This is a genomic window from Streptomyces sp. TRD_SC_5, assembly GCF_056836825.1.
In genome coordinates, this window is sequence record NZ_JBWZZS010000001.1 from 5683060 (window position 1) to 5739129 (window position 56070).

At 70.2% G+C, this 56070-nt stretch carries 51 protein-coding genes and 4 pseudogenes (2 of these 55 cut by a window edge); 33 read left to right on the forward strand and 22 right to left on the reverse strand.

Features of this window, described 5'->3' with window-relative positions:
• Together AC1P0E_RS26105 and mmuM are read left to right on the forward strand one after the other, a co-directional pair.
• A protein-coding gene (locus AC1P0E_RS26105; RefSeq protein WP_482744544.1) for an LLM class F420-dependent oxidoreductase crosses the window boundary here: on the forward strand, positions 1-420 show its 3' end. Its footprint begins 504 nt before the window's first position; only the last 420 of its 924 coding nucleotides appear in the window; its start codon lies off the left edge, out of view; the stop codon is at positions 418-420.
• Between the two features lie 30 nt (positions 421-450).
• The gene (gene mmuM / locus AC1P0E_RS26110) at positions 451-1383 is read left to right on the forward strand and encodes a homocysteine S-methyltransferase (RefSeq protein ID WP_482744545.1); all 933 of its coding nucleotides are present in this window, start codon (positions 451-453) and stop codon (positions 1381-1383) included.
• A gap of 447 nt (positions 1384-1830) precedes the next feature.
• On the opposite strand, the gene AC1P0E_RS26115 is transcribed toward mmuM, so the two are convergent.
• Both AC1P0E_RS26115 and AC1P0E_RS26120 read right to left on the reverse strand, forming a co-directional pair.
• Complete coding sequence (locus AC1P0E_RS26115; protein WP_482744546.1) at positions 1831-1956, reverse strand: hypothetical protein; 126 nt, start codon at positions 1954-1956, stop codon at positions 1831-1833.
• 452 nt (positions 1957-2408) lie between these two features.
• Positions 2409-2611: pseudogene (locus tag AC1P0E_RS26120) on the reverse strand (NF041680 family putative transposase); the annotation flags it as partial.
• Positions 2612-2819: 208 nt separating this feature from the next.
• Between AC1P0E_RS26120 and AC1P0E_RS26125 the strand changes: the two are divergent.
• Both AC1P0E_RS26125 and AC1P0E_RS26130 read left to right on the forward strand, forming a co-directional pair.
• On the forward strand, positions 2820-3041 hold the full coding sequence (locus AC1P0E_RS26125; protein WP_482744547.1) for a hypothetical protein: 222 nt from the start codon (positions 2820-2822) through the stop codon (positions 3039-3041).
• Between the two features lie 181 nt (positions 3042-3222).
• Positions 3223-3612: a hypothetical protein gene (locus AC1P0E_RS26130; RefSeq protein ID WP_079403197.1), complete on the forward strand. Its 390-nt coding sequence runs from the start codon at positions 3223-3225 to the stop codon at positions 3610-3612.
• Positions 3613-3726: 114 nt separating this feature from the next.
• On the opposite strand, the gene AC1P0E_RS26135 is transcribed toward AC1P0E_RS26130, so the two are convergent.
• Entirely contained in the window at positions 3727-3993 is a 267-nt protein-coding gene (locus tag AC1P0E_RS26135) for a hypothetical protein (protein ID WP_069931725.1), read from the reverse strand.
• A 175-nt stretch (positions 3994-4168) separates the two neighbouring features.
• On the opposite strand from AC1P0E_RS26135, the gene AC1P0E_RS26140 reads away from it, so the two are divergent.
• Both AC1P0E_RS26140 and AC1P0E_RS26145 read left to right on the forward strand, forming a co-directional pair.
• The gene (locus AC1P0E_RS26140; protein WP_482744548.1) at positions 4169-4321 is read left to right on the forward strand and encodes a hypothetical protein; all 153 of its coding nucleotides are present in this window, start codon (positions 4169-4171) and stop codon (positions 4319-4321) included.
• Positions 4322-4457: 136 nt separating this feature from the next.
• Positions 4458-5012 carry a helix-turn-helix domain-containing protein gene (locus AC1P0E_RS26145; protein WP_482744549.1) on the forward strand — a complete coding sequence of 185 codons (555 nt, stop codon included), beginning with the start codon at positions 4458-4460 and terminating at the stop codon, positions 5010-5012.
• Positions 5013-5459: 447 nt separating this feature from the next.
• Here the strand turns inward: AC1P0E_RS26145 and istB are convergent.
• Positions 5460-6234 (reverse strand): annotated as a pseudogene (gene istB / locus AC1P0E_RS26150) (IS21-like element helper ATPase IstB).
• Between the two features lie 242 nt (positions 6235-6476).
• Positions 6477-6725, reverse strand: a complete 249-nt coding sequence (locus AC1P0E_RS26155) for a hypothetical protein (RefSeq protein WP_482744550.1) — start codon at positions 6723-6725, stop codon at positions 6477-6479.
• A 223-nt stretch (positions 6726-6948) separates the two neighbouring features.
• Between AC1P0E_RS26155 and AC1P0E_RS26160 the strand changes: the two genes are divergently transcribed.
• Complete coding sequence (locus tag AC1P0E_RS26160) at positions 6949-7452, forward strand: hypothetical protein (RefSeq protein ID WP_482744551.1); 504 nt, start codon at positions 6949-6951, stop codon at positions 7450-7452.
• Positions 7453-7586: 134 nt separating this feature from the next.
• Here the strand turns inward: AC1P0E_RS26160 and AC1P0E_RS26165 are convergent, their stop codons facing one another.
• Both AC1P0E_RS26165 and istA read right to left on the reverse strand, forming a co-directional pair.
• Complete coding sequence (locus AC1P0E_RS26165) at positions 7587-8705, reverse strand: IS630 family transposase (RefSeq protein WP_482744552.1); 1119 nt, start codon at positions 8703-8705, stop codon at positions 7587-7589.
• 245 nt (positions 8706-8950) lie between these two features.
• Positions 8951-10425: pseudogene (istA, locus tag AC1P0E_RS26170) on the reverse strand (IS21 family transposase).
• Positions 10426-10629: 204 nt separating this feature from the next.
• On the opposite strand from istA, the pseudogene AC1P0E_RS26175 reads away from it, so the two are divergent.
• A pseudogene (locus AC1P0E_RS26175) lies at positions 10630-11088 on the forward strand (transposase); the annotation flags it as partial.
• Positions 11089-11277: 189 nt separating this feature from the next.
• Positions 11278-11838, forward strand: coding sequence for a GNAT family N-acetyltransferase (locus AC1P0E_RS26180; RefSeq protein ID WP_482744553.1), 561 nt, complete (start codon positions 11278-11280; stop codon positions 11836-11838).
• Here AC1P0E_RS26180 and AC1P0E_RS26185 read toward each other — a convergent pair.
• The 4 genes from AC1P0E_RS26185 to AC1P0E_RS26200 are packed head-to-tail and all read right to left on the reverse strand — an operon-like array spanning position 11771 to position 14935.
• Positions 11771-12223, reverse strand: a complete 453-nt coding sequence (locus AC1P0E_RS26185; RefSeq protein ID WP_482744554.1) for a hypothetical protein — start codon at positions 12221-12223, stop codon at positions 11771-11773. The two genes, AC1P0E_RS26180 and AC1P0E_RS26185, sit on opposite strands and share 68 nt — an antisense overlap.
• 38 nt (positions 12224-12261) lie before the next feature.
• Positions 12262-12942 carry an MFS transporter gene (locus tag AC1P0E_RS26190; protein ID WP_482744555.1) on the reverse strand — a complete coding sequence of 227 codons (681 nt, stop codon included), beginning with the start codon at positions 12940-12942 and terminating at the stop codon, positions 12262-12264.
• Positions 12943-12995: 53 nt separating this feature from the next.
• Positions 12996-13487, reverse strand: coding sequence for a helix-turn-helix domain-containing protein (locus AC1P0E_RS26195; protein ID WP_482744556.1), 492 nt, complete (start codon positions 13485-13487; stop codon positions 12996-12998).
• A complete protein-coding gene (locus AC1P0E_RS26200; RefSeq protein ID WP_482744557.1) occupies positions 13484-14935 on the reverse strand; it encodes a MarR family transcriptional regulator in 1452 nt (483 codons plus the stop codon). Before AC1P0E_RS26200 ends, AC1P0E_RS26195 begins: the two co-directional genes overlap by 4 nt.
• A gap of 382 nt (positions 14936-15317) precedes the next feature.
• Between AC1P0E_RS26200 and AC1P0E_RS26205 the strand changes: the two genes are divergently transcribed.
• From AC1P0E_RS26205 to argF, 4 genes are all read left to right on the forward strand, one after another.
• The gene (locus AC1P0E_RS26205; RefSeq protein WP_482744558.1) at positions 15318-16796 is read left to right on the forward strand and encodes a 3' terminal RNA ribose 2'-O-methyltransferase Hen1; all 1479 of its coding nucleotides are present in this window, start codon (positions 15318-15320) and stop codon (positions 16794-16796) included.
• Positions 16793-19327 carry a polynucleotide kinase-phosphatase gene (locus AC1P0E_RS26210; protein ID WP_482744559.1) on the forward strand — a complete coding sequence of 845 codons (2535 nt, stop codon included), beginning with the start codon at positions 16793-16795 and terminating at the stop codon, positions 19325-19327. Before AC1P0E_RS26205 ends, AC1P0E_RS26210 begins: the two co-directional genes overlap by 4 nt.
• A gap of 87 nt (positions 19328-19414) precedes the next feature.
• On the forward strand, positions 19415-20647 hold the full coding sequence (locus tag AC1P0E_RS26215) for an arginine deiminase (protein WP_482744560.1): 1233 nt from the start codon (positions 19415-19417) through the stop codon (positions 20645-20647).
• 69 nt (positions 20648-20716) lie between these two features.
• Complete coding sequence (gene argF, locus AC1P0E_RS26220) at positions 20717-21748, forward strand: ornithine carbamoyltransferase (RefSeq protein WP_482744561.1); 1032 nt, start codon at positions 20717-20719, stop codon at positions 21746-21748.
• A gap of 48 nt (positions 21749-21796) precedes the next feature.
• Here argF and AC1P0E_RS26225 read toward each other — a convergent pair whose 3' ends face one another.
• Entirely contained in the window at positions 21797-22282 is a 486-nt protein-coding gene (locus AC1P0E_RS26225) for an ATP-binding protein (RefSeq protein WP_482744562.1), read from the reverse strand.
• A 184-nt stretch (positions 22283-22466) separates the two neighbouring features.
• On the opposite strand from AC1P0E_RS26225, the gene AC1P0E_RS26230 reads away from it, so the two are divergent.
• Both AC1P0E_RS26230 and AC1P0E_RS26235 read left to right on the forward strand, forming a co-directional pair.
• Positions 22467-23294 carry an enoyl-CoA hydratase family protein gene (locus AC1P0E_RS26230; protein ID WP_482744563.1) on the forward strand — a complete coding sequence of 276 codons (828 nt, stop codon included), beginning with the start codon at positions 22467-22469 and terminating at the stop codon, positions 23292-23294.
• A 2-nt stretch (positions 23295-23296) separates the two neighbouring features.
• On the forward strand, positions 23297-25768 hold the full coding sequence (locus tag AC1P0E_RS26235; protein WP_482744564.1) for a bifunctional salicylyl-CoA 5-hydroxylase/oxidoreductase: 2472 nt from the start codon (positions 23297-23299) through the stop codon (positions 25766-25768).
• 133 nt (positions 25769-25901) lie between these two features.
• On the opposite strand, the gene AC1P0E_RS26240 is transcribed toward AC1P0E_RS26235, so the two are convergent.
• Together AC1P0E_RS26240 and AC1P0E_RS26245 are read right to left on the reverse strand one after the other, a co-directional pair.
• Positions 25902-26753 carry a PaaX family transcriptional regulator gene (locus AC1P0E_RS26240; protein ID WP_482744565.1) on the reverse strand — a complete coding sequence of 284 codons (852 nt, stop codon included), beginning with the start codon at positions 26751-26753 and terminating at the stop codon, positions 25902-25904.
• A gap of 18 nt (positions 26754-26771) precedes the next feature.
• Positions 26772-28388, reverse strand: coding sequence for an AMP-binding protein (locus AC1P0E_RS26245; RefSeq protein WP_482745903.1), 1617 nt, complete (start codon positions 28386-28388; stop codon positions 26772-26774).
• Positions 28389-28474: 86 nt separating this feature from the next.
• On the opposite strand from AC1P0E_RS26245, the gene AC1P0E_RS26250 reads away from it, so the two are divergent.
• The 3 genes from AC1P0E_RS26250 (at position 28475) to AC1P0E_RS26260 (ending at position 30956) form a co-directional block, all read left to right on the forward strand.
• Positions 28475-29584, forward strand: a complete 1110-nt coding sequence (locus tag AC1P0E_RS26250; RefSeq protein WP_482744566.1) for an acyl-CoA dehydrogenase family protein — start codon at positions 28475-28477, stop codon at positions 29582-29584.
• The gene (locus tag AC1P0E_RS26255) at positions 29581-30027 is read left to right on the forward strand and encodes a RidA family protein (protein ID WP_482744567.1); all 447 of its coding nucleotides are present in this window, start codon (positions 29581-29583) and stop codon (positions 30025-30027) included. Before AC1P0E_RS26250 ends, AC1P0E_RS26255 begins: the two co-directional genes overlap by 4 nt.
• Before the next feature lie 86 nt (positions 30028-30113).
• The gene (locus AC1P0E_RS26260) at positions 30114-30956 is read left to right on the forward strand and encodes an alpha/beta fold hydrolase (RefSeq protein ID WP_482744568.1); all 843 of its coding nucleotides are present in this window, start codon (positions 30114-30116) and stop codon (positions 30954-30956) included.
• Positions 30957-31015: 59 nt separating this feature from the next.
• Here the strand turns inward: AC1P0E_RS26260 and AC1P0E_RS26265 are convergent, their stop codons facing one another.
• Positions 31016-32293, reverse strand: coding sequence for an LmeA family phospholipid-binding protein (locus AC1P0E_RS26265; protein ID WP_482744569.1), 1278 nt, complete (start codon positions 32291-32293; stop codon positions 31016-31018).
• A gap of 96 nt (positions 32294-32389) precedes the next feature.
• Between AC1P0E_RS26265 and AC1P0E_RS26270 the strand changes: the two genes are divergently transcribed.
• The 12 genes from AC1P0E_RS26270 to AC1P0E_RS26325 all read left to right on the forward strand — a co-directional run bounded on the left by AC1P0E_RS26270 (position 32390) and on the right by AC1P0E_RS26325 (position 44995).
• Positions 32390-33004: a GNAT family N-acetyltransferase gene (locus tag AC1P0E_RS26270; RefSeq protein ID WP_482744570.1), complete on the forward strand. Its 615-nt coding sequence runs from the start codon at positions 32390-32392 to the stop codon at positions 33002-33004.
• Between the two features lie 152 nt (positions 33005-33156).
• Positions 33157-34635 carry an MFS transporter gene (locus tag AC1P0E_RS26275; RefSeq protein WP_482745904.1) on the forward strand — a complete coding sequence of 493 codons (1479 nt, stop codon included), beginning with the start codon at positions 33157-33159 and terminating at the stop codon, positions 34633-34635.
• A gap of 329 nt (positions 34636-34964) precedes the next feature.
• Positions 34965-35960 carry an AfsA-related hotdog domain-containing protein gene (locus tag AC1P0E_RS26280; RefSeq protein ID WP_482744571.1) on the forward strand — a complete coding sequence of 332 codons (996 nt, stop codon included), beginning with the start codon at positions 34965-34967 and terminating at the stop codon, positions 35958-35960.
• Positions 35957-37003, forward strand: a complete 1047-nt coding sequence (locus AC1P0E_RS26285; protein WP_482744572.1) for a beta-ketoacyl-ACP synthase III — start codon at positions 35957-35959, stop codon at positions 37001-37003. The genes AC1P0E_RS26280 and AC1P0E_RS26285 overlap by 4 nt, the downstream gene beginning before the upstream one ends.
• Positions 37004-37075: 72 nt before the next feature.
• Complete coding sequence (locus tag AC1P0E_RS26290) at positions 37076-37315, forward strand: acyl carrier protein (protein WP_482744573.1); 240 nt, start codon at positions 37076-37078, stop codon at positions 37313-37315.
• A 20-nt stretch (positions 37316-37335) separates the two neighbouring features.
• A complete protein-coding gene (locus tag AC1P0E_RS26295; RefSeq protein ID WP_482744574.1) occupies positions 37336-38544 on the forward strand; it encodes a beta-ketoacyl-[acyl-carrier-protein] synthase family protein in 1209 nt (402 codons plus the stop codon).
• Between the two features lie 73 nt (positions 38545-38617).
• Positions 38618-39583 carry an aldo/keto reductase gene (locus tag AC1P0E_RS26300; protein ID WP_482744575.1) on the forward strand — a complete coding sequence of 322 codons (966 nt, stop codon included), beginning with the start codon at positions 38618-38620 and terminating at the stop codon, positions 39581-39583.
• A gap of 4 nt (positions 39584-39587) precedes the next feature.
• On the forward strand, positions 39588-40412 hold the full coding sequence (locus AC1P0E_RS26305; RefSeq protein ID WP_482744576.1) for an HAD family hydrolase: 825 nt from the start codon (positions 39588-39590) through the stop codon (positions 40410-40412).
• Positions 40399-41436, forward strand: a complete 1038-nt coding sequence (locus AC1P0E_RS26310; protein ID WP_482744577.1) for a beta-ketoacyl-[acyl-carrier-protein] synthase family protein — start codon at positions 40399-40401, stop codon at positions 41434-41436. The genes AC1P0E_RS26305 and AC1P0E_RS26310 overlap by 14 nt, the downstream gene beginning before the upstream one ends.
• An 87-nt stretch (positions 41437-41523) precedes the next feature.
• Entirely contained in the window at positions 41524-43095 is a 1572-nt protein-coding gene (locus AC1P0E_RS26315; protein WP_482744578.1) for an MFS transporter, read from the forward strand.
• Entirely contained in the window at positions 43092-44606 is a 1515-nt protein-coding gene (locus AC1P0E_RS26320; protein ID WP_482744579.1) for an FAD-dependent monooxygenase, read from the forward strand. The genes AC1P0E_RS26315 and AC1P0E_RS26320 overlap by 4 nt, the downstream gene beginning before the upstream one ends.
• The gene (locus AC1P0E_RS26325; RefSeq protein WP_482744580.1) at positions 44603-44995 is read left to right on the forward strand and encodes a PPOX class F420-dependent oxidoreductase; all 393 of its coding nucleotides are present in this window, start codon (positions 44603-44605) and stop codon (positions 44993-44995) included. Before AC1P0E_RS26320 ends, AC1P0E_RS26325 begins: the two co-directional genes overlap by 4 nt.
• 48 nt (positions 44996-45043) lie before the next feature.
• On the opposite strand, the gene AC1P0E_RS26330 is transcribed toward AC1P0E_RS26325, so the two are convergent.
• Positions 45044-45577: a cysteine hydrolase family protein gene (locus AC1P0E_RS26330; protein ID WP_482744581.1), complete on the reverse strand. Its 534-nt coding sequence runs from the start codon at positions 45575-45577 to the stop codon at positions 45044-45046.
• A gap of 63 nt (positions 45578-45640) precedes the next feature.
• On the opposite strand from AC1P0E_RS26330, the gene AC1P0E_RS26335 reads away from it, so the two are divergent.
• A complete protein-coding gene (locus AC1P0E_RS26335) occupies positions 45641-46501 on the forward strand; it encodes an alpha/beta fold hydrolase (protein WP_482744582.1) in 861 nt (286 codons plus the stop codon).
• 296 nt (positions 46502-46797) lie between these two features.
• Here the strand turns inward: AC1P0E_RS26335 and AC1P0E_RS26340 are convergent, their stop codons facing one another.
• Positions 46798-47463 (reverse strand): 4'-phosphopantetheinyl transferase family protein, encoded by a 666-nt coding sequence (locus tag AC1P0E_RS26340; protein ID WP_482744583.1) that lies wholly within the window; start codon positions 47461-47463, stop codon positions 46798-46800.
• 246 nt (positions 47464-47709) lie between these two features.
• Here AC1P0E_RS26340 and AC1P0E_RS26345 point away from each other — a divergent pair, with 246 nt between their 5' ends.
• Both AC1P0E_RS26345 and AC1P0E_RS26350 read left to right on the forward strand, forming a co-directional pair.
• On the forward strand, positions 47710-51063 hold the full coding sequence (locus tag AC1P0E_RS26345) for an AfsR/SARP family transcriptional regulator (RefSeq protein WP_482744584.1): 3354 nt from the start codon (positions 47710-47712) through the stop codon (positions 51061-51063).
• Positions 51060-52403: an MFS transporter gene (locus AC1P0E_RS26350; RefSeq protein WP_482744585.1), complete on the forward strand. Its 1344-nt coding sequence runs from the start codon at positions 51060-51062 to the stop codon at positions 52401-52403. The genes AC1P0E_RS26345 and AC1P0E_RS26350 overlap by 4 nt, the downstream gene beginning before the upstream one ends.
• Positions 52404-52531: 128 nt before the next feature.
• On the opposite strand, the gene AC1P0E_RS26355 is transcribed toward AC1P0E_RS26350, so the two are convergent.
• The 5 genes from AC1P0E_RS26355 to AC1P0E_RS26375 all read right to left on the reverse strand — a co-directional run.
• Complete coding sequence (locus tag AC1P0E_RS26355; protein ID WP_482744586.1) at positions 52532-53185, reverse strand: IS5 family transposase; 654 nt, start codon at positions 53183-53185, stop codon at positions 52532-52534.
• Positions 53095-53538: a transposase gene (locus AC1P0E_RS26360; RefSeq protein ID WP_482744587.1), complete on the reverse strand. Its 444-nt coding sequence runs from the start codon at positions 53536-53538 to the stop codon at positions 53095-53097. Before AC1P0E_RS26360 ends, AC1P0E_RS26355 begins: the two co-directional genes overlap by 91 nt.
• A gap of 49 nt (positions 53539-53587) precedes the next feature.
• Positions 53588-53779, reverse strand: coding sequence for a hypothetical protein (locus tag AC1P0E_RS26365; protein ID WP_482744588.1), 192 nt, complete (start codon positions 53777-53779; stop codon positions 53588-53590).
• A 627-nt stretch (positions 53780-54406) separates the two neighbouring features.
• Entirely contained in the window at positions 54407-55825 is a 1419-nt protein-coding gene (locus AC1P0E_RS26370) for a serine/threonine-protein kinase (protein WP_482744589.1), read from the reverse strand.
• Positions 55822-56070: the 3' end of an FHA domain-containing protein gene (locus AC1P0E_RS26375; protein WP_482744590.1), read on the reverse strand. 561 nt of this gene lie beyond the right edge of the window; the window shows 249 of its 810 coding nt (coding positions 562-810); its start codon lies off the right edge, out of view — the gene reads right to left on this strand; it ends in the stop codon at positions 55822-55824. Before AC1P0E_RS26375 ends, AC1P0E_RS26370 begins: the two co-directional genes overlap by 4 nt.

Below are 56070 nucleotides of genomic sequence, written 5' to 3' on the forward strand. Positions count from 1 at the left end.
AAGGTGCCGGTGCTGGTCGGCGGGCACGGCGCGATCCGTACGCCGCGGCTGGCCGCGCGGTACGCCGACGAGTTCAACATCCCGTTCGCCTCGCTCGAGGACAGCGAGCGGCAGTTCGGGCGGGTCAGGGCAGCGGCGGAGAAGGCGGGGCGCAAGGGGGACGACCTGGTGTACTCCAACGCGCTGGTGGCATGCGTCGGCAAGGACGACGCGGAGGTGGCGCGCCGCGCGGCGGCCATCGGGCGGGACGTGGAGGAGCTGAAGGCGAACGGGCTGGCGGGCTCGCCCGCCGAAGTGGTCGACAAGATCGGCCAGTACGCCGCGATCGGCGCGTCGCGGATCTACCTCCAGATGCTGGACCTGGACGATCTCGAACACCTGGAGCTGATCTCCTCGCAGGTGCAGTCCCAGCTGACCTGAGGAGCGTCCGACGAGTAAAGGAGTTTCACCGTGAAGCCCGTCCGTCCGCTTGCCGCCGCACTCGGAGCCGCCGCATTCGGAGCCGGTGCCCCGGGGCCTGTCGTCCTCGACGGCGGTCTGTCCAACCAGCTGGAGGCGCAGGGCTGCGACCTGTCCGACGGGCTCTGGTCGGCGCGGCTGCTCGCCGACGGGCCGCAGCAGATCGCGGCCGCGCACGCGGCGTATGTACGGGCGGGCGCGCAGGTGCTGATCACCGCCAGTTATCAGGCGACGTTCGAGGGCTTCGCGCGGCGGGGCGTCGGCCTGGGCAAGGCCGCGGAACTGCTGGCGCTCAGCGTCGAACTGGCGCGTGCGGCGGGGGAGACCGTGGACCGGGAGGTCTGGGTGGCGGCTTCGGTCGGGCCGTACGGGGCGATGCTCGCCGACGGCAGCGAGTACCGGGGGCGGTACGGGCTCTCGGTGCGGGAGCTGGAGCACTTCCACCGGCCGCGCGTCGAAGCGCTCGTCGCGGCGGCACCCGACGTGCTGGCACTGGAGACGGTGCCCGACACCGACGAGGCCGAGGCACTGCTGCGGGCTGTCGAGGGTTCCGGGATGCCGGTCTGGCTCTCGTACAGCATCGCGGGCGGACGCACCCGGGCCGGCCAGCCGCTGGACGCGGCCTTCGCTCTCGCGGCGGGGAACGACCAGGTGATCGCCCTGGGGATCAACTGCTGCGAGCCGCGCGACGCGGACACGGCGGTGGCTCTCGCGGCCGCGGTGACCGGGAAACCGGTCGTCGTCTATCCGAACAGCGGTGAGCGGTGGGACGCGGAGGGGAGGCGGTGGACCGGCGGGGGCACGTACGACCCGGCGCGGGTGCGTGAGTGGCGGGCGTCCGGGGCGCGGCTGGTGGGCGGGTGCTGCCAGGTGGGCCCGGCTCGGATCGCCGAGCTGGCCCGGCTGGTCGGACCGGCCGCTTAAACCCCTGGTCCGGGGCGGGCCGGGGCGACGATACTCGGACGCGTGTTCCTGACGTACAGTCGGGTCTCGTCTGCCGCCCTAACTTCTCCCAGGTCAAGGCACGTTTTTCTGGTGCGGACGTTTCGGCGGGGTCGAATCGAGGGCGTTTTGACCGGGAAACCATCGCGCGAGCCAGCCCTGTGTCGCACGGCTATAGCGGGACATACTTGCCTATGGAGTCGCCCTCGCGGCCCCTGCGCCTGCCTGGGCGCCTCGGGTTATGAACTTTCGTATAGTGCAAAGTTGTCCGGGGGCGTTGTGTGATCGCGGGGGACCCCGGACGGTGTTTCGGACGCGCTGCGGTGCCTGAGGCCCGAGCTCGTCAGATCGCTCGCGATCACGGCGAATCCGGTCAGCGCCCTGTCTGTAGCTGATGCAACAGGTGTAGTGCAGGAGCTTCAAGCCGAGTTACTCATCGAGGTCAAACAGACCGTCCTGAACCACGTCGAGCGCCGGGCGCTGTACTGCGGAGCCGTCGTCCGGCTCGCCATGGGTGAGGCAGTCCGCTGCGTAGGCGAGCCAGACCTCGCTCATCAGCCGGCCCCTCGCGCCCAGCTTTTGACCGTTGAGCTGGGCCCATTGCTCGACGCGGAGCTCTTCGAGTAGTCCATCTTCCCCTAGATGATCAATTCCAAGGGATGCCTGCGGAGGGTGTGGGGTGGGCGGCGGCCGAAGCCGCCGCGAGACGGTCAGGCGGCGGGCTGCCGGCCCTGGTTGTCGAGGTGGCAGCGGGCGGTCAGGCGTCAGGGTCGACTTCGGGGTGCGTGAACAGCACGGGCTTGCCCAGCGACCGGGCGTAGGCGATTTCGGCTCGGGTGCTGTCTCCGATGTAGTCGCCGACTAAAGCGCCTGAGTTCGCGAATACTGAGCACTCGGCGCCCCGGACCTGGGCGTTCGTCGCGTGTCGGTTGGCGATCATCGTCGTTCTTTCATCCAGCAGGCGGGGCAAATGTCGCGGCCATGGCGGGTCCGGTGCCATTAGCTTGTCATTTATCCAGTCGGCGGGGCTTGGTGCCCTTCTTGTGATGGGCGGGTCTGGTGTACGCCTCGCCGGTTGCGAGGACCCGTCCCACGTCGTGACGGGTTGCCGAACGGCTGTTTCTTGAACCGAGTGGGCGGCCGGGGCCAGGTCGGGAGGGTTTGGGCGCACGCGCTGGCGTCGGGTCTGAGCGTGGAGGTTTCTGAACCCGGTTCAGGCGGGGGTCGTGTTCACCCGCGCAGTGTGCTGCCCGGCCTCGGCGGTCCGGGCCGGTTCACCGGCGGTAGCAGTGGCTTAACCGCTCTGTTCTGGTGAGCTGAAACAACCAGCCTGGCCCTGCTGGCCAGGGCCAGAGCACTATCACCGCTGATAGCGGCCTGGCCCTACCCGCAGGGCCGGACCTGGGAGACTAGGGATCATGTCCGACCGTCGACCGCTCTCGCTGCCCGCCTTCTCCGAGCCCGCTTCCGACGCTCCCGTACCCGCCCAGGCGGGTGGGCGCCGGCAGATGCCGGTCGAGCAGGGCGCCGACTTCCGCCAGCCGCCCGGCGAGACCGAGCCCGAGCCCGCACCCGCCCCGGCCCGACGTCCGCTCGCCCCCGGCGGCCTCACCTTCTCAGACCCGGACCGCCATATCTGAGCGCTACCACCACGGGTTGCGCCACGTCTAGGACCAGCTCACCACCTAGCCCCACCGCCCGGTGTGCCAGCGCCTCCACCTGGACAGTGGTCGTAGCCGGCCCGGCTCCCGCCTCGGATACCGTGTTCCTCTACGGGGTGCCATAACGGATGTGACGCCCCCCACCGGAGGTAGTCAGCGTATGAGTTCAAAGCGCAGCAAGAATCCAGCCCTGCCCGTACTTGACGACGCATTCCGACTCGCGTCGGTCAAGGACGCCGAAGAGTCCACCCGTGACTTGGCCGCGCGGCTGGCCACCACCGAGCTGCGCCGCGTTTCCCACCCGGGCCGGGTCACCTGGGAGCCCACCGATCAGGCCGAGCCCGTACCGGTCCCACCGACTGTGGTCGACGGTGACGGGGACCTGTGGCTGCGGGACCGGGGCACTGGCACCTGGACCATGCCCGAGTTCAACCCCAAGGAGTTCCCGGCCCGCTGTGGCGAGGTTCTGACGTGGAACCAGCTTGCCCGCGAGTTCGGCCCGCTTACCGCACTGGCCGACGACCGCCGCATCGGCGGCGGCCGGCGCTGACCGCGCAGCCTTCTGGGATGACCGCGCCCCTGAAGCGCCCGTTACGGGTAGCTGGTAGCTCCAGCTCACCGCCGAGCTCGACGATGGCAGCGAGCAGGTGAGCGTGGTTGTCGGTCACGATGTCTCCATGTTGCAGCCGGATACGTCGTCGCTGTCCGTGGGGTCGGGGTGGAAGAAGCGGGTGTAGCGGAGTCCGGTCTCCGGAGTGATGTTGAACACCGCGCATAGGTGCTGCGGGTCAGCGCCGGTGACGGCGGCCTCTTCGAGGATTCGGTCCTCGCGAAGTTGCTGGGCGGTGACCGGGAGGCCGCGCAGCAGAGGCTGCATCCAGCCGGTTGTGACCGGGGCCCGGGTGTGCGCGGTCTGCGAGCTGATGAACACGTGAGGGTTGCGGGTATGTGGCCAGCGCTGGTGCCGGAGGTGAATGTAGTCGACGGCGGCCTGCTGGGTGAAGGCGTCGAGGGGGTGATCGATGTCGCCGAGCGTGAGCCGGCCGCGGGTGAAGTCGATGGCGGTCAGGGGCAGCGCTCGGGCCTGGTGCGGGTAGAGCGCATGGATGCCGACGAGGGTGATCAGCAGCTTCAGGGCCTGCCAGGGCCTGACTCTCTACCAGGCCCTGGACCTGCTCCAGCACCTCCTGGCCACCTGGGCCGGCACTCGTCCCACCTGCCGACAACCCAGCCCATGGCAGCCCTACGACACGACCTAACAAAGCCCTACTAGTGCTGGATTCCTCTTTCTCTGGGTATATGTCCTGGTGGCGGGGTGATTTGGTGCTCGGGGGCGGGTGCTGGGCGATGGTGTTACGGGCACGGCTGAGCCGTGACGAGAATGAGGAACTGGTCGTGCGTCGACTGTCGCGAGCGCGTAAAGCGCCGCGTGACCTGGTGCTGCGGGCACGGATGGTCGACTTGAGCTGGTCCGGACAGCGTGTCCCGGCCATCGCGGATGAGTTGAGGTGCAGCGCCAAGACGGTCCGCCGCTGGTTGCACCGCTTCAACCGTGTGGGCCTGGACGGGCTGGAGGACCTGGGCGGACAGGGCCGCAAGCGGCGGATCAGCGAGGCGGAACGCTCAAGGATCATCGGCCTGGTCAAACAGTCGCCTCCAGGTCGGCTGACTGTGCAGGCCGACGGAGAGCTGGCCGCGGCGGATGAGTCCGGGCCGCCGGAGTGGACCCTCGACGCACTGGCCGCCGAGGCCGGGCGACTGGGTATCGAGATCGGTCGCAGCCAGGTCCGCCGGATCCTGCTGGCCGAGGGAGTGCGCTGGCGCCGCACCCGGTCCTGGACCCGCTCGAAGGACGCGGACTCCGAGGGAAAAGGACGAGGATCATCGAGCTCTACACCTGCCCGCCCGAGGGCGCGACGGTCGTCTGCGTCGACGAGCTCGGACCGGTGATCCCCCGCACGTTCCCGCCGGCGCCGGGCTGGTCGCCGGACGGTCACCGCATCAAGTCCGAGGTCGACTACGGTCGCGGGCCGGAGAAGACCTGGGTCTACGGCGCCTTACGCGTGCGGGACGGACACCAGGTCACCATGACCGCATCCTCCCGCAACAGTGCCTTCTACCAGCAGTTTCTTCAGAAGACGAGACGGCCAATCCCACTGGGGACATCTACGTCGTCACCGACAACCTGTCCTCGCACAACAGCCTGTCCACCCGCACCTGGCTGGAGGACCACCCCAGGATCCGGCACGTCTTCATCCCCGTCGGCGCCTGCTGGCTCAGCCTCCAGGAAGGCTTGTCAACGGCCACGGAGATGCCCAGGTGGGTGGCCGTTGGGTGTCCAGGCTGGTGGCCATCAGAAACCCAGGCGTGTGGCCAGTGGTATTCCTGGGGGTGGGGTCAGTTCAAGGGCACCACTCCCTTCCCGGCGAGGGCCTCGGCGAGGCGGTGTGAGTCGCCGGTGGTGGTCACGAGGTGAGCATGGTGCATGAGGCGGTCGGTGCTCGCGCCCGCGAGAGTCTTCGGCATGATCGTGTCGAAGCCCGAGGGGTGAATGTTGCTGGTCACAGCGATGGACCGGCGTTCGTAGGCTGCGTCGATGATCCGGTAGAACGCCTCAGCTGCGTCTTCCCCGACGGGCAGCAGGCCGATGTCGTCGATGACGATGAGGTCCGCGCGGCAGATCCGGGCGACGGTCCGTGAGGTGGACCCGTCGACCTTTGATTTGCCGATCGCGGCGCTCAGCGTCTCCAGGGTGAACCAGGACACCCGCAGGTCCTTCTCGATCGCGGCCTGGGCCAGGCCCTCGGTGAAGTGGCTCTTGCCCGTCCCCGACGGGGCCGGCGATCACCAAATTCTCGGCGCGGCCGATCCACTCCAGGGTGATCAGGGAGTTCTGGGTGGGTTCAGGGATGGTGGAGTCCTCGGCCCGCCAGGAGCCCAGGGTCTTGCCGGTGGGGAAGTTCGCCGAGTGCCGGCGAAGACGCCGGGTCGCCGCGTCGCGGCCGGTGACCTCCTCGGCTACAAGCAACCGCAACACCTCGGCGGGGTCCCATCGTTGGGCACGGGCGGTGGCCAGGACGTCCGGGGCCGCTTTGCGCATATAGGGCAGGCGCATGCGGCGCATGAGCTTGTCGAGCTCCTCCGGCAGAGCCGGGGCCTGGGGAAACGTCATGGTTGCAAATTCCTTCGTCGGTCTGGTTCGGCGCCGATAGGCTCGCCGGGTGATCGATATGCAGGTGCGCGGTGACAGCGGCGACGTCATAGCCCGGGCCGAGGGCGGGTTGCAGTAAACTTCCGCCTTCGGTGATCTGAATCCGGGGCTGTTCCCGATGCTCTGGGGCCTGATTCCCTATGGGGATGCGGTCTTCAACCATCGGCAGGTTTCGCTGCTGCTAGTGCTGTGACCGGGAACGTTCACCGGGTTTTGCCGGTGATGGTGTGGGCGACTTCGGTGGCCCAGGCGTCGAGGCTGCCGGGGAGTGGGCCGCTGGGCAGGGTGCGGCGGGGCGGTGCCTGGCGCTTCTTGTCGGACGGTGGGGCGTTGTGGGTGGTGGTGCCGGTGACGGCGTTGATGATGATCTCGTTGACGAGCATGGCGTGGAGGGCGCCGGTGCGGTCGTCGCCGAGGGTTTCGGCGGTGGCGATGAGGCCGGCTGGGGTCACGATCTTCTCGGCCCCGGGGTCGCCCGGGCTTCAGGGCGCCGACCTTGTCGCCGTTGCGGTGGCGCGACAGTGAGGTGAGTCCCCGTTCCTCGACCGGCGGCCGGGCACGGTTCGCGGGACGTCGCCATGGACAGTCTTGCCAACCGGCCGGCGCTCCCTGAATAGTGGGCGCCGAGACCCGGCGATTACGCCGGTCGGCTCTGCAACCGGGGTGGGATTCGGTATGGCAAGGCAGGTTCGGGGGCCCGAATTCGGCGCGCTCCACCGTAGTTCTTCCGTCATCGGCATCCCCGGGATGCTCTGGCAGCTCGGACGACGGTTCGTCCTGGTGTTCTGCGTGGTGCTGCTCATCGGGCTGGTGGTGATGCGGCCGGACAACGCCGCAGTGAAGGCCGCGATCGTGGTGGGGATCCCGCTGGCGGTCTACGGCATCGCCTTCTCCTGGCGCCGGTTGGCCGGACGGCTCGGCATGTGTCAGTGCTATCTCCGCGAGGACGGCGTGACCGTGACCGACCTCTTCGGCCGCGTCCGGGACGCGGTCGCGTGGCGCGACATCGCGACGGTCAAGGAGACCAACGCGACGGGGATTCTCATGGCCTTCCGCCGCTTCGAGTTCCAACGCCATAAGGGACATCAGTCGACGGTGATCGTCCTCTCAATCCACCGCGCCTTCGCGAGGGACCTCATCCGCCTCGCCAACGAGAAGATCGGCACCTCAGGGTCCTGACCCGGAGCGAGAGACGGTCGACGTGCGACGACCAGGGTGGAGGTCCGTGACCAGTCGGAAGCCTGGTCACGTAGCCCAGGTGGATCTGCGGCGGGAGTGATGCGGCGACCGGAACCGATCGCCAGGTTGCATGATCATGCGGCGGGAGCGGGTCGTCCACCCCAGCGCAGGCCTTTCTTGCTGCGGATGCGTGCGCGCTCGCGACGTTGGGCGGCCAGCACGTCGGGGTGACGGGCGTTGGCATTGCGCCAGCGCAGGTAGGCGTGCAGCGCACGGGTCTGAACTGGGTGATTAGGGTGGTTCGAGTTCGCCAGGGTGAACTGCCGCAGCGGCCCGAAGTGCGCCTCGATCGGGTTGGCCCAGGAGGCGTTGGTCGGGGTGAAGCAGAGCTCCACCTTGTTCTTCCGGGCCCATTGGCGGATCTTGGCGCCCTTGTGGGCGGAGAGGTTGTCCATGATCACGTAGACCGGGGCGCCGTCTGGGCGGGCGGCACGGATCGACTTGAGTGCGGCGAGAGTGTTCGCGGTTCCCTTGCGGCGATGGTTGAGGCCCCAGAAGGTGTCGTCGCCGATGGAGTAGCAGCCGTGGAAGTAGGTCACGCCGTGGGTACGGTGGTAGGTAGCCGGGAGCCGGTCGGGCCGTGCCTGCTCAGCCCAGCAGGATCCGCCGGTGGGGCGTATGCCGAGTGGCCCGAACTCGTCGAACGCGAAAACGCGGTCAGGGAAGCGGTCCAGGACGTGCTCGATCCGGTCCAGCTTGGCGTCACGGTCGGGGTCGGTGGACTCCTTCCGGGTCTTGGTGCGCTGGAAGGTGACGCCGCGTCGGGTGAGCAGGCAGCGCAGGGCCTCGCGGCCGATGCGGATCACCCGGCCGTGCACGCGGCGGAGGTAGGCGGCGAGCTTGCGGATGGACCAGCGGGTGAAGGGCTCGGCGAACTTGGTCGGGCGGGTGGTGGCCGTCTGGACGACGAAGTCCTCGTCGTCAGGACTGAGTTGGCGGGGACGGCCTCCCGCCCACTGAGGGTCCAGACAGGCCAGACCGATCTCGTTGAAGCGGTGAACGACGTCGCGCACGGTGTCCTCGTCGGCCGCCACCAGCTGGGCGATCACCGGGACGCGGTTCCCGCCGGCCGAGGCCAGCAGCATCATCGCCCGCCGGTAGCGCACTGAACTGGTACTGCCCCGACGCACGATCTGCTGCAGCCGCTGACCCTCCTGATCAGTCAGTCTGCGGACCTTGACCGGCTCTGCCACCACGCCTCCACACAATGGATGGATTCAGCCCCCATCCAATCGGCCCCAGCCCTCGCCCGGGCAGAAACGCGGTGAACCTATGCGGTCAGAGCACTAGCGGAACTCGACCGGCTCCCGGCCGCTTGCGGCGGTGACTGGGTCGGGCAGGCCCGCAAGTTGTGCCAGGTCGTCGAGCAGGGGTCACACCGATATCTCTGGTTTGTCGGCGACTGACCGCAGAGTCGTGCGTCACTTCCTTGAAGCGCCTACTGGCCCAGGGCTTGCCATCCGATGGTTCCGTTCTGGACTGAGTGGGCCTCGTCCGCGCGGACGACCTCGCCGACGGGTTTGCTGTCCGCGATGTGTCCGAGGATCGAGAGCAGGTCCTCGTCGGCAAAGCGCCCGGCCGTGGCCGCCAGACCGAGGGCTTGATCGACTTTGTCGTTGCCCAGGACGGTGGCCAGCTCGACCGCGCGGGCCATCTTGGCGCGGATACGGACCGCACCGGCGGGTCCGGCCTCCTTGAGCCAGCGCCCGGCTCCAGGGCCGATGTCCACGAACGCGATCTCCGCCTCCGAGCGGGGCTGCAGCCTCGGCTGGAGAACGCTGCGGCCGTCGGGATGGTCGGGGTAGTGGGCGTCGATGATCTGCGGAACACCCGGGGTGGAAAGCTGGTGGCGCCAAATTTCCGACAGATCACCGGAGCTGGTGCGGGCGGTGATGGACAGTTCCTCGCCGACCACCCGGCACCACACCCTCGCGCCGGTATAGCCCGGCGGGGTCGAGTAGCGCACCGAGTTGAAGCTGATGGTGCGGTCTGAGCCGACCAGTCTCTCCTCGCCCAGCGCGAGCGCGAGCGGCTCGATGGGCAGGACATGCAGCGTGGTGCGTTCGACGTCCAGACGGCTCGCGGGTATCTGCCCGGTCGCCCGATGACGGCGCGAGTTCACCGCATCGCACCAGGTCAGGCAGGCATCGACGAGCTCGGCGAAGGTGTCGTAGGCGGCCAGCAGGTTCGCGCTGGTGGGCACCAAGTCGGCCTTCGCGATACGGACCGTGGCCTCCGCACCGCCCTTCGATTCCGGGTCGTAGGGCACGCAACTGACCACCTGGCAGCCGTAATGCCGACCCGCGGCGACCATCTGCGGATGACGTACCGGTATCCCGGCGATGTGCTCGACGGTGACCGTCTTCGCATTGTCGGTCAGCACATACGTTGGCGCCCCGCCGATCCGCCGCAGCGTGGTGTCCAGGCAGGCCACCAAAGTGCCCAACGTGCAGTCCCAGACCGGGATCACCACCCGGAACCGCGACCAGGACAGCCAAGCACAGAACAGCCAGGTCCGCCGCCCCACGATGCGCGGCCCCTCGCCCCAGTCGAACTGCAGCCACCGGCCCGGCTCGGGAATCCACGGCCGGTACGTCCGGCGCTTGCCCGCCTTCCACGCGCTCTTTGCCGTGTTCACCGCCCGTCTCGTCGAGCGTTCGCTGCCCCGGTAGCCCATCTTCACGAGCTTGTCGTGGACCACATCGGCGCGGATCGTCGCCTTCGATTGCTGACCCACTCCTCGACCTTCTCCAGGAACGCGTCGATCATCTTCGGCCGCGGCTCTCGCTCATAGGGATTGCGCCCGCCGTTGCGGGCCTCGACATACCGCTTGACCGTCTTCGGGTCGTGCCCCGTCAAGGTCGCCGCGGACCAGACCGTCCCGGTCAGGTCGTACGCCTCAAGGATTTCCATAATCTCCGTGTCAGACTTCGTCACAGGACCTCTCTGGCCGGTAGCTGATGCGTGCAAACACCAGCAAACGGGCGGAGGGGTCTCCTCCAGTTAAGGAAGTGATCAGGAACACCACTGGTCAGACGGCCATCCACCTGGAATTCCGGTGGCCATCAGCCTGGACTCGGCTGGCCACACATCTGGACTTTGCCACGGCCGCCGTCACTCATCGTGGACGGCACCCTCGTGCCCACCTGCGGCCACACGATGGCCGAGCAGTCGAAAAACTACCGCTACTCAACCAACCATCAGGTCGTCATCGACGCCGGCACCCGGCTCGTCGTCGTGGTCGGTCGGCCACTACCCGGCAACCGCAACGACTTCAAGGCGTGGGCGGAGTCCGGCGCGAAGGACGCTGTCGGCACCACGACCACCATCGCCGACGGCGGCTACCCCGGCGCCGGCCTGGTAATGCCACACCGCCGCGCGAAAGGTCAGGCCGAACTCCCGGACTGGAAGCGGGAACACAACCGCTCCCACCAGCGAGTTCGCGCACGCGTTGAGCACGCCTTCGCCCGCATGAAGGGCTGGAAGATCCTTCGCGACTGCCGCCTCAAGGGTGACGGTGTGCACCACGCGATACTCGGCGTCGCACGCCTGCACAGCCTCGCCCTGACGGGTTGAGCGAATCACCCGCCCGACAGCATCCGTGTCCCCGGCTCAGCAAAGATCATTCACGGGGGGACAACCCTTAGCCATAGCAAAGCACCCTGCTTCGCGGGTCGCTCACGCCATCTTCAACTTGGGCATGTGGTGCGAGTGATGAACGTCGTCTCGGCCGGGCCGACGCCGTCCGCCGGATACAGTGAAAGAATGATCAACAGAACTGACGTGCTACCCGGTGGTGTGGTGCTGCGGATGGCCTCTCCGACGGACGCCGAAGCGCTGTGTACCGCGTACCAGGAGAATAGGGATTACCTGGAGCCCTGGGAGCCCCGCCGCGGCGAAAGGTTCTTCACCGTTGAAGGACAGGCGGACCGGCTCGAGGAGCAGCTGCAGCAGTTTCGGGCAGGCCGGTTGGTGCCGTGGCTGTTCGAATCCGATGGCCGCGTCGTGGGGGCCATTACCCTCTCCGGGATGGCCCTGGGCCCCTTCTGCAGTGCCTACCTGGGTTACTGGACAGCCGCCGACCACCAAGGCCGGGGCCTGGCCACCGCGGCGGTCCAGCGGGTGTGCCACATGGCTGGCGAGGAACTCGGGCTGCACCGGATCGAGGCCACGACGGTGCTGGACAACATACGGTCCCAACGTGTCCTGGAGCGCTGCGGTTTCGAGCCCATCGGCACCGCGCCGCGCTATCTGCACATCAACGGGCAGTGGCGGGATCACCGTCTGTTCCAGCGCATTCTGCACGACCGTCCGCCGACGATGTAGCCGGCTTCGATCCTGACCTCGGTCGTGGCCGCGACGTGGCGCGCACCGCCACAGCGGACGCCCCCAGCCCACCGGCCAGGAAGGCCAGGGCCAGCGCCAGCCACCCCATCGAGCCGGCGGCCACGACCCCGGCCGCGATCAGGGAGGGACCGATCATGCCCTCGGCGGTCGGTCCGAGGCTGAAAGCCGCGGCGTAACTTCCCCGCTCCGCCTCCGGCGAGAGGGCGAACTGAAGGCCCCAGCCGCCGGCCGCGTGCCAGATCTCGCCAAGGGTGTGCAGGACCACCGAGGCCAGCATCAGCACGGCCGCCGCCGTCGACGACACCTCCGATGCCAGGATCAACGCCCCGCACATCAGCGCGAAGGAGAGCCCGGCGCGCCGCATGTGGCGCCCTGCACCCCGAACGGTGTCAGCGCTCTTGCTCAGCGGAACTTGCAACGAGATGGCGATGACCGTGTTGACCGCGATGAGCAGGGGCGCGATCGCGGGGGTGCCTCCGTCGCCTGTACCACCCACAGCGGCATCCCGATGATCAGCACCGACAGGTTCAGCTGGAGCACGGCGTTGCAGCAAGTGAGCGCCAGGAACGGGGCGTTCTTCAACGGTGCCAGCGGCGAGCGCTTCTCACGGCGCCGGCCCGCGCCGCCCACATTGCGCAGGGTGTAGATCAGCCAGGCGGCGATGAAGAAGGACAGTCCGTCGCCCAGGAGCAGCGACTGATAGCCGAGGTCCGTGCCACTGCCCACGGCCACGGCCGCGATCAGCGCGCCTACGAGGAACCCGGCATTCTTCAGGACCTGGACCCTGGCCATGATGCCGACACGGGCGCTGTCGCCGAAGGCGGAGGCCACGTACGCCTGCAGGGCAGGCATACCGGCGAACTCGGCCAGACCGAGCAGGACCACCACGGTGAGGAACTGCCAGAAGTTGTGCACGAAGGCCAGCGCACAGCACCACACGGCGCGCCACAGGTGGAGTGCGATCAGGGCGCGGCGCGGACCAATCCGGTCTACGAGCATGCCGTTGGGAACGGTGGCCGCCAGGGCCACCACACCCATCGCCGACAGGCCAAAGCCGATCTGGCTGGCGGACAACTCCGCCACGCGCGCGTAAGAAGAGTGTGGCTCCTGCCAAGAACAGGCCGCTGCCCGCCGCGTCAATCGCGACCGTCGTCAGCAATCTGCGCTCCGCCGGATCCGCGGAACGCGTCCATGCCTTCCCGATCAGCGATGCAAGCAACGTCACGCCTTGGTCCTTTCCCCTGCCGCGTAGTGCGGAGCTGCCGGGTTTGTTGTGGCGAACGCAGTGTCGTCCCGGCTTCGTGGAGGAGGCGTCGCACGGTTCTTGCCGACCGGCCGCATTCGGCCGCTAGCTCGTTGACGGTGGCTTGCGCCTCGTATCGAGCGCGCAGTTTCGAGGCCAGTCGGCGCCGGACCGACAGCTGGCCCTTGTCAGAACGCAACCTGCGAGTGTCCTGGGCTGTGCGCATCGCCGTACCGGCCGCGCGCAGCCGGTTGATCACGGTGCCGTAGGACAGCCCCGTGCTGTCGGCGAGTTCATAGACCGTGGCGCCGTTCTCGTAGTCGGCGCGTAGAAGCAGGGCGTGCTGGCGCCGTGCTTCTACGCTGGTGGGCGGCTTGGTGTTCATGCGGCGGATTCCCATTCGCTGAGGGCTTCGGCGTGTGCGGCGGCCAACTCGTCGTAGGAGCGCTGGTCGGCGGGGGTGATGAGGATGAGGCGGCCGTCGGTGGCGACCTTCCATTCGCCGTCGGTGCAAGTGGTGGCCGGGCCGCTCAGTCCTTCACTGGGGGACTGCCACTGCGCTGGGATCTCGTCACCGCGCGGCGCGGGAACCAGGACCAGCCGCCCGTCGTCGTGGACGACGAACAGCGCCTTGCTCCGGTGCTCAGCACGCTGTTCGAGTGCTTGGCGGTATCCGGTGCGTTCCGCGTCGTGGACTGCTTTTCGGCGCTGGGCGGTGCCCGTGGTGCCGTAGCAGTGGGAGATGGCGTCCCAGCCCTGTGCGGTGCTCGCCTCAGGGGATGGGCCTACGTCCTTGTTCTGGCTGATGCCTTCGAGAACGCGGGGCGTCAGAGTCCAGGCCCGATCGTTGTGGGTCACGAGACCGTGGGCTGCGAGGCGTTGCAGGGTCCGGTAGACGGTGGCCCGTGACACCGACGACGAGGCGACGAGCTCGGTCGCGGTCTGACCGGGCCGTACATGAAGTGCGCCGATGACCATGAGGGCAGAGCTGCCGAGGCCCTGGTGGGCGAAGGCGTCGCGACCCATGAGACGGCCGATGAGGGAGGAATCGATATCCGCCGTCACTGTCATGTCAGTCTCAGGGGTGGACCACTCCTCAAGTTCCCGGTCGGGGGGGAACTGAGTGGTGCGGATACGAGACGACGAGCGGGAAGCGAAGTCGTTGCGACCGTCGTCGAGGTACCAGGTGGAGCCCTCCCGGCCATGGCCGACGCGCAGCCGGTGAAGCCACCCGTTCGGCTTCAGAACCGACTCATAGGCGCTGCGGAGCGTCTGCCGGGAGACCCCGGCTTCCTCGGCCGTCTGCCGCTCGCTGGCGGCATGTTGACGGCCACCTGCGGTCTCGGCGAAGTTCAGATGTGCCCGCAGTATCCGAAGGGCTGTGCGGCCGCGTTCGCCACGCCACGGCGTGGTCTCGATCAGGTCGCGCAGGGCTGCGAGGTCTTCATGGGCGTGATGGCGGGCTTCGACCGCGACGGTGGAGCTGACCGCCGCCGACGCGCTGACCCACACACGGCGGACGTAGTCGAAGGCACGGGCCTGCCCGGAGCGCAGCGCGATGGTCCGAGCATGGCGGCCGCCCTCGTGATCGGGATGCATCACCAGACGCAACAACTGGTCGAGGGTTCCGCCGGCGCGGGCCACATGGCAGGCGATGGCCGCAGTGATCCGGTGACCGTGATCGGCCTCGCCCTGCCGGTCCGAACGGGCAACGACCGACTGCCGGTCGGAGCTGAGCCTGCTGTAGCTGCCCGCCGCGTAGCGGCCGGTCAGGTCACCGAGCAGAACGAGGTCGGCGGCAGCCGTAGGGAGATGGTGAAGTCCGAGGGGCACATATTGGGCGCCTGTGACTGCCTCTGTAGGTCTCTTCGCTGGAGACGAAGGCTTGTTACTCGAGTGCGAATGAACGCTGCCGTGTGGCATTCTGATGCTGTCCCGCCAAGGACGTGGACCCACCCAGGCCCGCAAAAACCAGGGGTGGTGTCCGGACCGACCTCCAATCGGTACCAGCGAAGCCTCCAGGATTCCCGTCCTGGGGGCTTTCGTACGCCTGGTGCCTAGAGGAGGCAGGCGTCCCCATCGCGGCTCGACCGGGGTCGGATCGGGGTCGAATCAGAGTGATTACCTCTGATTGCCTCCGATCGCCTCTGCAACCCGTCCTAGCAGGTCACAGCCAATTCGACTCACATAAACGCAGGTCAGAAAGGCGCAGCAGTTGTTCCTGACGATCAGTACTACCGGCAATCAGGAGCGTCCAGCGACCGACCTCGGCTTTCTGCTGCACAAGCACCCCGACAAGGCGCAGACGTTCTCCACTTCCCACGGAACGGCGCACGTCCTCTACCCCGAGGCGTCCGTCGAGCGGTGCACGGCCGCGCTCCTGCTGGAGGTGGATCCGGTGGCGCTCGTGCGGCGCGGCAAGGGCAAGGGGCGCGGCGGCTCGCCCGACTCCGCGCTCGCGCAGTACGTCAACGACCGGCCGTACGCCGCGTCGTCGCTGCTGGCCGTCGCCCTGAGCACGGTCTTCAAGACCGCCCTGCAAGGCGTCTGCAACGCGCGCCCCGAGCGCGCCGAGGCTCCTCTGCCGCTGCGCATCGAGGTGCCCGCGCTGCCCGCTCGGGGCGGCGCCGAGCTGGTGACGAAGCTGTTCGCGCCGCTGGGCTGGACGACTGTGCGGGCGGAGCCGGTGCCGCTGGACGAGCAGTTCCCGCAGTGGGGCGACTCGCGGTACGTACAGCTCGTCCTGGAGGGTGAGCTTCGGCTCGCCGACGCGCTGCGCCAGCTGTACGTCCTGCTGCCCGTGCTGGACGACTCGAAACACTACTGGGTCGCGCCCGACGAGGTGGACAAGCTGCTGAGGGCGGGCGAGGGCTGGCTGGCCGAGCACCCCGAGCAGAAGCTGATCACCAGCCGTTACCTGTCGCGGCGCTGGAGCCTCACCCGGCAGGCCATGGAGCGACTGGAACTGGTGCGTCTCGCCGAGGCCGACGACCTGGAGGTCGAGGAGATCGACAACGCCGTCGACGAGACGACGGATACCGACGAGCGGCCCGTGCCGCTCGCCGTGCGGCGGCGGGACGCGATCCTTCAGGCGCTCGGCGCGGCCGGAGCGAACCGGGTGCTCGACCTGGGCTGCGGACAGGGCCAGTTGGTGCAGGCGCTGCTCAAGGACGTGAAGTTCACCGAGATCGTGGGCGTGGACGTGTCCATGCGCGCGCTCACCATCGCCTCGCGGCGGCTCAAGCTGGACAGGATGGGCGAGCGGCAGGCCGAGCGCGTGAAACTGATGCAGGGCTCGCTCACGTACACCGACAAGCGGCTCACCGGGTACGACGCCGCCGTGCTCAGCGAGGTCATCGAGCACCTGGACCTGCCGCGGCTGCCGGCTCTGGAGTACGCCGTGTTCGGCTCGGCGCGGCCGCGGACCGTCCTCGTGACGACCCCGAACGTCGAGTACAACGTGCGCTGGGAATCGCTGCCCGCAGGGCACGCACGGCACGGCGACCACCGCTTCGAGTGGACGCGTGCGGAGTTCCGGGAGTGGGCGGAGCGCGTCGCGGAACGGCACCGGTACGGCGTCGAGTTCGTGCCCGTCGGACCCGAGGACCCCGAGGTGGGCCCGCCCACGCAGATGGCCGTGTTCACCCTGACCGCGCAGGACACGAAGAACGACAAGGAGGCGAAGGCCGCATGAGCACCACCACCCGCACGCTTCCCGTCACCGACCTGTCCCTCGTGGTCCTGGTCGGTGCCACCGGATCGGGCAAGTCCACTTTCGCCCACCGGCACTTCAAGCCCACCGAAGTCGTCTCCTCGGACTTCTGCCGCGGACTCGTCGCCGACGACGAGAACGACCAGAGCGCGAGCCGTGACGCCTTCGACGTCCTGCACTACATCGCGGGCAAGCGACTGGAGGCCGGCCGGCTCACCGTCGTCGACGCGACCAATGTGCAGCCGGAGAGCCGCAAGCAGCTCGTCCAGCTGGCCAGGAAGTACGACGTACTGCCGATCGCGATCGTCCTCGACCTGCCGGAAGAGGTGTGCGCCGAGCGCAATGCCGTACGCCCCGACCGGGCCGGCATGCCGCGCCACGTCATCCAGCGGCACCGGCGCGAACTGCGCCGCTCGCTGCGGAGCCTGGAGCGCGAGGGCTTCCGCAAGGTCCACGTCCTGCGCAGCGTCGAGGAGGTCGACGCGGCCGAAGTGGTGCTGGAGCGGCGCTACAACGACCTCACCCACCTCACCGGCCCCTTCGACATCATCGGCGACATCCACGGCTGCCGTTCCGAGCTGGAGACCCTGCTCGGCAAGCTCGGTTACGTCGACGGGTCGCACCCCGAGGGGCGTACGGCCGTCTTCGTCGGTGACCTTGTGGACCGGGGCCCCGACAGTCCCGGCGTGTTGCGCCGGGTGATGGGCATGGTCGCCTCCGGCGACGCGCTGTGCGTTCCCGGTAACCACGAGAACAAGCTCGGCCGTTACCTCAAGGGGAGGAACGTCCAGCACACGCACGGACTGGCCGAGACCATCGAGCAGCTGGAGAAGGAGGACGACACCTTCAAGGAGCAGGTGCGGGAGTTCATCGACGGACTCGTCAGCCACTACGTCCTCGACGGCGGCAACCTCGTTGTCTGCCACGCCGGTCTGCCCGAGAAGTACCACGGCCGCACCTCGGGCCGGGTCCGCTCGCACGCGCTGTACGGCGACACGACCGGCGAGACCGACGAGTTCGGCCTGCCCGTGCGCTACCCGTGGGCCGAGGACTACCGGGGCCGCGCCGCCGTGGTCTACGGCCACACCCCCGTGCCGAACACCTCCTGGATCAACAACACCATCTGCCTGGACACCGGCGCGGTCTTCGGCGGAAAGATGACCGCGCTGCGCTGGCCGGAGCGCGAACTCGTCGACGTACCGGCCGAGAAGGTCTGGTACGAGCCGGCCAAGCCGCTCACCACCGAGGCGCCGGGCGGGCATGACGGCCGTCCGCTGGACCTGGCCGACGTGCACGGCCGCCGGGTCGTCGAGACCCGGCAGATGGGCCGGGTAGCCGTACGCGAGGAGAACGCGGCGGCGGCGCTCGAAGTGATGAGCCGCTTCGCCGTCGACCCGCGCCTGCTCGCCTACCTGCCGCCGACGATGTCCCCGACCGCCACCTCACACGTCGAGGGCTACCTGGAGCACCCGGCCGAGGCCTTCGCGACGTACAAGGCCGACGGTGTGGCGAGAGTCGTGTGCGAGGAGAAGCACATGGGCTCGCGGGCGGTCGCGCTGGTCTGCCGGGACGCGGACGTGGCGCGCGAGCGCTTCGGCGTGGACGGCCCGACCGGCGTCATCCACACCCGCACCGGCCGTCCCTTCTTCGATGAAGAGACCGTCACCGAACTCATCATCAGCCGGCTGCGCACCGCCGTCACCGAGGCCGGTCTCTGGGACGAGCTCCACACGGACTGGCTGCTGCTCGACGCCGAGCTGATGCCCTGGTCGCTCAAGGCATCGGGACTGCTGCGTCATCAGTACGCCGCCGTCGGCGCGGCAGCGCGTGCCGTCTTCCCCGGCGCGGTCGCGGCCCTCGAAGGGGCGGCTGCCCGCGGGGTCGATGTCAACGGGCTGCTGGCGACGCAGCGTGAACGGGCCGCCGACGCGGCCGCGTTCACCGACGCGTACCGGCGCTACTGCTGGCCGACCGAGGGACTGGAGGGGGTCCGGCTCGCGCCGTTCCAGCTGCTCGCCGTCCAGGGGCGTTCGCTCGCGGGCGTACCGCACGACGAGCAGCTGGCCTGGCTGGACCGGCTGGTCGAGCACGACCCGACCGCGCTCCTGCAGACCACCCGCAGGCTGATCGTCGACACCGGCGACCCCGAGTCCGTCCGGTCCGGCATCGACTGGTGGCTGGAGATGACCAGCCGGGGCGGTGAGGGCATGGTCGTCAAGCCGGTCGAGGCGCTCGTACGGGACGGCAAGAACCGGCTCGTACAGCCGGGCATCAAGGTGCGCGGCCGCGAGTACCTGCGGATCATCTACGGCCCGGAGTACACGCGCCCGGAGCAGCTCGAAAAGCTGCGCAACCGCTTCCTGGGCCACAAGCGCTCGCTCGCCCTGCGCGAGTACGCGCTGGGGCTGGAGGCACTGGACCGGCTGGCCGAGGGGGAGCCGCTGTGGCGGATCCACGAGGCCGTGTTCGCGGTCCTGGCGCTGGAGTCGGAGCCGGTCGACCCACGGCTGTGATCCGACCGCCGGACGGGCTTGAAGATCAAGCCCGTCCGGCCTTGCCGTACGGACGCGCGTGCGGTCGGGCTCGGCCAGGATGGGGGCATGGGATTCCATGTCGATTCCGAGACCGGGCGGCTGCGCCGCGTCATACTCCACCGACCGGATCTGGAGCTGAAGCGCCTGACACCCGGCAACAAGGACGCGCTGCTCTTCGACGACGTGCTGTGGGTGCGGCGCGCGCGCCAGGAGCACGACGGATTCGCCGACGTCCTGCGTGACCGGGGCGTCGAGGTGCACCTCTTCGGCGATCTGTTGCGCGAGTCGCTGGAGATCCCGGCGGCCAGGAGCCTCGTCCTGGACCGGGTCTTCGACGAGAAGGAGTACGGGCCGCTCGCCACCGGCCACCTGCGCGAGGCCTTCGACGATCTGCCCGTGGCCGATCTGGTCGAGGCGCTCGTCGGGGGCATGACGAAGCGCGAGTTCCTGGAACGCCACCCCGAGCCGACCTCGGTCCGCTTCCACGTCATGGACCTGGACGACTTCCTGCTCGGGCCGCTGCCGAACCATCTGTTCACCCGGGACACCTCCGCCTGGATCTACGACGGCGTGTCCATCAACGCGATGCGCTGGCCCGCCCGGAAGCGCGAGACCGTCCACTTCGAGGCGATCTACAAGCACCATCCGCTCTTCAGGAGTCCGCAGGCGGGTGCGTTCCACCACTGGTCGGAGGGCCAGCACGACTACCCCTCCACCATCGAGGGCGGTGACGTCCTCGTCATCGGGAACGGCGCCGTTCTGATCGGCATGAGCGAGCGCACCACTCCGCAGGCCGTGGAAATGCTCGCACGGGGGCTCTTCGAGACGGGCTCGGCCACCACCATCGTGGCGCTGGACATGCCGAAACACCGGGCGTTCATGCACCTCGACACGGTGATGACCATGGTCGACGGCGACACCTTCACCCAGTACGCCGGGCTGGGCATGCTCCGCTCATACACCATCGAACCGGGCGACGGCGAGCGCGTGTTGAAGGTCACCGACCACCCGCCGGAGCACATGCACCGGGCCATCGCCGCCGCGCTGGGCCTGGACGGCATCCGCGTGCTGACCGCCGTCCAGGACGTGCACGCGGCTCAGCGCGAGCAGTGGGACGACGGCTGCAATGTGCTGGCGGTCGAGCCCGGAGTCGTCGTGGCGTACGAGCGCAACGTCACCACCAACACCCACCTGCGCAAGGAGGGCATCGAGGTCATCGAGATCAAGGGCAACGAACTGGGCAGGGGGCGGGGAGGGCCCCGGTGCATGAGCTGCCCGGTCGAACGCGACGCTGTATAGTGATGCGTTCATACGCATATACTTCCACCGCCCGCCCCCGTATTCGCGACCGACCCAGGAGCAGCCACCATGGCGACAGACCTCGCAGGCCGCCACCTCCTCAAGGAGCTGGACTTCACCGCCGAGGAGTTCCGCGGCCTGATCGACCTCGCCGCCGAGCTCAAGGCGGCCAAGAAGGCCGGCACCGAGGTGCGGCGGCTGCGCGGCAAGAACATCGCGCTGATCTTCGAGAAGACCTCGACCCGCACGCGCTGCTCGTTCGAGGTCGCCGCCGCCGATCAGGGCGCGTCGACGACGTACCTCGACCCCTCCGGCTCCCAGATGGGGCACAAGGAGTCGGTGAAGGACACGGCGCGCGTACTGGGCCGGATGTTCGACGGCATCGAATACCGGGGTGACAGCCAGGCCGCCGTCGAAGAGCTCGCGGAGCATGCCGGCGTCCCCGTCTTCAACGGGCTCACCGACGACTGGCACCCCACCCAAATGCTCGCCGACGTTCTCACCATGACCGAGCACTGCGCCAAGCCGCTGGAGCGGATCGCTTTCGCCTACCTGGGCGACGCCCGCTTCAACATGGGCAACTCCTACCTGGTCACCGGCGCCCTGCTCGGCATGGACGTGCGCATCGTCGCGCCCAGGGCCTACTGGCCGGCCGAGGAGGTCGTCGCGCAGGCCCGCAGGGCCGCCGAGGTGAGCGGCGCGCGCGTCACGCTCACCGAGGACGTCGCCGAGGGCGTTCTGGGGGCGGACTTCGTCGCCACCGACGTCTGGGTGTCCATGGGGGAGCCCAAGGAGGTCTGGGCGGAGCGCATCGAGGCTCTCGGCCCGTACGCCGTGACCATGGACGTACTGCGCGCCACCGCGAACCCGGACGTGAAGTTCCTGCACTGCCTGCCGGCCTTCCACGACCTCGGCACCCTGGTCGGCCGCGAGATCCACGAGCAGTACGGCCTCACCGAGCTGGAAGTCACCGACGAGGTCTTCGAATCGTCGCACTCGATCGTCTTCGACGAGGCCGAGAACCGCATGCACACGATCAAGGCCGTACTGGTGGCGACCATGGCAGGGGCGTCGGCGGGTACCTCGGCGGGCGCCGTGTAGGGCCGATCGGGGCGGCCGACATTCGGGCAGGCCGCCGAGTCGGGCCCGTCAGCACGGAGCGGCGGGCGGAGCGGGCAGCGTGAACCAGAGCGCCTTGCCGCGCGCGGTTCGGCGGTGCCCGCAGTTCGAGCTGAGCGTACGGACGAGCAGCAGCCCGCGGCCGTGTTCCTGCCAGGGGTCGGGCGGCCGAGGATCCGCCGCCGGGTCGAGCTCGTCGGGCGGGTCCGGGTCGCGGTCGTGCACCTCGACCTGGCAACCGGTCGGCCGTAGCTCGACCACCAGCTCTATGGGGTGCCCGTGCCCGCCGCTCGTGTGCTCCACGGCGTTCGCGACGAGCTCGGCGGTGAGCAGCTCGGCAGTGTCGGTGTCCGCGCGGGCCCCGGCGGCCGGGGTGTGCTCGAGTGCCGCACGGATCAGGGCGCGCGCGATCGGCACTGCCGCGGTGGTGTGCGGCAGGGCGATGCGCCAGGGGCCAGGACCTGCGGTTTCCGCTTCCGGCACGGCGTAATGCCCCTTTCGGGAGCAAGCGGTCATTGTTTCGACAATACGAGCTTCAACGACATCGCGCGTAGTGCCGCCCGGCGGTGCGGCGCGGGACGTACGCCACGACCTGACGGGACCTTCGGCCGGTATCGCGCTGTCATGACGACAGTCACGTACGAGTGATACCTTCGGAGGGCAGGCACCAGCCGCACGGCTGAAGGAGGCACCGCCCCCCATGAGCCCATTTCCCAGCTCGGCACCGCGCACGCAGCACTGGCACCACCTGCGGCTGACAGTCGAGGACGGCGTCGCCACCGTCACCCTCGCCCGGCCGGAGAAACTCAACGCGCTCACCTTCGGCGCGTACGCCGATCTGCGTGACCTCCTCGCCGAGCTGGCCCGCGAGCGCTCCGTGCGCGCGCTGGTCCTCGGTGGCGAGGGGCGGGGCTTCTGCTCGGGCGGCGACGTCGACGAGATCATCGGCGCCACGCTCGCCATGGACACCGCCCAGCTCCTCGACTTCAACCGGATGACGGGGCAGGTCGTACGGGCGCTGCGCGAATGCCCCTTCCCGGTGATCGCGGCGCTCCACGGGGTGGCGGCGGGCGCGGGGGCCGTCCTCGCCCTCGCCGCGGACTTCCGGATCGCCGATCCCTCCGCCCGTTTCGCCTTCCTCTTCACCAAGGTCGGCCTCTCGGGCGGCGACATGGGAGCGGCGTACCTGCTGCCGCGCGTCGTCGGGCTCGGGCACGCGACGAGGCTGCTGATGCTCGGCGATCCGGTGCGCGCCCCCGAGGCGGAGCGGATCGGCCTGATCAGCGAGATGACCGACGAGGGGCAGGCCGACGCCCGCGCCGCCGAGCTGGCCCGCCGCCTCGCCGACGGCCCGGCCCTGGCGTACGCGCAGACCAAAGCGCTGCTCACCGCCGAGCTCGACATGCCGCTCGCCGCCGCCGTCGAACTGGACGCCGCCACCCAGGCGCTGCTGATGAACGGCGACGACTACGCCGAATTCCACGCGGCCTTCACCGAGAAACGCCCCCCGAAGTGGCGGGGGCGCTAGCGATGCGCCCCCGAGGCGACGAGAGCGCCGCCGGCCGGCCGGCCCACGACGAGCCCGGCGCCGGGACCACGAGGCCGGACGTCCTCCCCGGCCACGCACCGGGCGAGGACCGTGAGGGTCGGGAGTTCCGTGACGCCCACGGTGTTCGCGAGCCGCGGCGAGTCCGGCGGGCGTTGCGGGTCGCGGTGATTGGTGGCGGGCCCGGTGGGCTGTACGCCGCCGCGCTCCTCAAGCGGCTCGACCCCGCGCGCGAGATCACTGTCTGGGAACGCGGCGCCCCCGACGACACCTTCGGCTTCGGTGTCGTCCTCTCCGACGAGACGCTCGGCGGTATCCAGCACGCCGACCCCGTCGTCTACCGCGCCCTCCAGGAGGAGTTCGTACGGTGGGACGACATCGACATCGTCCACCGCGGCCGGACCCTGACCTCCGGTGGCCACGGCTTCGCCGCCCTCGGCCGCCGCCGGCTCCTGGAGATCCTGCACGAGCGGTGCCGCTCGCTCGGTGTCGGCCTGCGCGTCCGCGAGGAGGCGCCGCCCGCCGCCGAGCTCTCCGCGGCGTACGACCTGGTCATCGCCGCGGACGGCGTGCACAGCCTCACCCGTTCCGCGTACGCCGATGTCTTCGGACCCCGCGTCACCACCCACCGTTGCCGCTACATCTGGCTCGCCGCCGACTTCGCCTTCGACGCCTTCCGCTTCGAGATCGCCGAAACAGAGCACGGCGTCATGCAGCTGCACGGCTACCCCTACGCGAAGAACGCCTCCACCGTCATCGTCGAGATGCGTGAGGAGGTCTGGCGGGCCGCCGGTCTCGACCGCTGCGACGAGGCCGAATCCACCGAGCTCTGCGCCAAGGTCTTCGCCGACGCGCTCGGGGGCCGTTCCCTGCGCGGCAACGCTGTTTCTTCCGGGGGGATGCCCCCCAGGCCCCCCTCCTCCTGGCTCGCCTTCCGTACCGTCGTCAACGAGCGCTGGAGCTACGGCAATACGGTCCTGCTCGGCGACGCCGCCCACACCGCCCACTTCTCCATCGGCTCGGGAACCAAGCTCGCCGTCGAGGACGCGCTGGCGCTGGCCGCCTGCGTCGAGGAGCAGCCCGACCTGCCGGCCGCCCTGGCGGCGTACGAGAACGAGCGACGCCCGGTCGTCGCCTCCACGCAGCGCGCGGCCGCCGCGAGCCTGCGCTGGTTCGAGGAGCTCGGTACGTATCTCGACCAGCCGCCACGGCAGTTCGCCTTCAACCTGCTCACCCGCAGCCGCCGCGTCACCCACGACAACCTGCGGCTGCGCGATCCCGGCTTCACCGGCGCCGTCGAGGAGGACTTCGGCTGCCCGCCCGGTACACCGCCGATGTTCACGCCCTTCCGGCTGCGCGGCCTGACCCTCCGCAACCGGGTCGTCGTATCCCCGATGGACATGTACTCGGCAGCCGACGGCGTCCCCGGTGACTTCCACCTGGTCCACCTCGGAGCCCGGGCCCTCGGGGGAGCGGGCCTGGTCATGACCGAGATGGTGTGCGTCAGCCCCCAGGGCCGCATCACCCCGGGATGCGCCGGCCTCTACACCCCCGAACAGGGCGCCGCCTGGCGCCGGATCACCGACTTCGTGCACGCACAGTCGCCCGGCACGGCTGTCGGCGTCCAGCTCGGCCACTCGGGGCGCAAGGGCTCGACGCGGCTGATGTGGGAGGGCATCGACCAGCCGCTGGACGACGGCAACTGGCCCGTCGCGGCCGCGTCCCCCCTGCCGTACCGGGCGGGCGTCAACCAGGTCCCGCGCGAGCTGGACGCGGACGGGCTCGCCGGCGTGCGCGAGCAGTTCGTCTCGGCGGCGCGGCGGGCGGCCGAGTCCGGCTTCGACCTGCTGGAACTGCACTGCGCGCACGGGTACTTGCTGTCCGGCTTCCTCTCCCCTCTCACCAATCGACGGACGGACGCGTACGGCGGTTCCCTCGCCGGCCGCCTGCGGTTCCCCCTGGAGGTCTTCGACGCGGTGCGCGATGCATGGCCGGACGACAGGCCGATGACGGTCCGGATCTCAGCCACGGACTGGGCGGAGGGCGGTACGACGGTGGAGGACGCGGTGGAGACCGCCCGCGCGTTCGCCGCGCACGGGGCCGACGCGATCGACGTGTCGACCGGGCAGGTCGTCGCGGACGAGGCGCCCGAGTACGGGCGGTCGTACCAGGCGCCGTACGCGGACCGCATCCGCAACGCGCTGGGGGTGCCGGTCGTCGCGGTGGGCGCCATCTCGTCCTGGGACGACGTGAATTCGCTGCTGCTCGCGGGGCGGGCGGACCTGTGCGCGCTGGCCCGGCCGCATCTGTACGACCCGCACTGGACGCTGCACGCGGCGGCGGAGCAGGGGTACGCGGGTCCGGGTGCGCGGTGGCCCATGCCCTACCGGGCGGGGAGCCGCATACCGCCGACGGGGCGGACGGACGAACCGAAGCCGCGGCTGACACTGATGTGAGGCATGTCGCGGCTCCGCCGCGTGAGGGGGCAAGCCGCCAGGCCCCCGGACGGGCCGGACATGCTGCCGCACCCCTCCAGCCCCTCCGGCGTTTGAGGAGCGGGGTCCGGGGCGGCGCCCCGGTTCGGGGACTTCACGTTCGGCCACCACTGCCGCCGCGTACGAACTCCGCCCCCGCGTCCCGCAACCGCGCGTGCAGCCCCGCGAACACCGCCGCCGAGCGCGCCCCCGGCCAGTCCGACGGCAGCAGCTCGGCCGGCAGGCCGGGATCGGCGTACGGAAGACGGCGCCAGGAGTCGAGGGCCAGGAGGTAGTCCCGGTAGGCGTCCTCCGGGTCCGGGGCCCCCTCGCCCCGCGCCACCCGCGCCCGCAGCACCGGCTCGTGCAGGTCCAGGAACTGCTCGTGCTGCTTGGCGATCGCCGCCAGGTCCCACCAGCGCGCCACCGCCTCCTCCGTCGCCGCGAAGCCGAGGTGCTCCCCGCGGAACAGATCGACGTACGGAGCGAGCTGCAGGCGCTCCAGCGTGTGGCGGGTCTCCTCGTACAGCCGCGCAGGCGCGATCCACACGCCCGGCGCCGCCGATCCGAACCCGAGGCGGGCGAGGCGCGAGCGCAGCACGTGCCGCTTGGCGCGCTCGGCCTCGGGCACCGAGAAGACCGCGAGCACCCAGCCGTCGGACAGCTGCGGCGAGGGGTGCTCGTAGATGCGCCGGTCGCCGTCGTCGAGGAGCTGGTGGGCGTCGTCGGACAGCGCGTACCCGGCGGCGCCGTCCGGCGTACGGGCGGCGACGAGCAGGCCGCGGCGCTTGAGCCGGGAGACCGACGAGCGCACCGACGGCGCGTCGACCCCGACGGCGGCCAGCAGCCGGATGAGCTCGGCCACCGGCACGGGCATGGGCATGGGCTCCCCGCCTCCGCCGGGAGTGCGTCCGTACGCGCCGTAGAGGGAGACGATCAAGGAACGGGGGGTGTGCTGCTCGGCCACGTGATCACTCTACGGCCGTCACTCTGCGGCCGCCCGCAGCCGGAAGCGCTGGAGCTTCCCGGTCGGCGTGCGCGGGAGGGCGTCCAGGAACACGATGTCGCGCGGGCACTTGTACGGCGCCAGCTCGGCCTTGACGAAGTCGCGCAGCAGGGCCGTCGTCGCCTCCCCGCGCGCCACCCCGTCGCGCAGCACGGCGTACGCCACGACCACCTGGCCGCGCAGCTCGTCGGCCCTGCCCACGACCGCCGCCTCCACCACGTCCGGATGGCGCAGCAGGGCGTCCTCCACCTCCGGACCCGCGATGTTGTACCCGGCGGAAATGATCATGTCGTCGGCGCGGGCCACGTAGCGGAAGTAGCCGTCGGCATCGCGGACGTACGTGTCCCCGGTGACGTTCCAGCCGCCCCGCGCGTACTCCGTCTGGCGCTCGTCCGCGAGGTAGCGGCAGCCCACCGGCCCGCGCACCGCCAGCAGGCCGGGCTCGCCGTCGGGCACGGGCAGGCCCGCACCGTCCACCACCCGCGCCTGCCAGCCCGGTACCGGCACGCCCGTCGTGCCCGGCCGGACCGCGTCGTCCGCCGCCGAGATGAAGATGTGCAGCAGTTCGGTCGCGCCGATGCCGTTGATGACGCGCAGCCCGGTGCGCTCGTGCCAGGCCCGCCAGGTCGCGGCGGGCAGGTTCTCACCGGCCGAGACGCAGCGGCGCAGGGCGCTCAGGTCGTACGCGCCCAGGTCGTCCAGCATCGCCCGGTACGCCGTCGGCGCGGTGAAGAGCACCGACACCCGGTGCTCGGCGAGCGCGGGCAGCAGCTGCTTGGGACCGGCCTGTTCGAGCAGCAGCGCCGACGCGCCCGCCCGCATCGGGAAGATCACCAGACCGCCCAGCCCGAAGGTGAAACCGAGCGGCGGGCTGCCCGCGAAGACGTCGTCGGGCTCCGGTTTGAGCACATGGCGCGAGAAGGTGTCGGCGATGGCCAGCACATCGCGGTGGAAGTGCATGCAGCCCTTGGGGCGCCCCGTCGTCCCCGACGTGAAGGCGATCAGCGCGACATCGTCGGCCGACGTCTCCACGGCGGCGTACCGGGAGGGCTTGTCCGCCGCCGCCCGCAGCAGGTCGTCGGGTGCCTCGCCGCCGTACGCCGTGACGCGCAGCCCGGGCACCTCGGCCTTCACCAATTCGTCGACGGCCCGTACGTCGCACAGGGCGTGGCCCACCCGCGCGATCTCGCACATGGTCGCCAGCTCGGACGCCCGCTGCTGCGCCAGCACCGTCACCGCCACCGCGCCCGCCTTCATCACCGCGAGCCAGCAGGCCGCCAGCCATGGTGTGGTGGGCCCGCGCAGCAGGACGCGGTTGCCGGGCACTATGCCCAGGTCGGTGGTGAGGACGTGCGCGATGCGGTCGACGCGGCCGAGCAGTTCGCCGTACGTCCAGACCTCGCCCGTGGCGGTACGGAAGACGGGCCGGTCCGGGCCGAAGCGTTCGACCGTACGGTCCAAGAGCTCCGACCCGCAGTTGAGCCGGTCGGGATAGCACAGCTCCGGACGGTCGAAGAGCAGCTGCGGCCACTGATGTGCGGGCGGAAGCTGGTCGCGGGGAAAGGTATCGATGTGCGCTGAGGTCTTCAGCTCCATGACGGGATCGCCCCCTTGTCGCCCCATGAGCGTATCGTTTGGGTGACGACAGTCAACGGTTCGCGATAAGAGCGAGGTGCGAGCACATGCCGGGATTCGCGCTGGAACCTCAACAGCAGGAGTGGTGCGAGCGGCTTCGCGCCCTGGCTGCGGACCATCTGCGCCCTCTCGCCGAGAAGGGGGAACCGGGCCGGGTGAACCGCCCGTTGGTCGCCGCACTCGGCGAACACGGCCTGCTCGCGCGGCTGTTCGACTCGGGAGCGCTCGACCTCTGCCTGATGCGCGAATCCCTCGCCCGCGCCTGCACCGAGGCCGAGACGGCCCTCGCCCTGCAAGGGCTCGGAGCGAGCCCGGTGGCCAGGGCCGGTACGGACGAACAGCGGGCGCGGTGGCTGCCCGAAGTGACCGCGGGGCGCGCGATCGCCGCCTTCGCGCTCAGTGAGCCCGGCGCGGGGTCCGACGCCGCGACGCTCTCGCTCAAGACCGTACCGGAGGGTGACGGATGGCGCCTGTCGGGTGAGAAGTGCTGGATCTCCAACGCGCCGGAGGCCGACTTCTACACCGTGTTCGCCCTGACCACCGAGGGCGCCGGAGCCCGCGGTATCACCGCGTTCCTGGTCCCGGCCGGCCGCCCCGGCCTGACCGGCACGGCGCTCGACATGCTCGCGCCGCACGCCATCGGCGCACTCGCCTTCGACGGCGTACCCGTCACCCGGGCCGATGTGATCGGCGAGGTGGACCGGGGCTTCCGCGTCGCGATGGACACCCTCAACCTCTTCCGCCCCAGCGTCGGCGCCTTCGCCGTCGGCATGGCCCAGGCAGCCCTCGACGCGGCTCTCGCGCACACCGCGAGCCGCACCGCCTTCGGCGGGCCGCTCAAGGACCTCCAGTCGGTCGCCCACCAGGTCGCCGAGATGGCGACCCGCACGGAGGCCGCGCGCCTGCTCGTGTACGCCGCCGCGTCCGCCTACGACGCGGGCGCCCCCGGCGTCCCCCGGCGCGCCGCGATGGCCAAACTCTTCGCCACCGAGACCGCCCAGTACGTCGTCGACGCGGCGGTCCAGCTGCACGGAGCCCGCGCCCTCCAGCGCGGCCACCTCCTCGAACACCTCTACCGCGAGGTGCGTGCGCCCCGTATTTACGAAGGCGCGACCGAGGTCCAGCGCACGATCATCGCGAAGGAGCTGTACCGATGAGCCCGCACAACCCGCACCCGCACCCGGACCCTGCGCACCGTCCGCACCAACTGCACCGCGTCAACCCGGCCGAGCTCTCCCCGCCCAGCGGCTTCTCGCACGCCGTCACCGCCACCGGGTCCCAGCTGGTCTTCCTGGCGGGGCAGACCGCGCTCGACACGGACGGCAAGGTTGTCGGCGACACGCTCCCCGCCCAGTTCGAGAAGGCGCTCAGCAACCTCCTCACGGCACTGCACGCCGCCGGCGGCGCCCCCGCCGACCTGGCCCGCGTCACCGTCTACGCCACCGATGTCGCCGACTACCGTGCCCACGCACCCGAACTGGGCCGCATCTGGAGCCGGCTGGCGGGCCGCGACTACCCCGCCATGGCGGTGATCGGCGCGGTCCGCCTCTGGGACGAGCAGGCCCTGGTCGAGCTGGACGGGGTCGCCGTACTGCCCTGATCAGGTCCGGGCGTCGTCCGCCATTGGCCGTTCGCGACCGGGCGGGCGGCTATAGCCTCGCTCCCAGTCGAGAGGGAGGAACGACCATGCCCGAGGTTGCACTCACCGCCGGGACCATCGCCTACGAGGACACCGGCGGACCGGTCCCCGGCAGCCCCGTCGTCGTACTCCTCCACGGTCTGGTCCATGACGCGACGGTGTGGCGCAAGGTCGTCGCCGACCTGCGCGCGGACCACCGGGTCATCGCCCCGACTCTGCCGTACGGCGCCGACCGCACTCCGATGCGCCCGGACGTGCCGCTCACCCCGGACTCCGTCAACGAACTCGTCGCGGAGTTCCTCGACCGTCTCGACCTGACGGAGGTGACCCTCGTCGAGAACGACTGCGGGCGGGCGCAGACCGTCGCCGCCAGGCACCCGGAGCGGCTCGCCAGGCTCGTCCTCACGTCCTGCGAAGCCTTCGACAACTACCCTCCGGGCGTGCCCGGCAAGTTGATCGCGCTGGCGTGCAAGGTGCCCGGAGGCATCACCCTCCTCGCCCGTACGCTCGCCCTGCGCCCGCTGCGCCGTCTTCCCATCGGCCTCGGTGCGCTCACCAAACGGCCCGTACCCGACGAGATCCTCGACGGCTGGCTGCGGCCGCTGCTGACCGACCCCGCGATCCGCGCCGACTTCCGCCGCTACAACCAGGGCGTACGCAGAACGGAGCTGCTCGAAGCGGTGGACGGCCTGCGCAAGTTCGACAAGCCGGCGCTCGTGGTGTGGGCCACGGAGGACCGGATGATGCCGCGCGCCCACGGGCGCAGGCTGGCCGACGTACTGCCGCGGAGCCGGTTCGTCGAGATCGAGGACAGCTGCACGCTGATCGCCGAGGACCAGCCCGGCAAACTCTCCGCGACGCTGCGGGACTTCATCGCCGAAACGCGCTGAGCCCTGCCCCTCCGCCGGCCTTGACCGGTCCGGCGGAGGGCACGGGATCCCGTCGGCTGCTACTTCTTGCCGCTCGCGAGCTTCCCGAAGGTCAGCCCCGTACCGGCCAGATCGGCCCTGATCCCCTCGCGCTCCACCTTGATGCCGCGCAGCCGGAGCTCGCCCGGCGTGCTGGGCAGCCGGAAGGACAGAGAGAGCTGCTCGGAGAGCTCCGGCGGCCGCAGGCCGAGCAGCGCGCCGACCAGATCGGGATCGATGCCGACCTTCTCCAGCAGCCACGGGTGGTCCATGACCACGTCGACGAGGTTGAGCTTCATCAGCTGTTGTACGAATCGGGGCGAGCCGGTGAGTTCGTTCAGCTCCTTCTCGCCGCGCAGCGCCCGCTGCACCCATTCCTTGCGTACGCCGAGCCGGTCCGCCACCGCCGGGACGGCCAGCAGCGCCTTGATGTGCTTGGCCTCGCGGCTGATCCGGGCGGCGGCCTCGGGGTGCAGCCTCAGCCCCGAGTGCGCGCGGTCCTTGCCCGGCCGGTAGGTGACGAGGCCGGGGATGTCGAGCCGCATGTGGTCGACGGTGGTGGACACCGCCCGGTCACTGTCGCGGCGTACGTGCGCCTCGGCCCGTACGCGCACTTCGTGACCGGCGACGGGCAGGGAGCCCGCCACCCGCACCCGGTTGTCGCCGTCCTTGGTGAAGGTGGCCTGAGAGGCGCCCAGTTCCCGGCCCAGATCGTCGAAGGACAGCAGTACGTCGCCGTCCACGCTGCCGATGACGGCGCCCCGGATCGACGACGGCAGGCTGCCGACGACGCGGATGTCCTTCGCGGTGGCCCGCACTTCGGCCAGGGAGACCCGGTCGGCGGCCACGTCGGGAACGGTGACCTCGACCTCGTCGAGCCGCTGGTCGAAGACCTGGGTGAGGAAGGGGAAGCCGCGGATCTCGACCTCGGGCGCGGCCGCGAGCCCGAGGGACTGCTGGAGCTTCTCCTCGGCCTTGTCCTGCGCGTACAGCACGGCGAGGCGGTCGCAGGCCAGCAGGAGGGAGGCGCAGACGAGGCCGGTGACGGCCAGTTTCAGTACGACGGGAACAGCGGCCAGTCGGCTCTTGCCGCGGTGGTTGGGCGGCTTCCACTCGTCGTCGACATCGTCACCGTCTCGGTCACGGTCGCCGACCCGCTTGCCGACACGCTCGCCGTCGGGAGCGAGCCCGAGCCCGAGCGGGTCGTCCTCGTCGGCTCTCTCCGGGTGGTCGGCACAGTCCGGCTCCGGCTCTGCCAGCAGGGCCAGTTCGTCGTAGGGATTGGGCGGATGTGAGGCTATGCGTGTGGGGGGTCGCATCGGCTCATCCCACCATGTGAACCGCCCTCGAACGCAAGCGCGATGGGTGCTACCTACGGATTTGGTCATGTATATGACCGGGAATGAGGACTCCCGATGAGCAGTGCGTGGTTCGAACGTCCCTCCCTGACCGGCCGCTTCGTGCGCCTGGAACCGCTGTCCACCGAGCACGCCGAGGGACTCTTCGACGCGCTGAAGGACCCCTCCGTCTGGACCTGGCTGTCCAAGAAGCAGCCCGCCGACGCTGCCGGGATGCGGAAGATCGTCGAGGGGCTGCTGGCCAAGCAGGAGGAGGGCGACAGCGTCGCGCTCGCGCAGATCGACGTCGCCACCGGGGAGGTCGCGGGCTCCACGTCGTACTACGAGATAGAGCCCGCCGACCGGGGCATCGCCATCGGCTCGACCTGGCTCGGCAGCCGCTTCCAGCGCACCGGCATCAACACCGAGGCCAAGCTGCTGCTCCTCGGCCGGGCCTTCGACGACCTCGGCGCGCGACGCGTGGCCTGGCACACCGACCACCGCAACGAGCGCTCGCAGCGCGCCATCGAGCGCCTCGGCGCGCGTCATGAGGGTGTACTGCGCAGCCATCGGACCAGGCCGGACGGGACCGTGCGCGACACCGTCGTCTACTCGATGCTCGCCGACGAGTGGCCCGCGGCCCGCGACGCCCTGCGCTCACGGCTCGAGCGGGCGGTCGTGGAGGGGTCTTGATCGACTGGTGGCGCTCATGCCTCCGGTCTACCGTCGACTAGTGGACGAAACCGTCCGCTGAGCCTCTCGTGAGGGCGCGATGCGCCATGACGACTCCACAACCGAGCTCCAGCGCGCAGACCACCGCCGGGGGCAGGGGCGGCGGCAACGGCATGGCGCTTTTCGTCATCGCCTCGTGCCAGCTGATGGTGGTCCTCGACATCACCATCGTGAACATCGCTCTCCCACAGATTCAGAGGGCGCTGGACTTCTCCACCACCAACCTGTCCTGGGTGGTCAACGCCTACACGCTCACCTTCGGCGGCCTGCTGCTCCTGGGCGGCCGCGCCGGCGACATTCTCGGCCGCCGGCGGGTCTTCATCTTCGGCGTCCTGCTCTTCGTGCTGGCTTCCCTCCTCGGCGGCCTCGCGCAGAACTCCGGCCAACTCCTCGCCGCCCGGGCCCTCCAGGGCGTCGGCGGCGCCATCGCCTCGCCGACCGCGCTCGCGCTGATCACCACCACCTTCACCGAAGGCCCGGCCCGCAACCGGGCCTTCGGGGTCTTCGCGGCGGTCTCGGCGGGCGGCAGCGCCATCGGCCTGCTGGCGGGCGGCGTGCTCGTCGAATGGCTCGACTGGCGCTGGGTGCTGTTCGTCAATGTGCCGATCGGGCTGCTCATCGCCATCGCCGCGTCCCGCGTCATCAAGGAGTCCGAGCGCCGTCCCGGCCGCTTCGACGTCACCGGGGCACTGACCTCCACCTTCGGAATGGTGTGTCTGGTCTACGGCTTCATCCGCGCGGCACAGGACGGTTGGAGCGACGGCCTCACGGTGGCGTCGTTCGCCGCCGCGCTGGTGCTGCTCGGGGCGTTCGTCTTCGTGGAGCGGCGATCGAGGCAACCCATCACCCCGCTGCACATGTTCGCCGACCGCAACCGGGCGGGCACGTACGGCATCATGCTCAGCCTCGCCGCCGCGATGTTCAGCATGTTCTTCTTCCTCACCCTGTTCGTCCAGAACGTGCTGGACTTCAGCCCGCTACGGGCCGGTCTCGCCTTCCTGCCGGTCAGCGCCGTCATCGCGGTGGGCGCCGCCCTGGCCTCGCAGCTCCTGCCCAGGTACGGCCCGAAACCCTTCATGGTGACGGGCTCGATCCTTGCGGCGGCCGGGCTGTCCTGGCTGACCCTGACGGACATCGACTCGACGTATCTGGGCAGCATCCTGGGACCGATGCTGGTCTTCAGCCTCGGCATGGGCATGAACTTCGTCGCACTGACGCTGATGGCGGTCTCCGGCGTGCCTGGGCACGAGTCCGGGGCGGCCTCGGGTCTGCTCAACGTCACGCAGCAGGTGGGCGGTTCGCTGGGACTGTCCATCCTGGTCACGGTGTTCGGTACGGCCAGCCGCCACGAGGCCGAGGACCAGATCCCGGGCTTCACGGCACGGGCCACCCCGCAAGAACGGCTGATCTTCGAGCGGACCGGCCAACTGCCGCCTCCCTGGGGCGACGAGGTCCTCACCTCGGGAGTCTCCTCGGCCTTCGTCGTCGCCGCGGTGTTCACCGTGGTGGCCGCGATCATCGCCCTGTTCGCCATCCAGGTTCGCCCGTCCGACCTGGAACGCCTCCAGGGCGGAGGCGCACCGGGCCCCTGAGCGCGGCAGAACCGCTTGCCCGGAGGGCGACTGCCCACTCCTGACTCCGTCGTTCGGATGTCGCGCAAGAGACCAGCCTCTGTGGGGGCGTTGGCTCCGCGCCAGTGGCTCTGTCACCGGTGCGCGCCCGGGGGCCGGGCGAAAGCCCCGGTCCAGGGGCCCTGGTGGCGGGATGTCAGCCCCTTACACGCTCCGACAGTGAGACGAAAGAGCCCCTGGCTAGTGTCCTTCCTGTCGCCGGCAGACGGGGGTCCGGCGGTTCACGATCAAGAGATTCCGAGAGTGCCGGCGGGGAACCGCCGTGCTCTTGACAGGGGGGTTACCTGCCGATGACGGTGTTCACAAGTACCTTTGCGCCCGGTGTACGGGAGCTCGGGTTCGTTCGGTCGGTCGACCGGCGTCTGCTTCATCGGCGGGCCCTGTCGGAAGTGTTCCTCACGGACACCTCGGCCGTGGACGGGCAGCACTTTCTCGCGGGGGCTCAACTCCCCTCATCGCACGCTTACTTCACCGATCACGTCGGCCACACGGTCGTCGACCCGGTACTGCTCCTGGAGTGCGCCCGGCAGGCCGAGACCTACGGGGCGCACACTCACCTCGGCGTCGACAGCGACACGAAGTTCGTCCTGCAGTCGTGGTCCATGCGGCTGCCCGGCCTGTTCGCCGTCCACTGCGGCGACCCGGCGGAGCTGACGATGCAGGTCGCCAATGACCGGCCCGCCGACGCGACCGCGCCTGCCCGCTCCGTCACGTACGAGATTCGCTTCCTGCTCGCCGGTGAAGAGGTCGGTCAGGTGCGCATGGCGGTCGGCTACCTGTCGTCGGAAACGTACTCCTTCGTCCGGTCGAAGCGGCGCGGCAGCCCGCCCGTCTCGTCCGACGACATCGCGACCGTCCCGGCGACGGTCGCCCCTCATGACCTCGGGCGCGCCGACCCGGTCAACGCCCTGCTCATCGACCCCGTGCCCGCCGGTGACGGAATGTCCGCCGGCGTACGGATTCCCAACGACAACCCGAGCATGTTCGACCATGCGCAGGACCATCTGCCGGGCATGGTGCTCACCGAGGCCGCGCGGCAGGCCGCACTGCTCGCCGGTGCACGGCTCCTCGGCCGGCCCGCCGACGGGACCACGCTGGTCGGGTTCGACCTCGCTTTCGCCAAGTTCGCCGAACTCGACGCGCCGACCACGGTCAGCGCGGTCCCCGAGCGCGACCGAGACGGATTGCAGAGCTTCCGGATCGGTTTCCTGCAGAGCGGCGAGGAGATCGCGTCCGGCACCGTGGAGACCACGGCCGTTCCCGCGTCGCACCGGAGCTCACGGTGAGTGGACGTGCGGCGGTTCTCGCGGGGCTCGGCGGCTGGCTGCCGCCGACGCGGATCACCAACGACGACCTCGCCCGGCAGCTCGACACCACCGATGAGTGGATCACGAGCCGCACCGGGATCCGGCAGCGCTTCGTGGTGCCGCCGGGGCTGTCCACCTCGGACATCGCAGTCGAGGCGGGGGCGAGGGCGCTCGCCTCTGCGGGTACGGACTCGGTGGACCTGCTTGTCCTCGCCACGAGCACTCCGGACCATCCGTGCCCGGCCACGGCGCCCGAAGTGGCCAGCAGGCTCGGGCTCGGGGAGATACCCGCATTCGATGTCGGCGCCGTGTGCACGGGGTTCGTGTACGCGCTGGCGGCCGCGTCGAGCATGATCCGGGCGGGGATCGCGGACAGCGCCCTGGTGATCGGCGCCGACACCTTCTCCACCCTCCTCGACCCCGAGGACCGTACGACCAGGGCGATCTTCGGGGACGGCGCGGGGGCAATGGTGCTGCGCGCCGGACGCATGGGGGAGGGCGGTGCGCTGCTCGGGTTCGACCTGGCCAGTGACGGCTCCCAGGCCGATCTGATCACCGTGCCGGGCGGCGGGTCCGAGCACCGCTCGAAGGGGCTTGCCGTGCCGGGCGACGAGTTTTTCACGATGCAGGGCCGTTCGGTGTTCCGCAACGCTGTGACGCGGATGAGCGAGTCGTCCCGGCGGCTGGCGAAGCAACTCGGCTGGCCCCTCGAGTCCATCGACCGGCTCGTCGCCCACCAGGCCAACATCCGCATCCTGACCGCCGTCGGCAATGAACTCGGGTTCCCAGAGGAGAAGGTGGTGGTCAACCTCGACCGGGTCGGCAACACCGTTGCCGCCTCCATACCGCTGGCGCTGGCCGACGCCGTGCACGCGGGCACGGTCGCACCGGGCCACCGGGTGCTGCTGTGCGGCTTCGGCGGAGGCCTCACCTGGGGGGCCGCGGCCCTGGAGCTGCCCGAGATGTCCGTCGAACCACTGCCCGGCCCTGCGGCGCCGGCTGAACCCGCCTGCGCGAAGTAGCCCCGCGGTGCGCGGAGCGACCCGCCTGCGCGAAGCGACCCACACAAGCCAAGCAAGGAAGAAGGCCCCATCATGAGCGCTGTACAGGAAAAGCTGACCGGTCTGCTCGTCTCCCAGCTGGGCGTGCCCGCTGCGAAGATCGAGCCGGGGATCGCCTACAAGGACCTCGCCCTCGACTCGCTCGCGCTGATCGAGCTGACCATGCTCATCAACAGAGAGCTGGGGACCGACCTCAACGACGATGTCCTCCAGGGCGAGACGACCATAGGGGACACCGTCGAGCTCATCGAGACCCAGGGCGTACGCGCGTGACCCTCCCGTCGAAGGGAGCCGTGGCGATCACGGGGATCGGACTCGTGACCGCCGCCGGCCTCGATGCGAGGACGAGCTGGGAGCGGGTGTGCTCCGGCCGGTCGACCGCCACCCCCGATCCGCAACTCGCCGGACTGCCCGTCGACTTCTCCTGCCGAGTGCCCGGCTTCGACGCCGGGGCGCTGCTCGGGCCGGGCAACGCCTGGCGGCTCGACCGCTTCACGCAGCTGGCGATCGTCGCCGCCCGCCAGGCGGTGTCCGACGCCGGCCTCGACCCGGAGAACTGGGACGGCACACGGGTGGGCGTCATCGTCGGCAACTCACTGGGTGGCACGGCGACGTGGGAGCAGCAGTACCGCAGGTTCCTGGAGGACGCGCCGAAGAGTGTCTCGCCGCTGATGATCCCCATGGGGATGTCGAACATGGTTGCGGGCCAGCTGGCCATCGACGTCAAGGCGTTCGGGCCGAGCATGGTCACGGCCACGGCCTGCGCGTCCGGCTCCAACGCCATCGGCCTGGCACGGGACCTGCTGCGGTCCGGCACCTGCGACGTGGTGCTCGCCGGTGGCGCCGAGGCTGCCCTGACGCCCGCGACCATCACCGGCCTGACCCGGATGGGCGGCCTCTCGGGGCGGCGCGAGGACCCGGGCGCCGCGTCCCGGCCGTTCGACGCGGCACGCGACGGCTTCGTCGCGGGAGAGGGCGCCGGGATTCTCGTACTGGAGCGGCCCGAGGACGCGCGGGCGCGCGGTGCCTCGGTCTATGCCAACGTCATCGGCTTCGGCTCGTCGACGGACGCGTACCACGCCACCGCGCCCGACCCGAGCGGCGCCGGGATGGAGCGAGCCCTGCGCGCGGCCCTCGCCGACGCGGGTGCGGGGACGGACGACGTGGACCACGTCAACGCGCACGGCACCTCGACCCCGCTCAACGACGTCACCGAGGGCCGAGTGCTGCGCCGGGTCCTGGGCGAGCGCCCGCTGGTCACCTCGACCAAGGGCGTCACAGGGCACGCGCTCGCCGCCGCGGGCGCCATCGAAGCCGCCTTCACCGCGCTGGCGCTGCGCGACGGCGTGGTCCCGCCGACGGCCAACCTCACACAACTCGACCCCGAGATCGACCTCAACATCGCGACGGGGGCGGCGGCAAAGACGCATCTGGAGGTGGCGGTGAGCACGTCACTGGGCTTCGGCGGCCACAACGCCGCACTCGTCTTCGCGGCCGCTTGAGATCCGCGGCCGTTCGGGAACAGTCCGCGACTTGAGAGCAGTTCACGGCTGCTTGAGAACAGAAGGAGGAAACGTGCGCCTGAGGAATCTGGGCAACACGGGTATCAAGATCGGCAGCGTCGGCCTCGGGTGCATGGGCATGAGCTGGCTCTACCAGGAGTCCGCCCGGGACGACGAACGCTCCATCCGGGTCATCAACGAGGCCCTGGACCGCGGCGGGAACCTGCTGGACACGGCAGATCTCTACGGGGCGGGCCACAACGAGACGCTGCTGGGCCGGGCCGTCGCGGGCCGCCGGGACGAGGCGGTCGTCGCGACGAAGTTCGGCATCGTCCTGGACGACCTGCAACAGCGGGCGGCCCACCGCGACAACTCGCGGGCCTATCTGCGTACGGCGGTCGAGGCGAGTCTGCGACGGCTGAACCTCGACGTCATCGACCTCTACTACGTCCATCGCATCGACCCCGCCGTCCCGCTGGCGGAGACCTGGGGCGCGATGGCGGAGCTCGTCGAGGAGGGCAAGGTGCGCTGGCTCGGCCTGTCCGAGCCCACGCTCGCCCAGGCCCGCGAGGCGCACGGGATCCACCCGGTGACCGCCGTCCAGTCCGAACTCTCGCTGTGGACGCGCGACGCGCTGGAGGGCGAGTCGGGCGGGATGGTCGGCTGGTGTGAAAAAGTGGGGGCGAGCTTCGTCCCGTTCGCGCCGCTCGGCCGGGGCTTCCTGACCGGGACCCTGCACGCCGGGCAGTTCGAGGAGACCGACTTCCGCACCGCCAACCCGCGCTTCCACCGTGCCGCGATGGAGGCGAACCAGCGCATCGTCGACGTGATCCGGGAGGTCGCCGACCGCCGTTCGGTCACGCCCGCCCAGGTCGCCATCGCCTGGACGCTCGCGCAGGGCGAGCTGGTGGTGCCGATCCCCGGCACGAAGAACTCCCGCTACCTGCGGGAGAACCTGGCCGCGGCGGAGGTCCACCTCACCGAGGAGGACCTGGCCCACCTGGCCGCCCTGCCGACCGCCGTCGGAAGCAGGTACTGAGCTCATGACAGGTACCGAGCGCATGAGCGACACCGCCGGGGCCACGGGTGAACTGCCCGTCCGGATCGCGTTCTTCGATGTCGACGAGACGCTCATCGACCTCAAGAGCATGTTCTCCTTTCTGGAGTTCCACCTCGCCGATCCGGACCGGTACCGCGCGGCGGCGGGGGAGTTGACGCGTGCGGCGCGGGCCGGCGCGCCCCGCGAGGAGACCAACCGCGCCTACTACCGCAACTTCGCGGGGGCGGAACAGAAAGTCGTCGCCGAGAGCGGGCGCCGCTGGTTCGCCCGCGAGCGGCAGCGGGACGGCTTCCTCCACCAGGACGTCGTACGCGAACTGCGCCGGCTCCAGGCCGAGGGATATCAGGTCGCGCTCGTCTCGGGCTCGTTCCGCGCCTGCCTCGACCCGATTGCGGAGCACCTCGGCGCGGACCACGTGCTGTGCAGCGAGCCCGAGGCGGCCGCGGGCCGGTACACGGGCGAGGTGCCTACCGCGATGATCGGCGCGGCGAAGGCCACGGCCGCCCGCGCCCTGATGGACCGGTCGGGCGCACGTCCCGAGCAGTGCGTCGCGTACGGAGACCATGCGTCGGACCTGCCTCTGCTGACCTGCGTGGGCGGTGCGGGGGTCGTCGGAAACGACCCGGTGCTCGCCGAACACGCCGACCGGTTCGGCTGGATCCGATTGCGCGGGACCGCCGGGCCCGCAGCGGCGGCGCAGGGGACTGCCGCTGCGGCCCCGGCCGGACACCCGGCCGCCCCCTCTTCGGAAACCTCACCCGCTCCATCCACGTCGAGCACGGAGGAACTCACACATGCGACTCGGTAACGGGCTGGGGATCCGGGCCGTCAGAACGTGGCTGCCGGTGACCGTCGAGGCCGCCCAGGACGCCCTCGCACGCGGCAGGATCGGCGAGGAGGATCTGGCGAACACCGGCGTCACCGAGGTCCCCGTCTCGGGAACGGTCTCGGCGCCGGACATGGCGGTGGAGGCGGCGCGCGGCGCGCTCGCCGCGGCGGGCTGGGACGGCGCCGGCCTCGGCTTCACCGCGCACGCCTGGATCCACCACCAGGGGCACGACTTCTGGTCGCCCGCGCACTACGTGGCGCACCGGGTCGGCGCGGTGCGCGGCGTCCCGCTGGGCATCCAGGTGATGTGCAACGGCGGCGGCACCGCACTGGAGGCGGCCGCGTCCCGGCTGCTGGCCGACCCCTCCACTGTCACCGCGCTCGTTACCACCGGCGACCGTTTCCCCGACGAGGGCTTCGACCGCTGGGCGGGCGACTACGGCGTCTTCTACGGTGACGGGGCTACGGCGGTCCTGCTGCACGAACGGGACGACTCCGTCGACGAGTTCACGCTGCTGGGCCTGTCCAGCGCCGCCGTCTCGGCGGCCGAGGGGCTGCACCGCGGGCGGGACGAGTTCACCCCGGCGAGCCGGTGGATCAGCGACCGGATCGACGTCAAGCGCACCAAGAAGGCATTCATCAACGATGTCGGCCTCGACGGCTTCTACACCGAGGTGAACACGGCGCTGCGCGGCATCGTCACGACCGCGCTGGAGGAGGCCGGCATCGACATCGACGACCCCCGCATCCGTGTCCTCGCCCTCCCCAGAGTGGGCATCAAGGTCCGCCGCGAGACGTATCACCCGGCGGTCGAGGGCCTGACCAAGGCAAGGGTCGTCGAACTCGGCCGCCGCACAGGCCACTTGGGAGCCGGTGACATGGCGGCGAACCTGACGGACATTCGCGAGCAGGAGCTGCTCGCGCCGGGCGAGATCGCCCTCACCATCTCTGCGGGCGGAGGCTTCGGCTTCACCTGCGCGGTCGTCGCCCGGCCCGCCCGCTGAGCCCCGGTTCGCCCGGCCGCCCGCTGACTCCACCCGTAACCCTGTCTATACCAATACCTCCATCAAGCCCCTGAAAGGGGATGTTCCATGAGCACGGCTCGTCCGGACACCGGTCGCGGCAATCCGACACTGACGCTTGTCGCTGTCTGTCTCGCCGTCCTGGTCCTGCCCGCCTCGCTGACCGGTACCTCCGTCGCCCTTCCGGAGATCAGCTCCGATCTGCACGTGGGCCTTGCCCCGCTGCAGTGGGTGGTCAACGCCTACAACCTTGCCTTCGCCTGCTTCATGCTTGGCTGCGGCTCGCTCGCGGACATCGTGGGCCGCCGACGGATGTTCGCCGGCGGTACCGTCCTGTTCGCCGCGTCGACCCTGGTCAGCGCGGTGACGTCGAGCATCGTGGTGCTGGACGTGTCGCGTGCGCTCGCCGGGCTCGGGGCCGCGGCGGTGATGACCTCGGGTGCCGCGATACTGGCCACGACGTTCGAGGGGGCCGCCCAGGCGCGGGCCTTCGCGATCCTCGGCTCGTCGGCCGGTGCCGGTCTGGCACTCGGCCCGTCGACCGCGGGTCTGCTCGTCGGCTCCTTCGGCTGGCGTTCGGTGTTCTTCTCGCATCTGATCATTTCGGTGCTCGTGCTCGTCGCGGTGCCGCTGATGCCCGAGTCGAAGAACCCCGCCGCGACGAAGGTCGACTGGGTCGGCATCACCACGTTCACGTTGTCCCTGTTCTGCCTGATGTTCGCCGTCGTTCAGGGGCCGCAGCAGGGCTGGACGAGCGGTACGACACTGCTGCTGTTCGCCGCGGCGATCGTACTGATGGCACTGTTCGCCGCCGTCGAACTGCGCCAGCGGCAGCCCATGATCGATCTTTCGCTCCTCAAGCACGGCCGGTTCATGGCGGTTTCGCTGATTCCCGTCGCCCTGTCCTTCAGCTTCGTGTGCATGCTCGTGCTGCTGCCCACGTACTTCACCTCGGTCGCGGGGATGAGCGCGAACGCCTCGGGCGCCACGATGCTGCTGCTCACCCTGCCGGTCCTGATGGTTCCGCTGGTCGTCGGCAAGCTGGTCAAGAGCGGCGTGTCCACCCGGCTCATCCTCACTCTGAGCCTCGTGGTCGCCGCGGTGGGCGCGGGCTGGCTCACCCTGATCGGGCCGGACGTGTCGCTGGTGGCGCTGGCCGGTCCGCTGCTGCTGCTCGGCATCTCGATGGGCATGACGGCCGGTCTGGTGGACGGCGCGGCGATCACCTCCGTGCAGCCGACGAAGGCAGGTTCCGCAGCCGGTCTCTTCAACACGATGCGGCTGGCCGGAGAGGCGTTCGCCATCGCCGTGATGAGCGCCGTGCTGCTCAACTCGGCCCGCTCGCACATCTCCGACGGCCTGTCCGGAATCGAGGGCGCGAACGGCGTCGACGCGGGCGGCGTGGCCGACCGCGTGATCAGTGGCGACCTGGCCGGAGCGGCCGACACCGTCACCGGTTCCGCCCGCTCCGACTTCTTCGCCCTGCTCACCGGGAGCTACACGGACGGCCTGCACCTGGTGCTGTGGGTGGTCGTCGCCATCTGCGCCGCGAGCGCCGTGCTGGTGAGCGTGATGCTGCGCGAGCGCGCCGCCCGGCCGGCCGCGCCCGCCGAAGCCGTCGGCGAGGAGGCGACCGTATGACCAGTCCCGCGAGTACATTGCCCGTGCTGGTCGTGGGCGCGGGACCGGCCGGGCTCACCGCGGCGACCGAACTCACCCGGCGTGGTGTACCGGTCCGCTGCGTGGACAAGGCCGAAGGACCCAGCACGCTTTCGAAGGCGCTGGGCCTGTGGCCGCGGACCGTCGAGCTGATCCACCGGGTCGGCGGCCAGGACCTGCTCGCCGCTCGTGCGCTGCCCCAGTCGCAGATGCGGTACTACTCCGCCGGCAAGGTCATCGCCGACCTCCGCTACAAGCCGGCGACCCGGCCGCTGATCTGCCCGCAGCCGGACATCGAGGAGGTCCTGCGTACCAACCTCGCCTCGGTCGGGGGCAGTGTGCGGTGGGGGACCGAGCTGCTGGACGTCGAGCAGCTCGACGACCGGGTACGGGTCCGGCTGTGCCACCCGGAGGGCACGGAGCGCGAGGAGGATTTCGCGTACGTCATCGGGGCGGACGGGGCCGGCAGCACCGTCCGCGGCCGGCTCGGCATCGGCTTCGAGGGGTCCACCTACGAACTGCGGTTCGTAGTCGCGGACGTGAGGGTCGACACCCGCTTCGACCACCGCATGACGCACTACTTCTGCTCACCTCGGGGCATTCTGGTGGCCTGCGGACTGCCCGACGGCCGCTGGCGCGTCTTCACCTCGGCGCCTCCCGGGGTCAGCCAGGAGGACGTCGACCTGGCCATGGTGCAGAGCCTGGTCGACGAGCGCGGGCCCGGCGGTATCCGGCTGAGCGACCCCGACTGGATCAGCGTCTTCAACGTGCACGCGCGGCACGCCGACTCCACCCGGTCCGGCCGGGTCTTTCTGATCGGCGACGCCGCGCACATCCACAGCCCGGCCGGCGGGCAGGGCCTCAACACCGGTGTCAACGACGCCCACAACCTGGCGTGGAAGCTCGCTCTCGTGTGGCGTGGGCACAGCGCCGAGCGCCTGCTCGACACGTATGTGAGCGAGCGCGGGGACGTGGCGCGCGCCGTAGTGCGCCAGGCCGACGTGCAGACGAAGCTGTGGCTGCTGCGCAAGGGCCACCAGGTCGTCCTGCGCGACAACCTGTTGCGGGTCGCGTCGGGCCTGCGCCTCTTCGACCTGGCGTACATACCGTGGCTCGCCGGTCTGCGGACCAAGTACCGGACCGAACCCTCGGCCGGAAGGAAGACGGCCGGTTTCGTGCCCGGCGCACTGGTGCCGCTGCCGCAGCGGAACGAACTCGACGATCTCCGGCACACGTTGATCCTCACAGGGCAGCAGGACGCGTCGGTGCGGGAGCTGACCCGGTGGTGCGCGGACCGGCTCGACGCGGTACTCGACGTCCGCACCGAGGCGCGCCGGGGGAAGCCCGCGCTCGTCCTCGCCCGGCCGGACGGTCACGTGGACTGGATCGCCAAGGACGCCGCCACGATGCGCACACGACTGACGGACCTGTTCCATCCCCTGCTCGGTACCCGGCAGGACAAACTGGAGAAAGTGAAGGAACACACGGCATGAGTCTTATTCCGGACAGTCACAAGGATCTGCTGGAGCGGCCGCTCTTCGGTCATCTGGCCACCATCCGGGCAGCGGGCGGCGGGCCGCAGGTGAACCCGATGTGGTTCTCCTGGGACGGCGAGTACGTTCGGTTCACCAACACGACGGTCCGCTACAAGTACAAGAACATCACGGCCGACCCGCATGTCGCGGTGTCGGTCAACGACCCGGAGCAGCCGTACCGCTACCTGGAGATCCGCGGCGAAGTGGTCCGGATCGACGACGACTCGTCCGGCGAGTTCTTCGCGCAGCTCGCGGAGCGGTACGGCATGAAGCTGGACGGCCCGCCGCCGGACGTCGCGCACCGCATCGTGTACGTGGTCAAGCCCAGCGGGGTCAGCTACCAGTGACCCGGCCGGCCGAGGCCGGCCCACGCCCGCACTGCCGGGCCGTGAGGGTCAGTTGCCGCCGGCCTTCGCGGTCACCAGGTCCGCGACCACGGCGGTGCCCGCGCCGAGCGCGGTGAGGCGGTCGAGTGTCTCGCGGTGCTGTGCCTCGTCCACGCTGGCCGTGGCGTCGGACACGACTACCACCCCGTAGCCCAGACGCAGCGCCGCCGCGGCGGTGGACGCGACGCCGTGGGCGGTGGACAGTCCGGCGATGACGACCTCCGTGACGCCTTCGCCGCGCAACCGGGCGTGGAGGTCGGTGCCCTCGAAGGCATCGAGGCCGTGCTTGGTCACCAGGTGCTCGCCGGTACGCGGTTCGAAACCGGGGACAAGCTGGTTGGGGGCGGCGCCGATGCCGCCGTCGGCGCCGTCCTCCCGTACGTACCGGACGAGTACGACGGACGAGGAGCCGGTGTTCGCGAAGTGCTCGCGCAGCCTTCCGCAGGCGTCGGCCACGACGTCGCCGCCCACCGGCTGCCACGGCATGTCGACGATCCACCGCTGCAGATCAACCAGGACAATTGCCGTGCGTGCGCGGGTCATTCAGTTCCCCCAAGACGGATGATCAGCGGTCCACCGCACCCTACCAAGGGGAAAGACAGCCCAATGGAGAGGCGAATCGCGACGCGGGACGGTCTGCGGCTGTGGACGGAGACGTTCGGCAGTCGCAGCGATCCGGCGGTGCTGTTGGTGATGGGCGGCACGGCACCGGGCATCGTGTGGCCGGACGAGCTGTGCCGGCTGATCGCCAAGGACGGGTACCGCGTGGTGCGTTACGACCACCGGGACACCGGCAGGTCGGGGAAGTCCGACGACGAGTACGACCTGTCGACGCTCGCCGCGGACGCCGCCGACGTGATCGTGGGGCTCGGACTCGGCTCGGCGCACGTGGCGGGTCAGTCCGTCGGCGGCATGGTGGCCCAGCTGCTCGCGCTCGACCGGCCGGAACTCGTTCGGTCGCTGGTGCTGCTGTCCAGTTCCCCGGACGCGAACGGTGACGTACAGCTGCCGCCGCGCACCGGACTGCCCGGTCCGCGCCGGCCGATGCTGGAGCACGTCGCCCGGCTCGCCGCGTCTCCGCCCCAGGGGCCCGAGGAGCGTCTGGCCGCGGCCGTCGACGGCTGGCAGGTGCTGGTCGGGCCCTCCGTACCGTTCGACCGGACGTACTGGGTCGATCTGGTCAGGCGCGTGAAGGACCGCGACTACGGCCCCGACACCGCCTGGCGCCATGCGACGGCCCTGGACCGCACGCCCCCGCTCACCGGCCGGATCGCCACCCTCGACGTACCGACGCTCGTCGTGCACGGCGAGCGGGACCCCGTCTTCCCCCTGGAGCACGGCGAGGAACTCCGCCGGGTGATCCCGCACGCACGCCTGTGGCGGATCGCCGCCATGGGCCACATCTTCCCGCCCCACTGGTCGTCGACCATCAGCTCGCTGGTCGTCGGCCATCTGCGCAGGACATGAATGTCGCGTACGAAGGAGACTGTGATGCGTCACGCAACCGGCAGGACCGGCAGGACCACCCCCTCGCGCATACAGCCGAGGATGCGGGTGAGTCCCGACACGGGGAGCCGGGAAACGGAAAGCGGTTTCCTCCAGGCGCTGCGCAGCCGGCGCCCCTCTTACGACTTTAACGAGGCGTCCTTGTCGGATCCGCTGACGACGACTATCGCCTGGTTCACCGGCACCGCGTGAGTACGGTTGCGCATTGAACAAAAATTCCGGAAAAATTAAACCGCCGAAAGTCCGTGACGAGCCCGTCACTCCCGCGCAACAGCCGTCATGATGAGGAAATCCCGTACCGCCCAGCGGCCGTGGAGCACTTCCTGGCGAAATTCCCTCGCCGCACCACTGCGCCCACTCAAGCGGACCCGGAAGTTCCCCTCTGCCAAGTCCCCGGAATCACCGACGCCATTGGCACCGGACCGTCCGGACAACGTGAGTTCCGCATCTCGGAAACCCAGCCGGATCCCGTGCAATGGATACCACGCCTTGTAGGCCGCTTCCTTGGCGCTGAACAGCAACCGGTCCACGTGGACCTGGGGCAGGGCCGCCGCCAACTGCGGTAACCGTGCCCGCTCCGCGGCGGACGAGACAAGCTCCAGGACGCCCTCACGCAGCCCCAGGTTCGGCTCGGCGTCGATGCCGAGCGCCGTGACATCGGCGCGGCGGCCGAGCACCGCGGCCCGGTACCCCCGGCAGTGCGTAATGCTCCCCACCAGTCCCGACGGCCAGACCGGAGCCCCCGTCGCGTCGGCCGGCACGGGGCGCGGCTCCTCGCCGAGCAGCTCCATCGCACGGCGCGCGCAGCAGCGTCCGGCGGCGAACTGGGCCCTCCGCTCGGGCAACGCCGCCTCGATCAGGGCCCGTTCGGCCGGCGAGAGGGCACTTTCGTCGCCGGGCGCGTCACTGACGTCCTCGGCCACCGCAACACTTCTCGGCAGCAGTCTTTCGATCACCAAGTCCCCCGATATGGGCCGCCGTTCAGCTGCGGCCGCGGCGGACCATATCATGTGACCCATCGAGCGAGGCGACGCCCCCGGCCTGTCTTCGGCATCGCTTAGGGTGGCAAGCGCACAACTGAAGATTCCCCATGCTCGCGCTGCGGCAATGAAGCGGCGCGTGAGCGCGGGGAAGCTGTGCACACGCCTACGGGGGATGGCAAGAACTGCATGGAACGAAACGAATTCGTCCCATCGCCGAGCGTCCCGGCACGTCGCGCCGGGAATGACTTCGGGATACTCGGGACGCTCTCCGCTTACGTCGACGGCAAAGAAATAGCAATTGATTCCGGGAAGCTCCGGGTCCTGTTGGCGGCGCTGCTGCTGCGGTCCGGCGAGGTCGTCGACAACGACCGTCTCGCCGACTGGCTGTGGGACGACCCCAAGCCGTCGAATCCACGCGGAACACTGCACACGTACGTACGGCGGCTGCGGATGCTGCTCGGCGACGCGGACCTGGTGCAGACCGCGGCCGGCGGCTACCGGATCGACGTGGCCGACACGGACCTGGACCTCACGCGGTTCCGCCGCCTGGTCCGGCTCGCGCGGCAGACCGAGACGCCGGAGGAGCGGGCGCGGTTGCTGGCCGAGGCGCTGAGAGCCTGGCGGGGCGCGCCGCTCGCGGACATACCGTCGGACTCGCTGCGGCGGGACGAGTCCCCGGCCCTGGAGGACGAGCGGCTCGGCGCGCTGGAGGCGTACTTCGAGACCGAACTCCACCTCGGCAGGCACGGGCAGCTGGTGAAGGACCTGCGCGCTGCCGCCCTGGACAATCCCTTAAGGGAGAACTTCTGGAGCCTGCTGATGCTGGCCCTGTACCGCTCGGGGCGGCAGGCGGAGGCGCTGGACGTCTACCAGCAGGCCCGCCGCGGACTGGACGAGCAGCTCGGCGTCGAACCCGGCGAGCGGCTGCGCGCCCTGCACACCGGCATCCTCGAATCGGACCCCGCCCTCGCTGCCCCGAACGGGCCGCGCCCCGGCGTCGGCGTGGCCGTCACGGTGCCCGCGCAACTCCCGCCCCTGGCCATGGGATTCGTCGGCAGGGACGATGTCGTCGACCGGCTCGAGACGATGCTTCCGCCGGCGCCGGACCGTACCGGCGTCCCCGTCGTGGTCCTGTCCGGACCGCCCGGCGTCGGCAAGACGGCGCTCGCGGTCTGGCTGGGCAGCCGGGTGCGGGGCGCGTTCCCGGACGGGCAGTTGTACGTCAACCTGCGCGGCTACGAACAGGGCAGGGCGCACACGCCGCTCCCGCCCGACCAGGTGCTCTCGCAATTCCTGCGCAGCCTCGGCGTGCCGGCGGACCAGATCCCGGTCGACCCGGTCGAACAGGCCAACCTCTACCGGTCGAAGCTGACCGGGAAGAGCGTGCTGGTGGTGCTGGACAACGCGTCCAGCGTCGAGCAGGTGCTGCCGCTCATCCCCGGGGACGCGGGATGCTCCGTACTGATCACCAGCAGGCGGCAGTTGCGCTCACTCGCGGTCACGCACGGCGCCCAGGTGATCCGTGTCGGCACGCTCAGCCCGCGGGAGTCGGCCGAGCTGGTCACCGCCATGATGCGGCAGGCCGCGGTGGCGATCGAGCCGGACGTCGTACGCGAAGTCGTCGCCCTGTGCTCCTGCCTGCCGCTCGCGCTGCGGATCGCCGCGGCGAACCTGATCAGCGCGCCGGGCGGGCAGACCGAGGACTACCTGGCGAGTCTGCGGCGCGGGAACCGCCTCGCCGCCCTGTCCGTCGACGGCGACACCACGTCCGCCGTCTCCACGGCCATCGCTTTGTCGTACGACGCGTTGACCCCGGACGACCGCGCGGTCTTCCGCCTCGCCGGGCTCTTCCCCGGCTCCGACTTCACCCCCGCCGCCGTCTCGGTGCTCGCTGACGTCAGCGAGGCGCAGGCGCGGACCCGTCTGAGCCGCCTGGAGACGGCGAGCCTGTTGCAGCAACCCGCCCCCGGCCGCTACCAGTTCCATGACCTGCTGCGCGAGTACGCGCAGGACCGCGCGCTCGCCGAGCACTCCGCGCGGGAGCGGGACGAGGCCCTCGAGCGGCTCGGCCAGTGGTACCTCGCGGGCGCCTGCGCCGCGGCCGACGTCCTCTACTCGGAGTTCGTGCGGCTCGCCCAGCCGGAGCGGCCGAAGGCGACGTTCGACGCGCCGCAGTTCCCGAACGCGAGCCACGCGATGGCCTGGCTGCTGGCCGAGCGGCGCAATCTGGTGGCCTGTGTGCGCTACTTCGGCACCCACGGCCCGCACCACCTGACCTGGCACCTGGCCGACGCGCTGCGCGGCTTCTTCTGGACGGGCAAGTACCGCACCGAATGGCGGGAGACCACCCGCATCGGCCTGTTCGCCGCCGACACCCACCGCGACGAGCGCGGCATCGCGGCCATGCACCGCAGCCTCGCCAACCTCCACAACACGCTCGGCGACTACGAGCAGGCCATCGCGCACCAGGAGAAGAGCCTCGCGCTGCACGACCGGCTCGGCATGGCCGAGGAGGTCGCCGCCACGCTCAACAACATGAGCCTCGCCCATCTCAGCCTGGGCCGGGGCGCGCGGGCCGAGGATGCCGCACGGCAGGCGCTCGACGTCGCGCACAGCATCCGGTCACCCCGGCTCGAGGCCACCACCCAGGGCCTGCTGGGGTTCATCCACTGGACGCGGGGCGACATGGCGCAGGCCACCGAGTGCCTCACCGCGTCGCTGGCCACCGCGAGCGGCCTCGGCCTGCACCACATCAGCTCGTACAGCCTGCGCAACCTGGGCCTGGTGCGTCAGGCCGCCGGAGAGCTGTCCGAGGCGCGGTCCTGTTTCACCCGGGCGCTGAAGGTGTCCGAGTCCATCGATTCCTCGTACGACAGGAGCATCTCGCTGTACGGGCTCGCCCTGGTCGACCTGGACATCGGCCGGCACGAGACCGCGCTCGACTCGGCGCAGCGGGCGCTGAACTCCTTCCAGGAGTGCGGCGACCGCACCTATGAGGTGGAGACCCTGTGCCTGTTGTCGGCCATCAGCGCGGGCCTGGACTCGCTGCCGGGGTCGGCCCGTTACGCGGCCACCGCGCTCGACGGAGCCCGGCAGATCGGCTACGTCGCCGGTGAGGCGTACGCGCTGGCCCGCATGGCCGTCACCGACGGCCTGCTGGGCCGTGAGGACGCCGCCGGGCACGCCGAGGCGGCCCGCTCCCTCGCCGAGGGGAGCGTGAACCACATCGCCCGCAGCAAGGTCCTCCTGGAACTGGCCCCGCTCTATCTGAGTCTGGGTGACCCGCACCGCGCCGAGGAGTGCGCACAGCTGGCGCTCGCCCTGTCGCAGCCGACCGCGCAGCGTCTGAACATCGCCAGGGCCCAGCACGTCCTCGGCACCGTCGCCACGTTCGACGGCGACCACCCGCGGGCGCGGGACTACTGGACCCAGGCCCTGGAGGCGTTCACCGATATCGGCGTCGCCGAGGCCGAGGACGTACGCGCACGGCTCGGCACCACAACCGCCACACGCTCACGACACGAGAGGACCGCATCGTGAAGAGCCTCGAAGTGGAGGCGAGTCGCGTATCCGTGCGGCGGGACCGGCTCCGGCCGGTGGTGGTCGCCTCCATCGGCAACGCCATGGAGTGGTTCGAATGGGCCACGTTCGTGACGTTCGCCGCGCTGCTCGGCCCGCACTTCTATCCGTCGGGTGATGCCACCACGAACGTACTGCGGACCCTGTCGGTGTTCGCCGTCGGATTCTTGTTCCGGCCGATCGGCGGGGCGCTGATCGGCGCGTACTGCGACCGCAACGGCCGGAGCGCCGCGCTGCGGCTGTCCCTGCTGATGATGGCGGGTGGCAGCCTTTTGATCGCGCTCGCCCCGCCCTACAAGACGATCGGCGTACTGGCCCCGGTGCTGCTGGTGGTGGCCAGGGCGCTGCAGGGGCTGTCCGCGGGCGGTGAGGGCGCGGCGATGAGCACGTACGTGAACGAGATCGCGCCGCGCGGGCGCCGCGGCCTGTACTCCAGCGCCGTCTACATCAGCACCACCCTCGGCACGCTCGCGGCCACGCTGCTCGCGCTGCTGCTGCACCACACGCTCACCCCCGCCCAACTGGGAAGCTGGGGCTGGCGGGTGCCCTTCGCGCTCGGCGCGCTGCTCGCCGTGTACGGCTGGTACCTGCGCGGCCGGTTGCGCGAGACACCCGTCTTCGACGCGGCACGGGAGCGGCCCCGCAACGCGGCGAGGCAGGTGCTGCGTACACACCCGCGCGCTGCCGCCCGCGTGGTCGGTTTCACGCTGGGCGCGACCGTCGTCTACTACACCTTCGCCTCGTATCTGCCGCTGTACGCCCAACTCCAGTACGGCGTACCGGCGAACTCCGCGCTGTGGGCCGCCGTCGTCGCGCAGGTGGTGTTCATGGCCGCGCTTCCGTTCTTCGGCATGGCAGCCGACCGGTTCGGGCGCCGTCCGCTGCTGCTGGTGTTCGGCGGCGGGTTCGCGTGTCTGTCGCCGTTGCTCTTCGGGCTCCTGTCGGACTCGGCGGTGCGGCTGGGCGTGGTGATGACGGCGGCGCTGCTGTTGTTCGGCTGCTACGCGGCGGCCGCGCCGTCGGCGATGCTGGAGATGTTCCCGACGCCGGTGCGCACGAGCGGCGTCGGCCTGCCGTACGCGCTGACGGTGGCCCTGTTCGGCGGTACGGCGCCTTACCTGATCGAGTACCTCGCCGCACACGGACACGCCTCCTGGTACCGGTGGTACGTCGTGGTGCTGTGCCTGATCAGCACCGTCTCGTTCTTCCGGTACCGGGAGACGAAGGACGTGGACCTGGCGGCCGTCGGCCTTCGGCCTTCGTCGGTCAGATGTCGCGGAAGAGACCAGTCAGCCCTGTGACCTGGCACGCTGGGCGGATTCGCGTGGCTGACCTGCGCAGATGGCATTTCGGCTGTTTCACGCTCGTGCTCGTTGACGCGGCCGAAGTCCCAGAAAAGTCCCAGAGGGCAGGTCTACCCGACGCTCTTTCAGCTCTGGTCAGGGTGAGGCAGCGCGGTGGGGGCTAGGGCCTGTGTGAAGTTGTGATCTGGGTGGCTTTTCAGGAGGTCGTCGATCCGGATCATTGAGGCGCGGAGGTGGAGTCCGGCGAGGTAGCTTTCGGTTGCCTTGTCGTAGCGTGTGGCGATGCCCCGCCAGGCCTTCAGCTTCTTGATCAGGCGCTCGACGGTGTTCCGTTCCTTGTAGAGATCAGTGTCGTGGCTGATGGGCCGGCCGCCTCGCGCGCCCCTTCTCTTCCGGTTGGCTGCCTGGTCCTGCTTCTCCGGGATGCCTGCCTTGATGCCGCGTTTGCGCAGGTAGGAGCGGTTGCCGCAGGACGAATAGGCCTTGTCCGCGGCGACCGCGCCGGGCCTGGTGCGGGGACGGCCGACTGGCAGGCGTACCCGCACTTTCTTGAGCACCGGGATGAACTGCGGGCTGTCCGCGGCCTGCCCGGCGGTCAGGACGAACGCGAGTGGACGACACTTGCGGTCCGCGGCGAGATGAACCTTGCTGCTCAGCCCACCCCGAGACCTGCCGAGCAAGGCTTCTTTCAGGCGGAGCTTGCGTCGTCGACGGACGCGTCGACGCTCGGCCTGTCCGTTCCGTTCCAGGGCCTCCATGAGGTCCTTGTCGACGCGCATCCCGGCGGCGTCGTGGTGGGCGCGAGCAGTCGTGGAACCACGCTGACCAGCGATAAGTCGGTTTCACCCTGCCGCGCGGCCTCGGCGACCACGCCCTCCAGCAAGGCCTGGAAGACGCCGGCAACCCGCCAGACCCGGAAGCGCCCGTAGACGGTGGCCCAGGGACCGAACTCGGAGGGCATCTCCCGCCACTGGCCGCTGGACCGGAACCGCCAGATCACCCCTCGAACTGTTCCCGCAGCCGTTCGGGGTACGGGCCCGAACCTGCCGATCGGCAGGTAGGGCTCGATGAACTTCCACTGAGCATCGGTCAGTTGCCTGCGTGTCGCAACCAATGTCCTACCGGGTTCCACCCCACGAAGAAGGCAGAACCCAGCAACTGATCACAACAGCACACAGGACCTAGATCCGGATCCTGTGCGCGATGAACTCCACCCCGGCCTCCAGCAGGGCGGTGATGTTGGAGTAGGACACCAGCTTGGAGTCGGTGACCATCAAGAACTCGTGGGTGGCGGCCATCGCCTTCAGGTTGTTCATCGCTCCGACGACCTGGCGGACCTCGGCCGCGGCGCCGCTGAAAACGCGGGAGTACACGGGGATACCGCCGTCGGGAACACCGCGAGCCCGGCCTGGACCTGTTTCAGGACCAGGCACCGGTCCTTGGGATGCCCGTTGCAGCCGATGAGCGGGTACTGCTCGTCCTGGTCCTCGACAGGGCAGGCGGCATGGACGGACATGCTGGTCATGTCCCAGTGCAGCCGGGAGACGTCGACCCCGAACTCGGTTATCGCCTGGGCACCGACGGTGCCCGCGATGACCTCCAGCTTCGGGGCGATTGCGTCCAGCGTGCGGGCCAGACGGTCATCGTTGAGCAGGTCCGGTGTGATGCCGAAGACCTCCTCCGCTGCCCAGGTCCTCGCCCAGTCCCGACCCGCGCCAGTGGTGCGGGCGAGGGCAGCCGATTGACCACCAGCGCCTCGACGACCTGTCCGTGCGCCAGATGCGCTCGCGCCGCCCGGACCCACCTCATCAACGACCCCAGCCACATCCAGCCGGCGCAAAAAACCCGGCAGCGACAGGCGGAGCGCCCGGACGCTTCTCCACCACTGACGTCACCATGCACTCAGGGCGCTGGCGCTGGGAGCGTTGCCGCAGGGACCGGAAAGTTGTCGACACAACCGGACCAACGCCATACGAATCAACGACCCGCGAAGTATGGGACTAGAGGCACTCCGGCAGCGCGGGGCGTTCCTTGGTGCGTACGGCGGGGAGCCAGGCCGTGGGGGGCTTGGAGCCGGCCGGGAGGCGGACGCGGAACCAGCGGGTGGACCGCCGGTCCTCCTCGTCGATGATGGGCTCCCCGTCGGGCACCTGGCAGTCGGCGGTGAGAACGTCGCCGTGCCACACCCTGGTCGGTACGACGTTCTCGGCGGTGTAGGGCTGCACGGGATCGATCGCCAGACCCAAGCTGCACCGCGGGTCCCGGTCGGCCCGCTCCTGGCAGCCCCGCTCCGCGTTATACACCCGGATGGTGCCGGGCGTCGTGGCGCCCGCACGGCCGGGCGGCGCGGCCGAGGTCGCCCGTACCGAGTCTGAGCACAGGGTCGCGCCGACGATCCCGCACAGCGCGGTGGCCAGGACGGCGGCGCGGGTCCGTCCGCCCAGCCGTCCCGCCCCCGCCTCGGGTGTCTCCTGGTGGGCGGCGATACGGGCGAGCAGGCTCTCGGCGGTGTGGGGCGCGCGGGTCTCGTGGGTCGGGGCGAGGCAGTCGGCGGCCAGCGCGCGCCAGAACGGCGGCACGGCGTGGTCCATGCGCAGCGGCGCACGCCCCTCGCCGTACTCCTGGACCGCGGCGCCCCGCGCCACGGGTGTGGCCCCGGCGAACGGTGAGCCGCCGGACGCGAACACCTCGTGGATGACGATGCCCAGCGCCCAGATGTCCGCGGTCGGCCGGACCCGCACGCCGAGTTCGCCCAGGGGCGCCCTCCAGCGCTCGGGCGGGAAGTAGTCCAGGGTGCCCATGGGAGGCGCGTACCCGTGTGTCCCCGTCAGCTCGGTGGTGAGGCCGAAGTCCGAGAGTTTCACGGAGCGGTCGCTGCCCAACAGGACGTTCTCCGGCTTGAGGTCCGCGTGGACCCAACCCGTCCGGTGGAGATGGGCGAGTCCCTCGCAGATGCCCGCGATCAGCCGGCCGCGATCGGCGTCGGGCACCCCCGCGTCGATCAGTTCTCGCAGGCTGCCTGCGGCCCGTTCCATGACCAGCACGATTGCGCCCTCCAGGGCGGGGCGGTCGGGTGCGGCGAGAACGAACGACTCCAGCAGGCCGATCAGCCGGGGATGGCCGGCCCTGCGCCCGAGTTCGACCTCGCGGTGGGCGGATTCCACGATCCTGCGCGCCTGGCGCGGCGCGAGCCCGGCGGTCGGCATGATTTTGAGCGCGACGTCGGTGGGGCCCGGGGGCGTGGTGGTCCCGCCGGTCCGGTCCGGGTGTCCGCCGGCGGGCCGCGCCGCGTACACCGTGGACCACCCCCCGGCACCGATCAGCTGGGTGACCGCCCAGTTTCCGACCCGATAGCCGGCCGGGAGCAGGTCCGCCCGGTCCCACTCCGTGGTGCCCCCCGGGCCGTGCGGCGGTCTCATCGTGCGGCCTGCCGCTCCCGCCCGCCGGCCCCTGCCGGACGCGGCAACAGCGCGAGGTGCTCCTCCCGTACGAGCCCGAACCGCAGCGCCAGCCCGACGATCTCCTCCCGCTTGCCGTTACGGCGGTCGCCCCTGCCGGGCGCGTGGGCGTCCGGGACGCCGATGCGCAGCTTCTCCTCGGCGAGGTAGTCGATGTGTGAGCTGACCGCCCGCGCGGTCAGCTCACCACACGTGTTGTGCCCCCT

Excerpts from the sequence above, each read along its gene's own strand:
- AC1P0E_RS26115 (WP_482744546.1), bottom strand. The coding sequence starts at position 1,956 with ATGAGCGAGGTCTGGCTCGCCTACGCAGCGGACTGCCTCACCCATGGC.
- AC1P0E_RS26125 (WP_482744547.1), top strand. The coding sequence starts at position 2,820 with ATGTCCGACCGTCGACCGCTCTCGCTGCCCGCCTTCTCCGAGCCCGCT.
- AC1P0E_RS26130 (WP_079403197.1), top strand. The coding sequence starts at position 3,223 with ATGAGTTCAAAGCGCAGCAAGAATCCAGCCCTGCCCGTACTTGACGAC.
- AC1P0E_RS26140 (WP_482744548.1), top strand. The coding sequence starts at position 4,169 with ATGCCGACGAGGGTGATCAGCAGCTTCAGGGCCTGCCAGGGCCTGACT.
- AC1P0E_RS26160 (WP_482744551.1), top strand. The coding sequence starts at position 6,949 with ATGGCAAGGCAGGTTCGGGGGCCCGAATTCGGCGCGCTCCACCGTAGT.
- AC1P0E_RS26180 (WP_482744553.1), top strand. The coding sequence starts at position 11,278 with ATGATCAACAGAACTGACGTGCTACCCGGTGGTGTGGTGCTGCGGATG.
- AC1P0E_RS26185 (WP_482744554.1), bottom strand. The coding sequence starts at position 12,223 with ATGCGGCGCGCCGGGCTCTCCTTCGCGCTGATGTGCGGGGCGTTGATC.
- AC1P0E_RS26195 (WP_482744556.1), bottom strand. The coding sequence starts at position 13,487 with ATGAACACCAAGCCGCCCACCAGCGTAGAAGCACGGCGCCAGCACGCC.
- AC1P0E_RS26210 (WP_482744559.1), top strand. The coding sequence starts at position 16,793 with ATGAGCACCACCACCCGCACGCTTCCCGTCACCGACCTGTCCCTCGTG.
- AC1P0E_RS26215 (WP_482744560.1), top strand. The coding sequence starts at position 19,415 with ATGGGATTCCATGTCGATTCCGAGACCGGGCGGCTGCGCCGCGTCATA.
- argF (WP_482744561.1), top strand. The coding sequence starts at position 20,717 with ATGGCGACAGACCTCGCAGGCCGCCACCTCCTCAAGGAGCTGGACTTC.
- AC1P0E_RS26225 (WP_482744562.1), bottom strand. The coding sequence starts at position 22,282 with ATGACCGCTTGCTCCCGAAAGGGGCATTACGCCGTGCCGGAAGCGGAA.
- AC1P0E_RS26230 (WP_482744563.1), top strand. The coding sequence starts at position 22,467 with ATGAGCCCATTTCCCAGCTCGGCACCGCGCACGCAGCACTGGCACCAC.
- AC1P0E_RS26235 (WP_482744564.1), top strand. The coding sequence starts at position 23,297 with ATGCGCCCCCGAGGCGACGAGAGCGCCGCCGGCCGGCCGGCCCACGAC.
- AC1P0E_RS26245 (WP_482745903.1), bottom strand. The coding sequence starts at position 28,388 with ATGGAGCTGAAGACCTCAGCGCACATCGATACCTTTCCCCGCGACCAG.
- AC1P0E_RS26250 (WP_482744566.1), top strand. The coding sequence starts at position 28,475 with ATGCCGGGATTCGCGCTGGAACCTCAACAGCAGGAGTGGTGCGAGCGG.
- AC1P0E_RS26255 (WP_482744567.1), top strand. The coding sequence starts at position 29,581 with ATGAGCCCGCACAACCCGCACCCGCACCCGGACCCTGCGCACCGTCCG.
- AC1P0E_RS26260 (WP_482744568.1), top strand. The coding sequence starts at position 30,114 with ATGCCCGAGGTTGCACTCACCGCCGGGACCATCGCCTACGAGGACACC.
- AC1P0E_RS26265 (WP_482744569.1), bottom strand. The coding sequence starts at position 32,293 with ATGCGACCCCCCACACGCATAGCCTCACATCCGCCCAATCCCTACGAC.
- AC1P0E_RS26270 (WP_482744570.1), top strand. The coding sequence starts at position 32,390 with ATGAGCAGTGCGTGGTTCGAACGTCCCTCCCTGACCGGCCGCTTCGTG.
- AC1P0E_RS26275 (WP_482745904.1), top strand. The coding sequence starts at position 33,157 with ATGGCGCTTTTCGTCATCGCCTCGTGCCAGCTGATGGTGGTCCTCGAC.
- AC1P0E_RS26280 (WP_482744571.1), top strand. The coding sequence starts at position 34,965 with ATGACGGTGTTCACAAGTACCTTTGCGCCCGGTGTACGGGAGCTCGGG.
- AC1P0E_RS26290 (WP_482744573.1), top strand. The coding sequence starts at position 37,076 with ATGAGCGCTGTACAGGAAAAGCTGACCGGTCTGCTCGTCTCCCAGCTG.
- AC1P0E_RS26305 (WP_482744576.1), top strand. The coding sequence starts at position 39,588 with ATGACAGGTACCGAGCGCATGAGCGACACCGCCGGGGCCACGGGTGAA.
- AC1P0E_RS26310 (WP_482744577.1), top strand. The coding sequence starts at position 40,399 with ATGCGACTCGGTAACGGGCTGGGGATCCGGGCCGTCAGAACGTGGCTG.
- AC1P0E_RS26315 (WP_482744578.1), top strand. The coding sequence starts at position 41,524 with ATGAGCACGGCTCGTCCGGACACCGGTCGCGGCAATCCGACACTGACG.
- AC1P0E_RS26320 (WP_482744579.1), top strand. The coding sequence starts at position 43,092 with ATGACCAGTCCCGCGAGTACATTGCCCGTGCTGGTCGTGGGCGCGGGA.
- AC1P0E_RS26325 (WP_482744580.1), top strand. The coding sequence starts at position 44,603 with ATGAGTCTTATTCCGGACAGTCACAAGGATCTGCTGGAGCGGCCGCTC.
- AC1P0E_RS26330 (WP_482744581.1), bottom strand. The coding sequence starts at position 45,577 with ATGACCCGCGCACGCACGGCAATTGTCCTGGTTGATCTGCAGCGGTGG.
- AC1P0E_RS26335 (WP_482744582.1), top strand. The coding sequence starts at position 45,641 with ATGGAGAGGCGAATCGCGACGCGGGACGGTCTGCGGCTGTGGACGGAG.
- AC1P0E_RS26345 (WP_482744584.1), top strand. The coding sequence starts at position 47,710 with ATGGAACGAAACGAATTCGTCCCATCGCCGAGCGTCCCGGCACGTCGC.
- AC1P0E_RS26355 (WP_482744586.1), bottom strand. The coding sequence starts at position 53,185 with ATGCGCGTCGACAAGGACCTCATGGAGGCCCTGGAACGGAACGGACAG.
- AC1P0E_RS26370 (WP_482744589.1), bottom strand. The coding sequence starts at position 55,825 with ATGAGACCGCCGCACGGCCCGGGGGGCACCACGGAGTGGGACCGGGCG.